Annotated in this window: 37 protein-coding genes; 15 read left to right on the top strand and 22 right to left on the bottom strand. The window is 71.1% G+C overall.

Translation table 11 applies throughout. The annotated features are described in order from the left end of the window. Positions 1–311: 311 nt before the first annotated feature. The 3 genes from ACFVH0_RS33525 to thyX form a co-directional block, all read right to left on the bottom strand. On the bottom strand, positions 312–1997 hold the full coding sequence (locus tag ACFVH0_RS33525; protein ID WP_124716047.1) for a ribonuclease J: 1686 nt from the start codon (positions 1995–1997) through the stop codon (positions 312–314). A 128-nt stretch (positions 1998–2125) separates the two neighbouring features. After that, positions 2126–3025 carry a 4-hydroxy-tetrahydrodipicolinate synthase gene (dapA, locus tag ACFVH0_RS33530; RefSeq protein ID WP_385826415.1) on the bottom strand — a complete coding sequence of 300 codons (900 nt, stop codon included), beginning with the start codon at positions 3023–3025 and terminating at the stop codon, positions 2126–2128. A 152-nt stretch (positions 3026–3177) separates the two neighbouring features. Beyond that, positions 3178–3915: an FAD-dependent thymidylate synthase gene (thyX, locus tag ACFVH0_RS33535; RefSeq protein WP_385826416.1), complete on the bottom strand. Its 738-nt coding sequence runs from the start codon at positions 3913–3915 to the stop codon at positions 3178–3180. Between the two features lie 185 nt (positions 3916–4100). On the opposite strand from thyX, the gene ACFVH0_RS33540 reads away from it, so the two are divergent. Both ACFVH0_RS33540 and ACFVH0_RS33545 read left to right on the top strand, forming a co-directional pair. Then, a complete protein-coding gene (locus tag ACFVH0_RS33540; RefSeq protein ID WP_385826418.1) occupies positions 4101–4340 on the top strand; it encodes a hypothetical protein in 240 nt (79 codons plus the stop codon). 94 nt (positions 4341–4434) lie between these two features. Further along, a complete protein-coding gene (locus tag ACFVH0_RS33545; protein ID WP_385826419.1) occupies positions 4435–4986 on the top strand; it encodes a hypothetical protein in 552 nt (183 codons plus the stop codon). Positions 4987–5024: 38 nt separating this feature from the next. On the opposite strand, the gene ACFVH0_RS33550 is transcribed toward ACFVH0_RS33545, so the two are convergent. From ACFVH0_RS33550 to eccD, 6 genes are all read right to left on the bottom strand, one after another. Further along, the gene (locus ACFVH0_RS33550) at positions 5025–5483 is read right to left on the bottom strand and encodes a hypothetical protein (RefSeq protein WP_385826421.1); all 459 of its coding nucleotides are present in this window, start codon (positions 5481–5483) and stop codon (positions 5025–5027) included. 11 nt (positions 5484–5494) lie between these two features. Beyond that, positions 5495–6247 carry a 4-hydroxy-tetrahydrodipicolinate reductase gene (gene dapB, locus ACFVH0_RS33555; protein ID WP_385826422.1) on the bottom strand — a complete coding sequence of 251 codons (753 nt, stop codon included), beginning with the start codon at positions 6245–6247 and terminating at the stop codon, positions 5495–5497. A 24-nt stretch (positions 6248–6271) separates the two neighbouring features. After that, a complete protein-coding gene (locus tag ACFVH0_RS33560) occupies positions 6272–7651 on the bottom strand; it encodes a M16 family metallopeptidase (RefSeq protein WP_385826424.1) in 1380 nt (459 codons plus the stop codon). Beyond that, positions 7648–9861 (bottom strand): polyribonucleotide nucleotidyltransferase, encoded by a 2214-nt coding sequence (locus tag ACFVH0_RS33565; RefSeq protein WP_385826425.1) that lies wholly within the window; start codon positions 9859–9861, stop codon positions 7648–7650. The genes ACFVH0_RS33560 and ACFVH0_RS33565 overlap by 4 nt, the downstream gene beginning before the upstream one ends. Before the next feature lie 335 nt (positions 9862–10196). Further along, positions 10197–10487, bottom strand: a complete 291-nt coding sequence (gene rpsO, locus ACFVH0_RS33570; protein WP_003965855.1) for a 30S ribosomal protein S15 — start codon at positions 10485–10487, stop codon at positions 10197–10199. A 161-nt stretch (positions 10488–10648) separates the two neighbouring features. Further along, positions 10649–12130, bottom strand: a complete 1482-nt coding sequence (gene eccD, locus ACFVH0_RS33575; RefSeq protein WP_385826427.1) for a type VII secretion integral membrane protein EccD — start codon at positions 12128–12130, stop codon at positions 10649–10651. Positions 12131–12315: 185 nt separating this feature from the next. Here eccD and eccCa point away from each other — a divergent pair, with 185 nt between their 5' ends. Both eccCa and ACFVH0_RS33585 read left to right on the top strand, forming a co-directional pair. Next, positions 12316–16275 carry a type VII secretion protein EccCa gene (eccCa, locus tag ACFVH0_RS33580; RefSeq protein ID WP_385826428.1) on the top strand — a complete coding sequence of 1320 codons (3960 nt, stop codon included), beginning with the start codon at positions 12316–12318 and terminating at the stop codon, positions 16273–16275. A gap of 289 nt (positions 16276–16564) precedes the next feature. After that, positions 16565–16798: a DUF397 domain-containing protein gene (locus ACFVH0_RS33585; protein ID WP_072489308.1), complete on the top strand. Its 234-nt coding sequence runs from the start codon at positions 16565–16567 to the stop codon at positions 16796–16798. A gap of 71 nt (positions 16799–16869) precedes the next feature. On the opposite strand, the gene ACFVH0_RS33590 is transcribed toward ACFVH0_RS33585, so the two are convergent. From ACFVH0_RS33590 to eccB, 4 genes are all read right to left on the bottom strand, one after another. After that, positions 16870–17175: a WXG100 family type VII secretion target gene (locus ACFVH0_RS33590; protein ID WP_385826430.1), complete on the bottom strand. Its 306-nt coding sequence runs from the start codon at positions 17173–17175 to the stop codon at positions 16870–16872. 51 nt (positions 17176–17226) lie between these two features. After that, the gene (locus ACFVH0_RS33595) at positions 17227–17577 is read right to left on the bottom strand and encodes a hypothetical protein (RefSeq protein ID WP_385826432.1); all 351 of its coding nucleotides are present in this window, start codon (positions 17575–17577) and stop codon (positions 17227–17229) included. 248 nt (positions 17578–17825) lie between these two features. Then, a complete protein-coding gene (gene mycP, locus ACFVH0_RS33600) occupies positions 17826–19049 on the bottom strand; it encodes a type VII secretion-associated serine protease mycosin (RefSeq protein ID WP_385826434.1) in 1224 nt (407 codons plus the stop codon). Positions 19050–19096: 47 nt separating this feature from the next. After that, positions 19097–20647, bottom strand: coding sequence for a type VII secretion protein EccB (gene eccB, locus ACFVH0_RS33605; RefSeq protein WP_385826436.1), 1551 nt, complete (start codon positions 20645–20647; stop codon positions 19097–19099). Between the two features lie 227 nt (positions 20648–20874). Here eccB and eccE point away from each other — a divergent pair, with 227 nt between their 5' ends. From eccE to ACFVH0_RS33645, 8 genes are all read left to right on the top strand, one after another. Then, positions 20875–22206, top strand: a complete 1332-nt coding sequence (gene eccE / locus ACFVH0_RS33610; RefSeq protein WP_385826438.1) for a type VII secretion protein EccE — start codon at positions 20875–20877, stop codon at positions 22204–22206. After that, a complete protein-coding gene (locus tag ACFVH0_RS33615; RefSeq protein ID WP_385826440.1) occupies positions 22206–22928 on the top strand; it encodes a hypothetical protein in 723 nt (240 codons plus the stop codon). Before eccE ends, ACFVH0_RS33615 begins: the two co-directional genes overlap by 1 nt. 321 nt (positions 22929–23249) lie before the next feature. Beyond that, entirely contained in the window at positions 23250–25880 is a 2631-nt protein-coding gene (locus tag ACFVH0_RS33620; RefSeq protein ID WP_385826442.1) for an SCO5717 family growth-regulating ATPase, read from the top strand. A gap of 197 nt (positions 25881–26077) precedes the next feature. Further along, the gene (locus ACFVH0_RS33625; RefSeq protein WP_385826444.1) at positions 26078–27949 is read left to right on the top strand and encodes an ABC transporter substrate-binding protein; all 1872 of its coding nucleotides are present in this window, start codon (positions 26078–26080) and stop codon (positions 27947–27949) included. Between the two features lie 90 nt (positions 27950–28039). Next, entirely contained in the window at positions 28040–29122 is a 1083-nt protein-coding gene (locus ACFVH0_RS33630) for an ABC transporter permease (RefSeq protein WP_385826446.1), read from the top strand. Next, positions 29119–30060 carry an ABC transporter permease gene (locus ACFVH0_RS33635; protein WP_385826448.1) on the top strand — a complete coding sequence of 314 codons (942 nt, stop codon included), beginning with the start codon at positions 29119–29121 and terminating at the stop codon, positions 30058–30060. Before ACFVH0_RS33630 ends, ACFVH0_RS33635 begins: the two co-directional genes overlap by 4 nt. Further along, complete coding sequence (locus tag ACFVH0_RS33640) at positions 30057–31085, top strand: ABC transporter ATP-binding protein (protein WP_385826450.1); 1029 nt, start codon at positions 30057–30059, stop codon at positions 31083–31085. The genes ACFVH0_RS33635 and ACFVH0_RS33640 overlap by 4 nt, the downstream gene beginning before the upstream one ends. Further along, the gene (locus ACFVH0_RS33645; RefSeq protein ID WP_385826453.1) at positions 31082–32077 is read left to right on the top strand and encodes an ABC transporter ATP-binding protein; all 996 of its coding nucleotides are present in this window, start codon (positions 31082–31084) and stop codon (positions 32075–32077) included. The genes ACFVH0_RS33640 and ACFVH0_RS33645 overlap by 4 nt, the downstream gene beginning before the upstream one ends. 78 nt (positions 32078–32155) lie before the next feature. On the opposite strand, the gene ACFVH0_RS33650 is transcribed toward ACFVH0_RS33645, so the two are convergent. The 9 genes from ACFVH0_RS33650 to rimP all read right to left on the bottom strand — a co-directional run bounded on the left by ACFVH0_RS33650 (position 32156) and on the right by rimP (position 44032). After that, positions 32156–33109, bottom strand: coding sequence for a bifunctional riboflavin kinase/FAD synthetase (locus ACFVH0_RS33650; RefSeq protein WP_385826455.1), 954 nt, complete (start codon positions 33107–33109; stop codon positions 32156–32158). Positions 33110–33152: 43 nt separating this feature from the next. Then, positions 33153–36842 carry a trypsin-like peptidase domain-containing protein gene (locus tag ACFVH0_RS33655; RefSeq protein ID WP_385826457.1) on the bottom strand — a complete coding sequence of 1230 codons (3690 nt, stop codon included), beginning with the start codon at positions 36840–36842 and terminating at the stop codon, positions 33153–33155. A 190-nt stretch (positions 36843–37032) separates the two neighbouring features. Further along, entirely contained in the window at positions 37033–37929 is an 897-nt protein-coding gene (gene truB / locus ACFVH0_RS33660; RefSeq protein ID WP_385826459.1) for a tRNA pseudouridine(55) synthase TruB, read from the bottom strand. Beyond that, positions 37926–38378: a 30S ribosome-binding factor RbfA gene (gene rbfA / locus ACFVH0_RS33665; RefSeq protein WP_124716079.1), complete on the bottom strand. Its 453-nt coding sequence runs from the start codon at positions 38376–38378 to the stop codon at positions 37926–37928. Before rbfA ends, truB begins: the two co-directional genes overlap by 4 nt. A 25-nt stretch (positions 38379–38403) precedes the next feature. Next, positions 38404–38700 (bottom strand): DUF503 domain-containing protein, encoded by a 297-nt coding sequence (locus ACFVH0_RS33670; RefSeq protein WP_072489324.1) that lies wholly within the window; start codon positions 38698–38700, stop codon positions 38404–38406. Positions 38701–38867: 167 nt separating this feature from the next. Beyond that, complete coding sequence (gene infB, locus ACFVH0_RS33675) at positions 38868–41954, bottom strand: translation initiation factor IF-2 (RefSeq protein WP_385826461.1); 3087 nt, start codon at positions 41952–41954, stop codon at positions 38868–38870. A gap of 147 nt (positions 41955–42101) precedes the next feature. Then, positions 42102–42380 (bottom strand): YlxR family protein, encoded by a 279-nt coding sequence (locus tag ACFVH0_RS33680; RefSeq protein WP_072489326.1) that lies wholly within the window; start codon positions 42378–42380, stop codon positions 42102–42104. Positions 42381–42491: 111 nt separating this feature from the next. After that, positions 42492–43532: a transcription termination factor NusA gene (gene nusA, locus ACFVH0_RS33685; RefSeq protein WP_385826463.1), complete on the bottom strand. Its 1041-nt coding sequence runs from the start codon at positions 43530–43532 to the stop codon at positions 42492–42494. Positions 43533–43534: 2 nt separating this feature from the next. Continuing rightward, positions 43535–44032: a ribosome maturation factor RimP gene (rimP, locus tag ACFVH0_RS33690; RefSeq protein WP_124716081.1), complete on the bottom strand. Its 498-nt coding sequence runs from the start codon at positions 44030–44032 to the stop codon at positions 43535–43537. A 339-nt stretch (positions 44033–44371) separates the two neighbouring features. Here rimP and ACFVH0_RS33695 point away from each other — a divergent pair, with 339 nt between their 5' ends. From ACFVH0_RS33695 to ACFVH0_RS33705, 3 genes are read left to right on the top strand one after another with little or no spacing between them, the layout of a single operon-like run. Beyond that, positions 44372–44899: a hypothetical protein gene (locus ACFVH0_RS33695; protein WP_385826465.1), complete on the top strand. Its 528-nt coding sequence runs from the start codon at positions 44372–44374 to the stop codon at positions 44897–44899. Continuing rightward, the gene (locus tag ACFVH0_RS33700; protein ID WP_385826467.1) at positions 44896–45396 is read left to right on the top strand and encodes a ferritin-like domain-containing protein; all 501 of its coding nucleotides are present in this window, start codon (positions 44896–44898) and stop codon (positions 45394–45396) included. The genes ACFVH0_RS33695 and ACFVH0_RS33700 overlap by 4 nt, the downstream gene beginning before the upstream one ends. Before the next feature lie 28 nt (positions 45397–45424). Continuing rightward, positions 45425–46330, top strand: a complete 906-nt coding sequence (locus ACFVH0_RS33705) for an aminoglycoside phosphotransferase family protein (protein WP_385826469.1) — start codon at positions 45425–45427, stop codon at positions 46328–46330. The last annotated feature ends 44 nt before the right edge of the window (positions 46331–46374 follow it).

The following is a 46374-nucleotide window of genomic DNA, read 5'->3' on the forward strand; positions in this document are numbered from 1 at the left end:
AGCGGGTCTCGCTTTCGCTTTCCAGTTCTTCGCTTTCGCGTTTCCCTTTCCGGCGGTTCCAACCTTACCAGACTCTTTTTCGTTCCGTTTCCGGTTCGAATTTGAATTCCGGTGACCGCTGGAGTGGTCTTTGCCTTTCGGCGGATCCGACTTTATCAGAAGTTCTGAGTCGGAATTCCCGCCCCGTTCTGGACGCTCGGCGCACACCAGTGTGCGCGGTGCTTCCCGGTCAGGCGGAGCCGTAAACGTACTGGAGCGGGGCGCCCCGATGCAAATCGGGGGCCCCGCTCCGCAGTTCACGCCTGTCGGCGTCAGACCTCGACGACGACCGGAAGGATCATCGGGCGCCGACGGTAGGTGTCGGAGACCCACTTGCCAACCGTGCGGCGGACGAGCTGCTGGACCTGGTGCGGCTCCAGCACGCCGTCCTGGGCGGACCTGTTGATCGCTTCCTCGATCTTCGGCACGACGGCGCTGAACGCCGAGTCGTCGATACCGGATCCGCGGGCATGGATGTCCGGTCCACCCGTGATCTTGCCGGAGGAGCTGTCGACCACGATGAAGACGGAGATGATGCCCTCTTCACCCAGGATCCGGCGGTCCTTGAGCGAGGTCTCGGTGACGTCGCCGACCGAGAGGCCGTCGACGTAGACGTAACCCGCCTGGACCTTGCCGACGATCTTGGCCCGGCCGTCGACGAGGTCGACGACGACGCCGTCCTCGGCGATGACGATGTGGTCCTTGGGCACGCCGGTGAGCGCGCCCAGTTCGGCGTTGGCCCTCAGGTGGCGCCATTCTCCGTGGACCGGCATCAGGTTCTTCGGCTTGCAGATGTTGTAGAAGTACAGCAGCTCGCCGGCCGAGGCGTGGCCCGAGACGTGGACCTTCGCGTTGCCCTTGTGGACGACGTTGGCGCCCCAGCGGGTCAGGCCGTTGATCACGCGGTAGACCGCGTTCTCGTTGCCCGGGATCAGGGACGACGCCAGGATCACCGTGTCGCCCGGGACGATCCGGATCTGGTGATCGCGGTTGGCCATCCGGGACAGGGCCGCCATCGGCTCGCCCTGGGATCCGGTGCAGACCAGCACGACCTCGTCGTCCGGCAGGTCGTCGAGGGTCTTGACGTCGACGACCAGGCCCGCGGGAACCCGCAGATAGCCGAGGTCACGGGCGATGCCCATGTTGCGGACCATCGAGCGGCCGACGAAGGCGACCCTGCGGCCGTACTCGTGTGCCGCGTCGAGGATCTGCTGGATGCGGTGCACATGGCTGGCGAAGCTCGCCACGATGATGCGCTTCTGGGCGTTGGCGAAGACCGTGCGCAGGACGTTGGAGATGTCCCGCTCGGGCGGTACGAAGCCCGGCACCTCGGCGTTCGTCGAGTCGGAGAGGAGGAGGTCGATGCCTTCCTCGCTCAGCCGGGCGAAGGCGTGCAGGTCGGTGAGCCGGCCGTCCAGCGGGAGCTGGTCCATCTTGAAGTCGCCGGTCGCGACGGCCATGCCCGCGGGGGTGCGGATGGCGACCGCGAGAGCGTCCGGAATCGAGTGGTTGACCGCGATGAACTCGCAGTCGAACACGCCGATGCGCTCGCGCTGGCCCTCCGCCACTTCGAGGGTGTACGGGCGGATGCGGTGCTCCTGGAGCTTCGCCTCGATCAGCGCGAGGGTCAGCTTGGAGCCGATGAGGGGGATGTCCGGCTTCAGGCGCAGCAGATACGGGACACCACCGATGTGGTCCTCGTGTCCGTGCGTGAGGACGATGCCCTCGATGTCGTCGAGACGGTCCCGGATCGTGGTGAAGTCCGGCAGGATCAGGTCGATTCCGGGCTGCTCTTCCTCGGGGAAGAGAACTCCGCAGTCGACGATGAGCAGGCGGCCGCCGTACTCGAAGACCGTCATGTTGCGGCCGATTTCGCCGAGGCCGCCGAGCGGGGTGACCCGGAGGCCGCCCTTCGGGAGCTTCGGCGGGGTGCCGAGTTCGGGATGCGGATGACTCAAAAGACTCTCCTTACCACGCACGCCACGTACCGCTTGGGCACGTGGCGCGCATGTCATTCGTGCACTTGCTGTTGTCTGTTTTTCGCTCTTGCGAGTGTTCTTCGCTTATTCAGTTGTGAAGTCTGTGATTACAGCTCTACCCCGCCGGCGGCGAGATCGATCTTGAGCTGGGCCGTTTCCTGCTCGGTGAGCTCCACCAGCGGGAGGCGCAGCGGGCCTGCGGGCAGTCCCTGGAGGGCCAGGGCGGCCTTGGTGGTGATCACGCCCTGGGTGCGGAACATGCCGGTGAAGACCGGCAGGAGCTTCTGGTGGATCTCCGTGGCCTTCTGGACGTCGCCGCCGACGTGGGCCTCGATGAGGGCGCGCAGGTCGGGGGTGACGACATGGCCGACGACGGAGACGAAGCCGATGGCGCCGACCGAGAGCAGCGGCAGGTTGAGCATGTCGTCGCCGGAGTACCAGGCGAGGCCGGAGCGGGCGATGGCCCAGCTGGCGCGGCCGAGGTCGCCCTTGGCGTCCTTGTTGGCGACGATGCGCGGGTGCTCGGCGAGCCGTACCAGCGTCTCCGTGTCGATCGGCACACCGCTGCGGCCGGGGATGTCGTAGAGCATCACCGGCAGGCCGGTGGCGTCCGCGATGGCCGTGAAGTGGCGGAAGAGGCCTTCCTGCGGCGGCTTGTTGTAGTACGGCGTCACCGCGAGGAGCCCGTGGGCGCCGGAGCGCTCGGCCGTACGGGCGAGCTCGATGCTGTGGCGGGTGTCGTTGGTGCCGATGCCGGCAACGACGTGGGCCCGGTCTCCCACGGCTTCCAGGACCGCCCTTACGAGCTGGTCTTTCTCCGCGTCGCTGGTGGTCGGGGACTCGCCGGTGGTGCCGTTGACGACCAGGCCGTCATTGCCTGCGTCCACCAGATGGGCGGCGAGCCGCTGGGCACCGTCGAGGTCGAGTGCGCCGTCCGCCGTGAAGGGCGTGACCATAGCGGTGAGGACCCGCCCGAAGGGGGTCTGCGGAGTGGAGATCGGAGCCATGGGTAACACGCTACTCGCTGCTCAGGGCCCAATGCCCCCTCGGGGGGACAAGCGATAGGAGCCCGGCACTGCCTGCTCGGGGGTTCAAGCAGTGCCGGGTCCGTTTGATCAGCCTAGATGAACTTCACGAAACGCCGCAATACGGACACCGCTTACGGGGCTACGCGTCCGTTCTTGTTGAAGGCTGCATGGGTGAGCGGCATCAGGCGGGCCCAGTGCTCCTCCATCTGCTGGCCGACCATCTCGATCTCGCGCTGCGGGAAGGACGGCACCTTCGCCAGCTCGTGCTGGGTGCGCAGGCCGAGGAAGTGCATCAGCGAGCGGGCGTTGCACGTGGCGTACATCGAGGAGAAGAGGCCGACGGGAAGCACTGAGCGGGCGACCTCCCGGGCCACTCCCGCGGCGAGCATCTCCTGGTAGGCCTCGTACGCCTGGCGGTAGGAGTCCTCCATGACACGGCCGGTGAGCTCCTGCTGGGCCTGGGTGCCCTCGACGAACTCGTACTTGCCGGGGCGGCCCTGCTGGACGAGCTTGCGGGAGGCGTCCGGGACGTAGAAGACCGGCTCCAGCTCCCGGTAGCGGCCCGATTCCTCGTTGTACGACCAGCCGACGCGGTGGCGCATGAACTCGCGGAACACGAAGATCGGGGCGCTGATGAAGAAGGTCATCGAGTTGTGCTCGAACGGGCTGCCGTGGCGGTCGCGCATCAGGTAGTTGATGAGTCCCTTGGAGCGCTCGGGGTCCTTGGTGACCTCCTCCAGGGACTGTTCGCCGGCCGTGGAGACGCGGGCCGCGAACAGGACGTCGGAGTCGCCCGCGGCGTGTTTCACCAGCTCAACGGTCACATCGCTGCGGAAGCTGGGCTTTGCGGGCTCGGGGGTCTCGGTCACCGGCGGGGTCCTTCCAGTTGCGTCGCTCGGGCGGCGCCCACTCTACGGGCCACCACTGACAACCGGGCCGGAAGGGCCGTCCAGGGATTTCTTCGACGAATTCGGCGATTCGGGGCACCGATCGGGCCCGCCGTGCGTCTGACTCAATAGCAGCATCCGTAACAGAGTTCAAGGAGACCTTCCTCATGTTCCGCCGGCGTGAATCCGTCCCGTTCTCTTTCGTGGCCGAGAGCGACCGATTCCGCAGTAACGTCACTCCCCCGCCGCGGGAGCGCGCCACCGTCTCCCAGCTGGCCGGCCGTTCCCTCGTCGGGCTGACCATGGTCGCCGGTCTCGTCGGGGCTCTGATCCTCGGCCTGCCCGCGCTGAGCCCGGCACAGAGCCCCTCGCACGCCGAGCAGACCGAGGCCGCTCACGGGCACTGACTCGTACGGGGCCCCTGGGGTGGTCGGGTCGGTGATCTCCTCGGTAGCCTCACCGGGCACAGCAATCGAGCGTGTTTGTGAGTGAGGATCAGTCGTGCCCCTGCCCTTCCTGACGGCCGACCGCGCATTTGACGCGAGCGCCGAGGACATCGCGCTGCCGTTCGACGACCACGACAGCTGGCGCCGCCCCTACCGTCCCGGTCCCTGGCGGGTCGCGGCGGCGGCCGGCCTGCTGCTGCTCGCGTCCTTCGTCCTGCTCGCGGGAATGATCATCGCGTTCGCCGGGGCGGTGCCGGGTTCGGCCGTGTGCCTGGGCCTCGCCCTCGTGATCATCCTCTGCGCGCTGCGGCTGCTGCGGGTCGGTACCTGGGTCAGCCGGCACGGCGTTCGCCGGGTGGGCTTCTTCACCAGCGTCACCGTGCCGTGGGACGGGGTCACCGCCATCCGCACGGTGCAGCAGCCGGTGAAGTGGCTCGGGTTCCCCCGCACCGTCCAGGGGCAGGCGCTGATCCTGGTACGCCAGGGGGGCGAGCCGGTTCCGCCGCTGCTCACCGACAGCAACGCCGACTTCCTGACCCGGAGCGAGGCGTTCGACCGCGCCGCCGACACGGTGGAGGCGTGGGGGGACGAGTACCGGCGGGTCTGAGCCCCCGGACGGTCGCCAGGACGCCCGGCCCGGCCCCTTCAGGGGGTGCTGGGCCGGGCGTCCTTCGTGTGCAGGGCGATCGCGCGCTGCATGGCCTTGCGGGCCCGCGGGGTGTCCCTGGCGTCCTGGTAGGCGACGGCGAGGCGGAACCAGCAGCGCCAGTCGTCCGGGGTGTCCTCGGCCTCCTCGCGGCGGCGGGCGAAGACGGCGTCGGCCGAGTCACGGTCGATCCGGCCGGACGGGGTGCGGACCAGTTCGTCGACCGGCAGGCCGCCCTCCGCGTCGAGCTCCGCGGCCAGCGCGTTCGCCCGCGACACGAACTGGGTGTTCTTCCAGAGGAACCAGATGCCGATCACCGGCAGGATCAGCACCGCGACGCCGAAGGCGACCGTCAGCAGCGTGCCGTGCCGGATGAGCAGTACGCCACGGCTGCCGACCAGGGCGAAGTAGAAGACCAGGACGGCAGCGGTGACGAAGTACGTGATCTTTGCGCGCATGGCAGGCTCAGTCAGTTCAGGTCGAGGAAGTGTTCCAGGCCGAACGTGAGGCCGGGAGTGGTCACCACACGGCGTACGCCGAGCAGGATGCCCGGCATGAAGCTGCTGTGGTGCAGGGAGTCGTGGCGGATGGTGAGCGTCTCGCCCTCGCCGCCGAGCAGCACTTCCTGGTGCGCGAGAAGACCGCGGAGCCGGATCGCGTGCACGGGAACCCCGTCCACGTCCGCGCCGCGGGCACCGTCCAGGGCCGTGGTGGTGGCGTCCGGCTGCGGGGCGCAGCCGGCCTTCCGGCGGGCGTCGGCGATCAGCTGGGCGGTGCGGGTGGCGGTGCCCGAGGGGGCGTCCACCTTGTTGGGGTGGTGCAGTTCGACGACCTCGACGGACTCGAAGTAGCGGGCGGCCTGCTCCGCGAACTTCATCGTGAGGACGGCGCCGATGGAGAAGTTCGGCGCGATGAGCACACCGGTCTCCGGGGAGCCGGAGAGCCAGGTGTTCAGCTGCGCGAGCCGTTCGTCGGACCAGCCCGTCGTGCCGACGACGGCGTGGATGCCGTGCCGGACGCAGAAGTCGAGGTTGTCCATCACCGACGCGGGGGTGGTGAGCTCGACGACGACCTGGGCGCCGGATTCCGTGAGGGTCTCCAGCTCGTCGCCGCGGCCCAGTGCGGCCACCAGCTCCATGTCGTCGGCGGCCTCGACGGCTCGTACCGCCTCGGATCCGATCCGGCCCTTGGCGCCGAGAACGGCCACGCGCAGCTTGCTCATTGCTCTGGTTCCTTAACGGTGGGGTTAGGAGACCGCTTCTTCGAGGCGGTCGGCCTGCTTGTCCTTGAGCGGGCCGATGACGGAGAGGGAGGGGCGGTGTCCGAGGACCTCGGCCGCGACCTCGCGCACGTCGTCGGGGGTGACCTGTGCCATCCGGGCGAGCATGTCGTCGACCGACATCTGGTCGCCCCAGCACAGCTCGCTCTTGCCGATGCGGTTCATCAGCGCACCGGTGTCCTCCAGGCCGAGGACGGTGGAGCCGGAGAGCTGGCCGATGGCGCGGCCGATCTCCTCGTCGGTCAGTCCCTCGGACGCCACCCGGTCGATCTCGTCCCGGCAGATCTTGAGGACGTCGTGGACCTGGCTGGGCCGGCAGCCCGCGTACACCCCGAAGAGTCCGCAGTCGGCGAAGCCCGAGGTGTACGAGTACACGCTGTAGGCGAGGCCGCGCTTCTCCCGTACCTCCTGGAAGAGGCGTGAGCTCATGCCGCCGCCGAGGGCGGTACTGAGCACCCCCAGTGCCCAGCGGCGATCGTCGGTACGGGCCAGGCCGGGTACGCCGAGGACGACGTGGGCCTGCTCGGTCTTGCGGTTCAGCAGCTCGACCCGGCCCGCGGTGCGCAGCGTGCGCGACCCCTCGCGCGGGGCGACCGGAACGGCGTCGGTGCGGGACAGGGCGCCCGCCCGCTCGAACGCCCGGCGGACCTGGCGTACGACCGTGGCGTGGTCGATGTTGCCCGCGGCGGCGACGACCAGGTGCGTGGGGTCGTAGTGCTTCTTGTAGAAGCGGGCGATCCGGCCGCGGTCGAGCGCGTTGATGGTGTCGACGGTGCCGAGGACCGGGCGGCCGAGGGGGGTGTCGCCGAGCATGGTGTGCGCGAACAGGTCGTGCACGCAGTCGCCCGGGTCGTCCTCGGTCATCGCGATCTCTTCGAGGATGACGCCGCGCTCGGCGTCGACGTCCTCGGGGGTGATCAGCGAGCCGGTCAGCATGTCGCAGACGATGTCGATGGCCAGCGGCAGGTCGGTGTCGAGGACCCGCGCGTAGTAGCAGGTGTACTCCTTCGCCGTGAAGGCGTTCATCTCGCCGCCGACCGCGTCGATCGCGGCGGAGATGTCCAGGGCGCTGCGCTTGGCGGTGCCCTTGAAGAGGAGGTGTTCGAGATAGTGCGTCGCGCCGTTCAGCGTGGGGGTCTCGTCGCGTGATCCGACGTTGGCCCAGATGCCGAAGGTGGCGGAGCGTACGGAGGGCAGGGTCTCGGTGACCACCCGAAGACCGCCGGGCAGGACGGTGCGGCGGACCGTACCGATGCCGTTGGTGCCCTTGAGCAGCGTTTGGGTACGGGCGACGGCCCGCGCCTTCGAGGAGGCGCGGGCCGTCGTCACGGAACTACGGGACGTCACTTGGCGGCGTCGTCCTTCTTCTCGTCCTCTTCACCCTCGATGACCGGGATCAGGGAGAGCTTGCCGCGGGAGTCGATCTCGGCGATCTCGACCTGGACCTTGGTGCCGACACCGAGCACGTCCTCGACGTTCTCCACGCGCTTGCCACCGGCGAGCTTGCGGATCTGCGAGATGTGCAGCAGGCCGTCCTTGCCGGGCATCAGGGAGACGAAGGCACCGAAGGTGGTGGTCTTGACGACCGTACCCAGGTAGCGCTCGCCGACCTCCGGCATGGTCGGGTTGGCGATCGAGTTGATCGTGGCGCGGGCGGCCTCGGCGGCCGGTCCGTCGGCGGCACCGATGTAGATGGTGCCGTCGTCCTCGATCGTGATGTCGGCGCCGGTGTCCTCCTGGATCTGGTTGATCATCTTGCCCTTGGGGCCGATGACCTCACCGATCTTGTCCACCGGGATCTTGACGGTGATGATCCGCGGGGCGTTCGGGGACATCTCGTCCGGGACGTCGATGGCCTCGTTCATCACGTCGAGGATGTGGAGGCGGGCGTCACGGGCCTGCTTCAGCGCGGCGGCCAGGACCGAGGCGGGGATGCCGTCGAGCTTGGTGTCGAGCTGGAGGGCGGTGACGAACTGCTTCGTACCGGCGACCTTGAAGTCCATGTCACCGAAGGCGTCCTCCGCACCGAGGATGTCGGTGAGGGCGACGTAGTGGGTCTTGCCGTCGATCTCCTGGGAGATCAGACCCATGGCGATACCGGCGACGGCGGCCTTGAGCGGCACACCGGCGTTCAGCAGCGACATGGTGGAGGCGCAGACCGAGCCCATGGACGTCGAGCCGTTGGAGCCCAGCGCCTCGGAGACCTGGCGGATCGCGTAGGGGAACTCCTCGCGCGTCGGCAGCACCGGCACGATGGCGCGCTCGGCGAGCGCACCGTGGCCGATCTCGCGGCGCTTGGGCGAGCCCACGCGGCCGGTCTCACCGACGGAGTACGGCGGGAAGTTGTAGTTGTGCATGTAGCGCTTGCGGGTCACCGGGGAGAGGGTGTCCAGCTGCTGCTCCATGCGGAGCATGTTGAGGGTGGTGACGCCCAGGATCTGGGTCTCGCCACGCTCGAACAGCGCCGAGCCGTGCACCCGCGGGATGGCCTCGACCTCGGCGGCGAGCGTACGGATGTCCGTGACGCCGCGGCCGTCGATGCGGACCTTGTCCTTGATGACGCGCTCGCGGACCAGCTTCTTGGTCAGGGCGCGGTACGCGGCGGAGATCTCCTTCTCGCGGCCCTCGAAGGCCGGGAGGAGCTTCTCGGCGGCGATCTCCTTGACGCGGTCCAGCTCGGCCTCGCGGTCCTGCTTGCCCGCGATGGTGAGCGCCTGGGCCAGCTCGGACGTCACGGCGGCGGCCAGCGCGTCGAAGACGTCGTCCTGGTAGTCCAGGAAGACCGGGAAGTCGCCGGTGGGCTTGGCGGCCTTGGCGGCGAGGTCCGACTGGGCCTTGCAGAGGACCTTGATGAAGGGCTTCGCGGCTTCCAGACCGGCGGCGACGACCTCCTCGGTCGGGGCCTCGGCGCCGTCCTTGACCAGCTGGATGGTCTTCTCGGTGGCCTCGGCCTCGACCATCATGATCGCGACGTCGCCGTCCTCCAGGACGCGACCGGCGACGACCATGTCGAAGACGGCGTCCTCGAGCTCGGTGTGCGTCGGGAAGGCGACCCACTGGCCCTTGATCAGCGCGACACGGGTGCCGCCGACGGGGCCGGAGAAGGGCAGGCCGGCCAGCTGCGTGGAGCAGGAGGCGGCGTTGATCGCGACCACGTCGTACAGGTGGTCGGGGTTGAGCGCCATGATCGTCTCGACGATCTGGATCTCGTTGCGCAGGCCCTTCTTGAAGGAGGGGCGCAGCGGGCGGTCGATCAGACGGCAGGTGAGGATCGCGTCCTCGGAGGGCCGGCCCTCACGACGGAAGAAGGAACCGGGGATCTTGCCGGCGGCGTACTGCCGCTCCTCGACGTCCACCGTGAGGGGGAAGAAGTCGAGCTGGTCCTTGGGCTTCTTGGAAGCGGTGGTGGCCGACAGCACCATGGTGTCGTCGTCCAGGTACGCCACGGCGGAGCCGGCGGCCTGCTTGGCCAGGCGGCCCGTCTCGAAGCGGATGGTGCGGGTGCCGAAGGTTCCGTTGTCGATAACGGCCTCGGCGTAGTGGGTCTCGTTCTCCACTAGCGTTTTCTCCGATACATATCGTCTTCTCGCCCCCACGCCCGTGTGGCGGGGGACGTAGCGGAGAAGCCCTCCATCGGCGGGCCGGTCTTCGATCGAAGCACCCGGGTCGATGAGTCCGGGGGCCACTACCGAGGACCGGCGGCGGGGAGGTCTGCTTCTCGCTCGTCTGTCGGTCGTTCTCCGACCAGGTTACTGAGATTCGGTTCTGCTTGGCATTTCCGGCCGTGCGGGCGGACCCGTCACGTCCGGTTCCTGCCCGCGTACGCACAATCGTACGTACAGCAAAGGGAGCGGCCCCCCTCAGTGGTGGGAACCGCTCCCTTCACGGCGAACTACTTGGCGCCGCCGGCCGCACCGCGGCGGATGCCGAGGCGGTCGACCAGGGCACGGAAGCGCTGGATGTCCTTCTTGGCCAGGTACTGAAGGAGGCGGCGACGCTGGCCGACCAGGATCAGCAGACCACGACGGGAGTGGTGGTCGTGCTTGTGCGTCTTGAGGTGCTCCGTCAGGTCCGAGATCCGGCGGGAGAGCATGGCGACCTGGACCTCGGGGGATCCGGTGTCACCCTCCTTCTGGGCGAACTCGGACATGATCTGCTTCTTCGTAGCGGCGTCGAGCGGCACGCGTACTCCTCTTGATGTTCGATGCGCCCACGAGTGCCCCTGGTCTTGATCGCAGGGGAGCTTCCATGACTCGGAGGCGAAGGTCCGATGAGCGCAGATCCCAGGATGATCCGGGAGCGCGTACACAAACGGCCGTCACACAGCGTACCAGTCCCCGTGGCTCAGCTCGTCAGGGCCCGTGCCCTGGCGAAGACGTCCAGTACCGCCAGGCAGAGCGGGACCAGGGAGAGCAGGACGGCGCTCTCGGTCAGGTCGAGGAGCCGGCCCCAGAACGGGGAGAGGCCCTTGCGGGGGATGATCAGGCCGATCGCGGTGAGCAGGGCGGCCCCGGCGGCGACTGCGGCGGAGAGCCAGATCGTACGGATGTCCAGTGAGCTGCGATCCCCGTACCGGACCAGGTCGAACAGCGGGTCGGCCGGTGGGTTCAGGGAGAGGCCGAGGACCAGCAGGGCGATCGTGCCGATGCCCGCCACCAGTACGCAGGCGACCTGTGAGGTGTAGCGGAACAGGCGGGCGCGCAGCAGCATCGCGAGTCCGGCCGCCAGGGCCAGGAACTGGCCCCAGACGTTGTCCGAGAAGCCGAGCACGGCCGCGCTGCCGACCACGACCGCCGCGCAGCCCCCGACCAGGCCGAGCAGCATCTCGTGGCCGCGGCGGGCCTGGGCGGCGATGCGTTCGGCGTCGACGGGGGTGCCCTGGGCCGAGGGCCCGGCGTGCGGGTCGGCGAAGTTGTCGTCGTAGCCGCCCGGGGCGGTGTGCGGCGACGCGTAGCCGATGGGCAGCCGGGCGAACCGGGCGGAGAGGCCGGGCAGGAAGGCCACGAGTCCGAGGGCGACCGGGGTGCAGACGGCGGCGGTCTCGGTGGCGGACGCCTCGGTGAGGATCGCGACGAAGGTCGCCAGGGTGCCGACGGTGGCGAGGAAGGTGGCCGCGACGAACGGGGCGTCGCCGCTCGGGGTGAGGGCGACCAGCGCGACCGAGGCGATCAGGACGGCGACGCAGCCGAGCAGGAACTGGAGCCGGCCGGGGCCCTGGCCGGCGTCCGGGCCGATGATGCCGGAGCCCGCGATGAGTACGAGGGGCAGTGCGCCGAGACCGAGGGCGACCGCGGTGGAGCGGTCCGAGTAGACCCGGGCGCGTACCCCGGCGAACGCGGTCAGCAGCAGCCCGGCCGAGCCCGCGATGATGCCGGGCAGGCTGTGCATGTCGTGTCTGACCGGGTCGGCGAACCAGAGCACGAAGCCCATCAGGACGAGCAGCAGTACGCCGCCGACCAGGCCCGCGCCGCGCAGCAGTTCGTCGCTCCACAGGTGGCGGTCGCGGGTGACGGCCGAGGCGACGGCGTCCGAGACGTCGTCGAAGACGGCGGGCGGCAGGGACTGGGCGAAGGGGCGCAGGCTGAGGAGTTCGCCGTCGAGTACCTGCTGGGCGGCGAGGGTGCGCGCCCCGTCGAGGACCGTGCCGTCGCGGCGTACGAGGTGGTATCCGGTGGGTGTTCCGGCCGCCTGGGTCTGACCGGTGAGCCGGAGGATCTCCGGGTAGACGTCGGCGACGGCGATGTCCTCCGGCAGGGCCACATCGATCCGGCTGTCGGGTGCCACGACGGTCACCCGGCAGAAGCCCGTCGCTGCAGTCGAACTCACGTGTCTGGTCCCCCTGATTCGCGGTTGCGCACGGTGCGCGCGCCACCCTACCGGGAGGGGGGAAGGTGAGCTGCAAGTAGGATCGCCGTCGCGCGGAGCGACGTCCGCAAGCAATGGCAGCCACGGGGGCTTCGGTGCACGTTCGGCCGGTCTTCCGCCGTCCGTACCGAGGGATTGATGTTTCGGTGAGCCAGATCGTCGTGAAACGACCTCCGCGGGCACTTCCGCCGGAAGTCCCCATGGACGAGTTGACGTTGGAGTCCCCTCCCGAACTGCCGCGCGGGCAGCAGGAGGGCATGCTGATGCAGATCCTGCCGGTGCTCGGCATGGGTTCGTCGGTGGTCTTCTTCTTCTCGCCGCAGGCACATCCGTTCATGCGGATCATGGGCGTTCTGATGCTGGTCTCGACCGTCGGGATGGTGGTCGCGCAGCTGGTCCGCCACCGTCGCGGTACGCAGGGGCAAATGGCCGATGTCCGGCGCGACTATCTCAAGTACCTGGCGCAGACCCGGCGTACGGTGCGCCGGACGGCGCGCACCCAGCGCGATGTGCAGCTGTATCTGCAGCCCGCTCCCGAGCAGTTGTGGTCATTGGTCGCCGAGGGCAGCCGGGTGTGGGAACGGCGCGTCGGCGACAAGGACTTCGGGCAGGTCCGGCTCGGGCTCGGGGCGCAGCAGCTGGCCACTCCGCTGGTCGCTCCCGACACCGCTCCGGTGGACGAGCTGGAGCCGATGTGCGCGGGTGCGATGCAGCGGTTCCTCGCCGTGCACGGGTCGTTGGACGGGCTGCCGATGGCCGTGTCGATGCGGGCGTTCTACCACGTGACGGTCTCCGGTCAGCCGGAGGCGGCGCAGTCGGCCGCGCGGGCTCTGGTCGCCCAGTTGGTGACGCTGCACTCGCCGGAGGATCTGATGGTCGCCGTGGTGGCGGCGCGGGGTGCGGTGGAGCACTGGGACTGGACGAAGTGGCTGCCGCACACGCAGTTGCCGGGGCAGATCGACGGGGCGGGTACGAAGCGGCTGTTCGGGGACGACCTGGGTGAGCTGGAGCAGTCGCTGGCGAGCCGGCTGGACGGGCGGCCGCGGTTCGGCCGGGAGAGTCAGCCGGTGCTGGACCAGCCGCACATCGTGGTGGTGCTGGACGGCGGAATGGTGCCGCCCGACTCGCTGTTCGCGGCGGCCGAGGGCCTTCAGGGCGTGACGATCGTCGAGGTGGTGCCGGGCGAGCTCGACGAGCCCCGGGGCGGTCTGTCCGTGGTGGTGCGGCCGGGGCTGCTGCGGCTGGAGTCGGGCGCGGGGATGGCGTACGAGGGTGTGCCGGACGGGATGTCGCTGCCTGCGGCGGAGGCGCTGGCCCGGCAGCTGGCGCCGCTCAGGATGGGCGGGGGCGACGACGACGAGCCGCTGCTGGCCAATCTGGACTTCACGGATCTGCTGAATCTGGGTGACGCGGCCTCGGTGGATGTGGCGCGGACCTGGCGGCCGAGGTCGGTCTCCGAGCGGCTGCGGGTGCCGATCGGGATCGGCGAGGACGGGCAGCCGGTGATGCTGGACCTGAAGGAGGCCGCGCAGGAGGGCATGGGTCCGCACGGGCTGTGTGTCGGTGCCACCGGTTCCGGCAAGTCCGAGCTGCTGCGAACGCTGGTGCTGGGGCTCGCGGTCACGCACTCCTCGGAGACGCTGAACTTCGTGCTCGCGGACTTCAAGGGCGGTGCGACGTTCGCCGGGATGTCGCACATGCCGCACGTCGCGGCCGTGATCACCAACCTGGCGGACGATCTGACACTGGTCGACCGGATGGGGGACGCGATCCGCGGTGAGCTGCAGCGCCGGCAGGAGCTGCTGCGGTCGGCCGGCAACTACGCCAACATCCACGACTACGAGAAGGCGCGGGCGGCGGGTGCGGCGCTGGAGCCGCTGGCCTCGCTGGTCCTGGTCATCGACGAGTTCTCCGAACTCCTCACCGCCAAGCCCGACTTCATCGACATGTTCATCCAGATCGGCCGGATCGGGCGTTCGCTGGGTGTGCATCTGCTGCTCGCCTCGCAGCGTCTGGAGGAGGGCAAGCTGCGCGGTCTGGACACCTATCTCTCGTACCGGATCGGGCTGCGGACCTTCTCCGCCGCCGAGTCCCGTACGGCGCTCGGGGTGCCGGACGCGTACCACCTGCCTTCGGTGCCCGGTTCCGGCTACCTGAAATTCGGCACCGACGAGATGACCCGGTTCAAGGCGGCCTATGTGTCGGGGACGTATCGCACGGGCGGCCCCGATCTGTCGGTGGGGGCGCTGCCGATCGAGCGGCGGCCCGCGCTGTTCAGCGCCCGTGAGGTGCCGGTGGTGTACGCGGCGCCCGATCCGGCGCATCTGGTGGCCGCCCGGTCGGGTGCGGACGACGACGCGCTCGCCGACACGGTGCTCGATGTGATCGTGCGCCGTCTGGAGGGGCAGGGGGTGCCCGCCCATCAGGTGTGGCTGCCGCCGCTGGACCGGGCGCCGTCGCTGGACCAGTTGCTCCCCGGGCTCGCGCCGACCGCCGAGCGGGGGTTCACGGCGACGGAGTACACCCGCCCGGGTGGGCTGACGGTTCCGCTCGGGCTGATCGACAAGCCCTTCGAGCAGCGGCGCGAGGTGCTGTACTCGGACTTCTCGGGCGCCGCGGGCCACATGATGGTGGTCGGTGGTCCGCAGTCCGGCAAGTCGACGCTGGTGCGTACGCTCATCTCGTCCTTCGCCCTCACCCACACCCCGCACGAAGTGCAGTTCTACGGGCTGGACTTCGGCGGTGGCGGTCTGGTCTCACTGGCGGAGCTGCCGCATGTCGGCGGAATGGCTTCGCGGCTGGACCCGGAGCGGGTGCGGCGTACGGTCGCCGAGGTCGCGGGCGTGCTGAACCGGCGCGAGGAGTTCTTCCGCGCCCACTCCATCGACTCCATCCCCACCTACCGGCGCAGGCGCGCCCTGGGGGAACTGCCCGGCGAACCCTGGGGCGATGTCTTCCTGGTGGTGGACGGCTGGGGCGGCTTCCGGTCCGAGTACGAGATGCTGGAGCAGGTCGTCACCGACATTGCCGCGCGCGGGCTCGGTTACGGCATCCATGTCGTGCTCACGGCCGCCCGTTACATGGAGGTGCGGGCCGCGCTGAAGGACCAGATCCTCGGCCGGCTGGAGCTGCGGCTCGGCGATGTCATGGACTCGGAGTTCGACCGGAAGGTGGCGGCCAATGTGCCGGCCGGTGTCCCGGGCCGGGGTCAGGTGGCGCAGAAGCTGCACTTCATGGGGGCGCTGCCGCGTATCGACGGGTCCGGCGGCGCCGCTGATCTCTCCGACGGCACGGCCGCGTTCGTCGGCACGGTGAAGGCGAACTGGGCCGGTCCCGCCGCGCCGGCCGTGCGGCTGCTGCCGCGCAAGCTGCCGGCCGATCAGCTGCCGAAAGGCTTCGAGTTCCCGCAGCGGGGCATCGCGATCGGTATCGACGAGACCGGTCTGGAGCCGGTGTTCGTCGACTTCGAGACCGATCCGTTCTTCCTGGTCTTCGGGGAGAGCGAGTCGGGGAAGACGAACCTGCTGCGGCTGATCGCGAAGCAGATCTCGGAGCGCTACTCCCCCGACGAGGCGAAGCTGGTGGTCGGGGACTACCGGCGGGGACTGCTGGGCGCGCTGCCGGAGGGGCATCTGCTGGAGTACGCGCCGATGGCGAGCTCGATGCAGATGCACATGGAGGCGCTTGCGGGTGTGTTCGCGCGCCGCCAGCCGCCGACCGATGTCACTCCGCAGCAGCTGCGCGACCGCAGCTGGTGGAGCGGGCCGCAGATCTTCATCATCGTCGACGACTACGACCTGGTGGCGACGAACGCGGGCAATCCGCTGGCCCCGCTGGCGGAGTACCTGCCGTTCGCCCGGGACACCGGGGTCCGCTTCATCATCGCGCGGAACTCCGCCGGGGCCTCGCGGTCGATGTACGAGGCGTTCATGCAGCGCATCAAGGAGCTGGGCGCACAGGGGGTGGTCCTTTCCGGTGACCCGGGCGAGGGCGATCTGATCGGTACGGTGCGCGGGCACGCGATGCCGCCGGGGCGCGGGTACTTCGCCTCGCGGCGCCGGGGGAATCCTCTGGTGCAGATCGGCCGGCTGCCGGAGCAGCACTGATCCTGTGTGCTGGTGCCGTGAGGGGTGCTGGGGTCCTTCGTTCGGATCGGGCCGGATCAGGGAGCGGGATCCGGTGTCGTGCATCGCAGGGCGGAGGAGGGAGTCGGGGCAGAGCCCTGGCGACCGACGACAACGCGGCGAGGTGCGGCACCGGGGCACGCGAGCCCGGCGTGATCCAAACGAGAGGCCCTAGCACACGACCGGTCGTCCGTACACCGGGGCGGTGGGCGGCGGATAGTCTGCCGATGGATCCGAGAAGCGTTCCGCCGCAGGAGAGGGAAGGCGCCCGATGGGTACTCAGCAGGAGAAGGACGAGCTGTACGCACTCGACATCTCGGGGGTGGAGTGGCTCAGCGCGCCCGGCACCGAGGAGGCCGAGGAGCGTGTCGAGATCGCTCATCTGCCGGGCGGTGCGGTGGCGATGCGGTCCTCGTTGGATCCCGGGACGGTGCTGCGGTACACCGAGGCCGAGTGGCGGGCCTTCGTCCTGGGGGCGCGGGACGGCGAGTTCGACCTGAAGTAGACGGTGTACGTACGGCAGGGAGGGGCACGCTCGGGCGAGCGTGCCCCTCCCTGCTGTTCGCGTGACCGCGGTCAGTACGCCTCGGAGAATGCGAGCGAGGCCTTGTGGTCGGTGGCGCGGTAGCTGTCCTTGCCGTTCTCGACGATCCTCGCGACCTGCTCCAGGCGGTCCTTCATGTGTTCCGCCCGGCCCTTGTACTTGCCCTGCAGGCTCACGTACTTGCCGTGGGCCTCACCGTCCCAGGTGTCGGTGACGACCTTGAGTGCGGCGTCCATCTCTTCGAGGTCCTTGACGATGTTCCTGGACACCGCGCGGATGCGGTTGGCCATCTCCTGGACGGTCTCGTACTTGACCTTGGTGTTCGGGTCGTGACCCATGTGTCTTCTCCTCGGTGCTCGGCGGGTGCGGAAGGGGTGGTGCGACGCCGCTCAGACGTTGTTCAGCCCGGAGGTGTTGGCGGGCGGCGCCTGCTCCTTGACGGCGTTGAAGGCCGCGCGGACCTCTTCGTCGTTGGCGTTGCTGAGGTTCTTGGTGCCTTCCACCGCGTTGAGGAGGACGTCGAGGAGCCGGCGGATCTGGTCGTGGTCCTCGTTGATCATGACCTGCGCGGACTTGAACCCCGAGGCGCCGACGCCCGTCCAGCCGGCGCCGACCGTCTCCAGGATGTCGGCCAGTTCCCTGGACTGACGGGACACCGCACGGCCCGTCTCGATGATCTTGTTCTTCGCCTGGACGATCGGATCGTCGGCAAGTCCGAAACCGCCTGAGGGGCTGGTCATCCGGAAGTCCTATCTCTCGGTTGCCTGGCCTGTCCGTCTGTCACGGTCAGGATCCTTCCGTTCCCATGTGCTCCGGCAAAGGAAAGGGGAAGGACCGGGCCCGGAATGCGCCGTCCCGGCATCCCGGCGCCCCGAACTCGGCGTCGGCCACTTCTCGTTCCCCCGTCACACACGTGAAGTCTGTTACCACCCTAGCCACTTCGCCGGTTCCACCCAACCGGTCCCGGCCACACCGGCGGGCGGCTCCTTCACCGTGCGACGCGCCTTCGGCGGGCGTCCCGGACGACCGTCGCGGTCCCGGCGATCACACCGACCAGGACGGCCGCCGCGGCCAGTGCGTAGGTGGCGTACCGCTCGCTGCGCTCCTGCGGGGTCTCGGACAGGGACAGCTGCGCGGGCTCGGGGGCCGGTGCCTTCGGGGGCGCCGGATCCGGGTGCGGGGTCTCGTCCGGGGCGGCGTCGCCGGAGAGGGCACGGACGGGGTCGACGACGCCCCAGCCGACGTAGTCGTCACGGCCGGTGACGGAGCGCTCGGCGGTCTGCTCGATCCGGGCGATGATCTGGGCCGCCGTCCACTTCGGGTACTTGGCGCGCATCAGGGCGGCGACCCCGGCGACGTACGGGGCGGAGAAGCTGGTGCCGTTGTCGGTGCACTGGCCGTAGCCGGGGACGGTGGAGACGATGTCGACGCCCGGGGCCGCGACCCCGACGAAGTCGCCGGCCTGGGAGAACGGGGCGCGCTCGTTGTTGCGGTCGGACGAGGCGACGGCGAGGACCCCGTCGAAGGCCGCGGGGTAGGTGCGCTTCGGCCTGCCGTCCATGCCGTCGTTGCCCGCGGAGGCGACCACGACGATGTCCTTGTCTAGCGCCCTGCCCACCGCCCTGCCGAGCCTGGACGTCTGCGCCAGTGGCCTGGTGGTGTCCTGGGAGATGTTGATGACCCCGGCCCCCTTGGCGATCGCGTGGTCGATCGCGGTGGCCATCGTGGTGTCCTTGCCGTTGTTCTTCTCGTCGTTCTGGCGGATCGGGATGATCGTGGCCTCGGGGGCCAGCCCGACGAATCCGGTGCCCTTGCGGGGGCGGGCGGCGATGATGCCGGCGACCTTGGTGCCGTGGCCGACCTCGTCGACCGTGCCGTCGCTCTTGCCGCCATCGAGATAGTCGGCGCCCGCCGACGCGTCGACGGCCGTGCGCAGCTGCGGGTTGACGTTGTCCACGCCGGTGTCGATGACGGCGACGCGTACGCCCTTGCCCTTGGTGTCCTGCCAGAGTTCGTCCAGCAGCACGCGTTGCAGCGGCCAGGGACGGCCCTCGTACTGCCGCTTCATCGGGAAGGTGCACTCGCCGCCGCCGTCTATGCCCAGGTCGCCGGGGACCTGGCCGTCCCCGGCGGCGTACGCGGCCTGCGGCGCCGCCAGTGCGGCCAGCACAGTGGCGAGCGCCAGAGCGCGGCCCGTCCTGCGGTACCCCATCTGCTTCTCTCCCCCGGGCCGCACGCCGCCCGCCGCGTTCCGGAATCTCATGAACCCTGGGGCTGGCGGGCGCCGTTGGTGTCCAGCCGCGGCCCCTTGGCCAGGAAGTCCGACCATTCGATCGGTACGAGGGCGGGCATCACCTTCTCGTATCCGAGCCTGCTCTGCGCCTGGCTGGGCTCGGGGCGGCCGTCCGACTGCCGCTGCTGGTCGCCCGCGCCGATGTCGGAGCGCCGGGCGTCGCTGTCGCCGTTCGCCTGGACCGCGTAGCGCAGTCCGGTGTCGGTCACCAGGAACAGCGATCCGTCGGGCCTGGTCTGCCGGCCCCGGACCTGGGTGTAGAGCAGGCCGCTGCCGGGGGTGACGTAGGTGCTGGTGCCACCGGCGGCGATGGTGGCGGGGTACGCGGTGCCCGCCCAGGTGCTCAGGGTGGTCCGGCCCGTGCCGTCGACGTTGCGCAGCACACTGCAGACGGTGTCGCGGCTGCCGCTGCCGCCCTCGGCGGAGTTCACCTGCCTGGTCCGGTGGGCCGGCCAGTGGGCGGCCTGACCGGCGAACGGCGCGGTGTCGGGCACGAAGTCCTGGAGGCCGACGGCGCGTGCCTCGCCCTCCAGGTTCAGCTCGGCCGTCTGCGGTGAGGTGATCAGGAGCCAGGCGGTGAACTCGGAGACGCGCTGTGCCCTTCCTTCGAGCACCACGTAGTAACTGGTGCCTTCGCCGGTCCTGGACCTGAGGACCATGCCGACCCTGTTCTCCTCGTCGGAGAGCTGTCCGGCGACGTGTGCGGGGTCGCCGACGTTGCCGGGGATCCGCGGGAAGACGACCGGGCTGCCCTCGTGCAGGGTGGCAAGCCAGTCGTCGGTGACGGACTGCGGCTGCCTGCTCCCGACCAGGGCGCTGGTCAGGTGACCGTCGTCGGCGGCGGTCTCGGCGATGCGGTACTTGGTGCCCTTCGCGTCGACGAGGTAGCGGGTTCGGTCCTGGCCCTGGACGTAGAGCACCTGGCCGCCGGCGAGCCTGTGCCGGCCCTCGGTGAGCCCGTTGTCGCGTGCGCCGAGGACGAAGGCGGCCTTCTGCACGGTGTTGCCCTTGCCGCCGGGCTGTACGCAGACGGCCCACCGCTTCGCCGTCCCGGCGTCCTTCGCCTCGGGCAGCCGGTCGGGGGCGTACGGGATGCCGAGGATCGGTCCGCGCGGGGGCTTGCCCGCGTCCAGGACGTCGTCCGCGACCTGGATGACGTCGTACTCCGCCGGGTTGAGCAGCAGCCGGGCCGAGGCGAGGTTGAGCACGGGGTGCAGCAGGGTCTTTTTCTTCTTGCCCTTGCCGGTGGTGAGTACGACGTAGCGGGTGGTGGACTTCTTGCCGACGATCACCTTGGTGGCGGGCTTGTCCCAGTCCTTGGGCGCGGTGGGCTTGAACATGCCGACGGCGCCGAAGCCGGCGAGGATCAGCGCCCCGACGACAACGCTCGGCAGGACCGCGCGCAGCGGGCGCGGGGCGCCCTCCTCGGTGCCGCCCGGCGAGGGTTGGAGGAAGGCCGCCACCGTTCGTTTCTTCGCGAAGGTGTACGCGTTGAGCTCGTCCCGCCGTGATGCCATCTGTCGCTTCGTCTCCCGTGTCTCCCCGCGCGGCACCGGAAGCGGTCGCGTCGCCGGCCTCCGTGCCGGGGCGCGACGCCGGACCTGGGTGCCGGACCGGCCCCCTACTATGCCTGCCGACCGCGGGTGTTGATGGGGCGGGTAGGGTGATCCGGCCGCCAGGACCCCGAGCGGGACGGGCGGTATACGGGTGGAGTTGGGGACCGATGAACGGGGGGAACGCCGGAATGACGGCTTCCGCGACACGGACACGTCCGGCCGGAAACGCGACGGGCCCCGCGGCCGACGGGCCCGGTGGCCGACCCGCTCCGCACGCCCCCGCACAGGGCTCCCGAGGTCCGGCCTCCGGCCGGGCGAACGGACGTGTCGGGAAGCTCGGTTCGTTCCGATTGCAACAACTGGTGCTGCTGGAGATCGCGGCCGCGCTGCTGCTCGCGGCGTGGGTGGTGGAACCCCTGCTGCTGGCACCGGCGGTGGTGATCGCCGGGGTGCTGGTGCTGCTGGCCGTGGTGCGCAGGCACCGCCGGTCGCTGCCCGAACTGCTGGGCACCGTCCTCGCGTTGCGCACGCGTTCGCGCCGGGCCGCTTCACTGGAGCTGCCCGTGGGGACGGAGCCGGGGATCGCGCCCGCCGTGGAGTGTGACCCGGCGCTGCGTACGTACTCCTTCAGCGACCGTGACCGGCGGCCGGTCGGCATGGTCGGTGACGGTACGTTCGTCACGGCCGTCCTCCAGGTGGAGTCGGACGCGTCGGCGCTCAGGCCGGACCGGTCAGCGCGTCCGCTGCCCCTGGCGCTCGTCCGGGACGTGCTCGAAGTCGACGGCATCCGGCTGGAGTCGGCGCAGATCGTGCAGCACACCCAGCCCGCGCCCGCTCCGCATCTTCCCCAGCAGTCCGTCGCCGCCCGGAACTACGCGCCGTTGCAGTCCCAGACGGGTTCACCCGCCGTCCGGATCACCTGGATCGCGCTCAAGCTGGATCCGGAGCTCTGCCCGGAGGCCGTGCAGGCGCGCGGCGGTGGCATCACCGGGGCTCAGAAGTGCGTGGTGCGGGCCGCCGACCAGTTGTCCAGCCGGCTGACCGGGGCCGGTTTCCGCGCGACGGTGCTGACCGAGCAGGAGCTGACGTCCGCGATCGCGACCTCCGTCTGTGCCAGCGCGCCCGCCATGACGCAGGCCGGTCTGACCGGGACGCCGGTACGCCGTACCGAGGAGACGGCGCGGACCTGGCGCTGCGACGACCGTTGGCACACCACCTACTGGGTGGCGCGCTGGCCGCAGTTCGGCGCGGGCGGTGCGGCGATGCCGCAGCTGGTGGCCCTGCTGACCTCGATCCCGGCACTCGCCACGACCTTCAGCCTCACACTGGGACACGGCGAGCGGCAGGGCGTCTCGATCACGGGACACCTCCGGATCACCGGCCGCAGCGACGAGGAACTGCTGGGCGCACGCCATGAGTTGGAGCGCACCGCCCGCGGGGTGCGGACCGCGCTGGTACGGCTCGACCGCGAGCAGCTGCCCGGCGTGCTCGCCACACTGCCGCTCGGGGGTACCCGCTGATGTCCGCATCCACCAGCGCCAGGGCCCGGCTCGGCTTCGGGCTGATCGGTCCCCGGCGCGCACGGCAGTCGGTCTCGCTCGACCAACTGGCCTCGCTGGCCCTGCCGGTCGGCGACGACGGCGTGGTGATCGGCGTGGACGCCCAAGGCCGCCCCGCGGTACTGGGGATCAACCGGCCGGCTCCGTACGACGTCACGCTGATCGGCGGGCTGTGGACGGCGCAGGTGCTCGCGCTGCGGGCGGCCGCCACCGGTGCGCGGATCGTCGTGGAGACCGGGCGGGCCCAGCCCTGGACGGGGCTCGCGCACGCGGCGGGCGGCGGTCAGCCGTGCATCACGCTGCACGATGTCGGGCGGGTGCCGCCGCAGGGGCCGTCGGCCGGATCGCCGGTGGTCGTGGTGCGGGACTGCGGCATGCGACCGCCGCGCGGGCGGGTGGTGTCCGGGCCGTGGCAGTCGGTGCTGACGCTGCTGCCGTATCTCAGCCCGGTGGCACCGGGGCTGATCGGGAAGTCGGCGCTGGTCGGCATTCAGCGGGTGTCTCCCGACGAGGCGGCACAGGTCGGCCGGATACTGCATCTTCCGGCCGCCGAGACCCAGGCGCTGTCCACCCTGGCGGACGGGGTCACCCTCTGGTGCGCGGGCCGCGACCGGCAGTTCGTGATGACCCGGGCGACCGATGCCGAGACCGGACTCCTGGGCGGCGCACGCAGGATGGACTGACGGGCCCGGCCGGTTCGCGGCCGCTCGCGAAGAACGTTCACCTTTCCGTACGTAGATGTACATGTTTGACCGCTTCGCCCTTCACGGTGTGCCGTATTCGGTCCGCTCGGGGGCGAGCAAGTGATGCACGGGACAGTTCTTGCGATGCTGTACGCCCTGCCGGAGAAAGCCCCCTGACGATTAGGGTGGGTCCGGGCGCGGCAGAGGAACCTGCGGGCAGGCAATGCGTGTCCCAGGGGGAGAGCCGGGCGGTCAGGCAGACAGGAACGGTCGCCCCCACCCACCACGGCACAAGGGTGCTCGACCACACCAGGAGGCAAAGTGAACGGCGATCGGGACGAGATCCGCGGGGGCTGGAACAAGCCCGTCGACGAGTCGTCCGACGCGGAGCCCGCCGAGATGACGGGTGAGTTCACCATCGACTACACCCCTCCCGCCTGGTACACGCAGAACGCGCCGGGGGACTCGTCGGGCGGTGCCGGTACGCATCTGGCACCTCCGCCGCCGAGCGGAGCGCCGCTGTCCGTGCCCGCGCCGTCCTCCGGGGGCGGTTTCGACTCCGACTGGACGCCGGCGCCGCCCGCGCCCATTCCGGCGCCGGTTCCCGCCCGGTCCTCGGCGGGCGACCCCGCGCCTGCTCCCTCGGACGGGACGGGGGACTCCGGCGGTGATGTGGAGAGCGGCTCGACGATGCGGTTCTCGCCGGCCTCGCTGAAGCGGCAGATCGCGGAGATCGAGGGACGTCCGGCGGACGAGGCCGGGGACGAGCCCCGCACCGCCTCGGGGTCGGGCGTCGCCACGTCCGGCGACGGTGGTTCGGGTGCGGGTTCGAGTACGGGTTCGGGTTCGGGTTCGGGTTCGGGTTCGGGTTCGGGTTCGGGTGAAGCGTCCGACACCGGCTCTGCGCGGAGTGCCGACGCGTCCGCCGAGGAGCCCGATGGCGCTGCCGCCCCGGACTCCGGCGCGGGCTCTGCCGATGCCCCGGCGGACGGGCCGCAGGACTCCACGCCCGCGCCCGCCCCCGCCGTCGCGGACGCGGCGCCCCAACCCCAGGACGTACCGCCCGTCGGCGCACCGCAGAGTGCCGTCGCGCCCGTCGCGCCGAGCCCCTGGACACCGGCGCCGCCGCAGGGCGGTCTGCCGCCGCTGCCGCCCGCCTTCCAGCCCGCCGCGCCGCAGCCGGCCCAGCAATGGCCCGCTCCGGGCCCGACCGGCCAGGCGCCCGGCGGCTACGGATTCCCGCAGGGCCAGGCACCGCACCAGCCGCACGCACCCGTGCCGCCGCAGAGCGGTTACGGATTCCCGCAGCAGCCCGCTCCCCCGGCTCAGCAGACCCCGCCGCAGGGCGGTTACGGATTCCCGCAGGGTCAGGCTCCGCAGCAGCCTCAGGCTCCGCACCAGCCGCAGGCCCCTCAGCCGCCGCACGCACCTCAGCCTCCCCAGGCAGCTCAGGTACCCCAGCCCTCTCAGCCGTCCCAGCCCGCTCCGGGTGCTCAGTGGCCCGCACAGCCGGGCGCGCCCCTACCGCCGCAGGCCCCTCAGGGCGCCCTGCCACCGGCGCAGGCCGCGCCCCATCTGCCCGCCCAGGTCCCCCCGCAGCAGTCGGCCGAGCCCCAGGCGCCGCAGCAGCCGCAACACCCGCAGCAGGGGCAGCCCGTCGACCCCCGCACCGGTGGTGCCTGGCCGACCCCGGTGACGCACGATCAGCGCGAGCGTTCCGTTCCCGGCGCCCCGCTCGGGTACACGGCGGCCGTGGAGCTCTCCTCCGACCGGCTGGTCCGGGGCAAGCAGAAGGCGAAGAGCAGCCGCACTCCGTCCGGCGCGTCCCGCTTCAAGCTGGGCGGCAAGAAGGAGGAGGCCGAGCGGCAGCGCAAGCTGGAGCTGATCCGTACGCCCGTGCTGTCCTGCTACCGGATCGCGGTCATCAGCCTCAAGGGCGGCGTCGGCAAGACCACCACGACCACCGCCCTCGGCGCGACCCTGGCCACCGAGCGGCAGGACAAGATCCTCGCCATCGACGCCAATCCGGACGCGGGCACGCTCGGCCGCCGGGTGCGCCGCGAGACCGGTGCCACCATCCGCGACCTGGTCCAGGCGATCCCGTACCTCAACTCGTACATGGACATCCGCCGGTTCACCTCGCAGGCGCCCTCCGGTCTGGAGATCATCGCCAACGACGTGGACCCGGCGGTCTCCACGACGTTCAACGACGAGGACTACCGGCGCGCGATCGACGTGCTGGGCAAGCAGTACCCGATCATCCTCACCGACTCGGGCACCGGCCTGCTCTACAGCGCGATGCGCGGGGTGCTGGACCTCGCCGACCAGCTGATCATCATCTCCACGCCGTCGGTCGACGGCGCGTCCAGCGCGTCCACCACGCTGGACTGGCTCTCCGCGCACGGCTACGCGGACCTGGTGCAGCGCTCCATCACCGTCATCTCCGGGGTCCGCGAGACCGGCAAGATGATCAAGGTCGACGACATCGTGCAGCACTTCGAGACGCGTTGCCGGGGCGTGGTCGTCGTACCGTTCGACGAGCACCTGTCGGCCGGTGCCGAGGTCGACCTCGACATGATGCGCCCCAAGACCCGCGACGCGTACTTCAACCTCTCCGCGATGGTCGCCGAGGACTTCTCCCGCGCCCAGCAGCAGCAGGGGCTCTGGACCTCGAACGGCTCCAACCCGCCGCCGCAGTACGCCCCGCCGATGCCCGGCCATCAGCAGTACCCCCCGCAGCAGCAGCCGTACCCGCCGCAGCAACAGCAGCCGTACGGCGGCCAGCAGCCCCCGCAGTCCTACCCGCCGCAGCCCGGCCCCGGAGTACCGCAGCAAAGCGGCTGGCAGCAGGGTCAGCCCCACCAGCCCGGACAGCCGGTTCCGCCCGAGCCGCAGGGTCCGGTCCCGCCCGCCGGATGGCCGCAGCAGCCGCCGCCAGCGCCTCAGCAGTAAGGCATCAGAGGTCTGAACCAATGAGGGCCCGCACCGTCTCCACGGTGCGGGCCCTCTGCACATTCCCGCAGCCCACACGCCGTTTCGATGACCGTTGACGCAGCTCGACCACCGCTGATAAACCTTCGCTTCACCAGCTGGCGAACCACAGATCAACCCGCCTTCTCCGTGCGAGTCATGACGCGAGGTCCCTGACCATGGTCGAAAGAGTTCCACCGCCCTCTGCCCAGCCACGCTCACGTCTGCGTGTTCTCCTGGCCTCCGGTGCCGCCGCGCTGGCGCTGGCCGCCGGATCCGTCGTCCCGGGCGTGCCGCTCGGTGCCGCGCCGCAGCAGGCGCAGGCCGCCGACAGCGGAAAGTCGACACTGACCGTCGCCGTCGCACAGAGCGTCGACTCCCTGAGCCCGTTCCTGGCCCAGAAGCTGATGAGCACCAGCATCACGCGGCTCATGTACGACTTCCTCACCAACTACGACACCAAGGACAACCACGCGATCCCCGGCCTCGCCACCAAGTGGGAGCCGTCCGCGGACAAGCTGACCTGGACGTACACCATCCGGCCCGACTCCAAGTGGTCGGACGGGCAGCAGGCCACCGCCGAGGACGCGGCCTGGACGTTCAACAAGATGATGACCGACGAGGCCGCCGCGCAGGCCAACGGCAACTTCGTCGCGAACTTCAAGAAGGTGACGGCTCCCAGCCCCACGCAGCTGGTCATCGAGCTCAAGGAGCCGCAGGCCACCATGGCGGCACTCGATGTGCCGATAGTGCCGAAGCACGTCTGGGAGAAGGTCGGTGACTTCTCCAAGTTCAACAACGACAAGGCGTTCCCGGTCGTCGGCAACGGGCCGTTCATCCTGACCGACTACAAGGTCGACCAGTATGTGAAGCTCAAGGCCAACAAGGACTTCTGGCGCGGCAAGCCGAAGTTCGACGAGCTGGTCTTCAAGACGTACAAGGACCAGGACGCCGCGGTCGCCGCGCTCCGCAAGGGCGAGGTCTCCTTCGTCGCCGGCTCCCCCGCGCTGACGCCCGCTCAGGCCGCCTCGCTCAAGGGCGAGAAGAACATCAAGGTCAACGAGGGTCCGGGCCGCCGCTTCTTCGCGCTGGCCACCAACCCGGGCGCGCAGACCAAGGACGGCAAGAAGTTCGGCGACGGCAACAAGGCCCTTCTCGACCAGAAGGTGCGCCAGGCCCTCTTCCTGTCCATCGACCGCAAGACCATCATCGACAAGGTCTTCCAGGGGCACGCCGTCGAGGGCCAGGGCTACATCCCGCCGCGCTTCTCCGCGTACCACTGGCAGCCGACCGCAGAACAGAGCCTGGCGTACGACCCGGCCAAGGCGGCCAAGCTGCTCGACGAGGCGGGCTACAGGCTCAAGGGCGACCAGCGGGTCGGCAAGGACGGCAAGCCGCTAGACCTGCGCATCCTCTGCCACGCGACGGACCCGAACGACAAGGCGATCGGCAAGTACCTCAAGGAGTGGTGGGGCAAGCTCGGCATCGGCCTGAAGGTCGACTGCCTCGACGACGTCTCGGTGCCCTGGTACGCCGGTGAGTACGACCTCGCCTTCGACGGCTGGTCCGTCAACCCGGACCCCGACTTCGTGCTCGGCATCCACACCTGTGCCGCGCTGCCTGCCAAGGCGAAGGACAGCGCCACCACCGACAACTTCATCTGCGACAAGAAGTACGACGAGCTGTACAAGAAGCAGCTCGCCGAGTACGACCCGGCCAAGCGTGCCGGAATCGTCAATGAGATGCAGTCGTGGCTGTACGACTCCGGGTACATGAGCGTCATCGCGTACCCGAACGCGGTCGAGGCGTACCGCACCGACCAGATCAAGTCGATCACCACCATGCCCGAGGCGGCCGGCAACATCTACGGCCAGGACGGTTACTGGAGCTGGTGGTCGGCGGCTCCCGCTTCCGGCGACAGTTCGGACAGCTCCGGCGGGTCGGGCTCGACCGGCGTCGTCATCGGCATCATCGTGGTGGTCGTGGTGCTCGCCGGCGGCGGGCTGTTCATCGCGAAGCGGCGCCGCAACACTGCGGACGACCGCGAGTAATCACTCGGACGGGATGAGAGGGGCCGGCCGGGGAACATGCGCGTCGTCGGCCGGCCCCTCCACGTGCAGCACGAGTAACGAGAGTTCCCCATGACAGCTGACAGCACTCCGGCGCTCGTGCAGATCGCGGACGCGGACACCGAGGGCCCGGCTCCGGCCGGCCCGTCGGCCGCCCGCGGTCCACGGGCGCGCAACACCAAGGCCTATCTCCAATACGTGGCGGCCAAGATCGCGGGAGCAGCGGTCTCGCTGTTCGCGGTCCTGGTCACCAGCTTCTTCCTCTTCCGGCTCATTCCCAGCGACCCGGTGAAGCAGATGACGGGCGGCCGGCCCGTCTCCCAGGAGCAACTCGCTTCACTACGGCGTCAGTTCGGCCTCGACCAGCCGATGTGGCAGCAGTTCACGACGTATGTCGGCGACGCCCTCACGGGCGACTTCGGCACCTCGTTCCAGTTCCACGCTCCGGTCATCGACAAGATCACCGAGGCGCTCCCGGCGACCCTGCTCCTCACCGGCACGTCGTACGTCCTGTACACCGCGCTCGGCATCTGGCTCGGCACCCGTACCGCCTGGCGTAACGGTTCAGCGAGCGACCGCTTCAACACCGCGTTCGCGCTGACGCTCTACTCGGTGCCGTCGTTCTGGCTGGGCCTGCTCCTGATCATCGTCTTCTCGGTGGGGATCGGCCCGATCCCGGGGATGTTCCCGACGGGCGGCCTGGAGTCGGGCAACGAGACCGGCTTCGCCTACATCCTCGACGTGGCGCACCATCTGGTCCTGCCGGTGATCACACTGGTCGCGGTCGGATACGCGCAGACGCTGCTGGTGATGCGTTCCTCGCTGCTCGACGAGATGGGCAGCGACTATCTGACGACGGCCCGCGCGAAGGGGCTGCGGGACGACGTCGTGCGCCGCAAGCACGCCGTGCCGAACGCGGTGCTGCCGACCTTCACCCTGATGTTCGTGAACCTCGGGCATGTGGTCGCCGGACAGATCCTGGTCGAGACGGTGTTCTCCTGGCCAGGTCTCGGCGGCCTCTTCTACCAGGGGCTCAGCGTGCCCGATCTCCCGCTCGTGCAAGGGCTGTTCTTCGTCTTCGCCACCGCGGTGATCCTGGCGAACACCCTTGCCGATGTGCTCTATCCGCTGCTCGATCCCCGGGTGGGCCGATGACGACCGAATCCATGCCCACTCCCACGCCCACGAAGGCGGAGACCGCGCAGAATCCGCGTGCGCTGGCCCGCGCGCGCAAGCGCCGGTCCATGGCCCGCTTCTGGCGGGAGTACCGCAGCCACCGGAGCGGACTGTGGGGTCTGGCCGCGCTCGTCCTGATCGCGCTGGTCGCCCTGTTCGCGCCGCAGCTCGTCGGCGCCGACTCACAGAGCGTCACCGGTGCCCCCGGCGGCGCACTGGAGGCGCCCAGCGGTGAATTCCCGTTGGGCACCGACCAGTTCGGGCGCAGCGTGCTGGCGCTGCTGGTGTGGGGCACCCGGGTCTCGTTGACGGTCGGCCTGCTCGCGGCGTTCCTGTGCGTCGCCATCGGTACGGTCGTCGGCATCGTCGCGGGCCACTTCCACGGCTGGTACTCGACGGTCCTGATGCGGATCACCGACTGGTTCCTGGTGATGCCGACCCTGGTCCTCGCGATCGCGCTCGCCACGGTGATGGACCGCTCGATGTGGACGGTCATCATCGCGATCGGGGTGACCACCTGGCCGACCACGGCCCGGCTGGTCCGGGCCCAGACGCTCGCCGTGGAGTCCCGCCCGTACATCGAACGGGCCCGTGCGCTGGGCGGCGGCCACGGACACATCATGGTCCGGCACGTGCTGCCGAACGTGATGCCGCTGGTGCTCGCGCAGACCACACTGGTGATCTCCAGCGCGATCCTCACCGAGGCCACCCTGGCCTTCCTCGGCCTCAGCGACCCGACCACCACCTCCTGGGGCGGCATGCTCCAGGACGCCCGCGAGGCGGGCGCGGTCAGTGCGGGCGACTGGTGGTACCTGGCACCGCCCGGCCTCGCCATCGCCCTGGTGGCGCTGTCGTTCACGCTGTGCGGCCGCGCCATCGAGTCCGTCCTCAATCCCAAGCTGGGGGTGGCCCGTTGAGCACGACGAGCATCCTGAAGACACCGCTTCTGGACGTACGGGACCTCACGGTGACGTACGCCGGCGGAGCACAGGCCGTCCGTGGCGTGAACCTCTCCGTCGACGCCGGGCAGAAGCTCGGCATCGCCGGTGAGTCGGGCTGCGGGAAGTCGACGCTGGCGCTCGCGCTGCTGCGGCTGCTGCCCGCCGGTACGAAGGTGTCCGGCCAGATCCTGCTGAACGGCGAGGACGTCCTCACCATGAAGTGGGGGCAGGTCCGGGCGGTGCGCTGGGCGGGGGCGTCGATCGTCTTCCAGGGTGCGATGCACTCGCTCAACGCGGTGCACCGCATCGGGGACCAGATCGCTGAACCGATCCTGCTGCACAGAAAGGCGACGCAGGCCGGGGCCGCGAAGAGGGCCGGCGAGCTGCTGGAGCAGGTGGGGCTGCCCGCCGCCCGCGCCTCCGCCTATCCGCACGAGCTCTCCGGCGGGCAGCGGCAGCGCGTGATGATCGCGATGGCGCTCGCCTGCGACCCGGGGCTGATCATCGCGGACGAGCCGACCACGGCCCTCGATGTGATGATCCAGGCCCAGATCCTGCGGCTGATCGAGCAGCTGGTGTCCGAGCAGGACCTCGGCCTGATCATGATCAGCCATGACCTCGCGGTGCTCTCGGACACCTGCGACCGGCTCGCGGTGATGTACGCGGGCCGGGTCGTCGAGGAGGGCCCGGCGTCCGAGGTCTACGAGAACGCGCACCACCCGTACGGCAAGGCCCTGTCCGGCGCGTTTCCGCGCATCGGCGACCCGGCCTCCCGGTTCGCGCCCCGCGGGCTGCCCGGCGATCCGCCGGACCCGTCGGCGCTGCCCGGCGGCTGCACCTTCCACCCGCGCTGCCCGGTGGCCCTGGACTCCTGCGCGAGCGAGGACCAGGAGCTGCGGGACTCGGGGCCGCTGCGGCGGGCCGCCTGTGTGCTGGTGGAGCCGGGGCCGGCCGCGGTGCCGGCCCTGCCCGGCGCCGAGGAAGCAAGGAGCACACCATGACACCCACCACTCCCCTGCTCAGCGCTCAGGGGCTGCACGTCACCTTCCCCGGCCGGCACGGGGCCGCCCCGGCGCGCGCCGTGGACAGCGTCGACCTGGACATCCGGCCCGGCGAGATCGTCGCGCTGGTCGGCGAGTCCGGCTGCGGCAAGACGACGCTGGCCCGTTCGCTGCTGGGCCTGGTCCCGCCGACGTCCGGGCAGGTCACCTTCGGCGGCAAACCGCTCGACTACGCGAGCCGGGCCCTGAAGGCGTACCGCAAGCGGGTCCAGCTGGTGCTCCAGGACCCCAGTGGTTCGCTCAACCCGAGGCACACGGTGTACGACGCCGTCGCCGAGGGCCTGCGGATCCACGGGTACGCGGGGGACGAGCGGGCGGCGGTCACCGAGGCGCTGTCGCGGGCCGGTCTGCGGCCGCCGGAACGGTTCTTCCTGCGGTATCCGCACGAGCTGTCCGGCGGTCAGCGCCAGCGGGTCGTGATCGCGGGCGCGCTCGTGCTGGAGCCGGAGCTGATCGTGGCCGACGAGCCGGTGGCCTCGCTGGACGCCTCGGTGCGCGGCGAGATCCTGGCGCTGCTGCTGCGGCTGCGCGACGAGCTGGGCCTGTCCGCACTGGTGGTCACACACGATCTCGGCCTGGCGTGGAACATCGCGGACCGGGTCGCGGTGATGTACCTGGGGCGGATCGTGGAGACGGGCAAGGTGGAGGAGATACTGACGGCTCCTCAACATCCGTACACCCAGGCGCTGTTGTCGGTGCTGCCGGAGTCCGGGGCCGAGCCGGTGGTCCTGACCGGTGAGCCGCCGGACCCGTCCAGGGTGCCGTCCGGCTGCCGGTTCCACGCCCGCTGCCAGGTGCTGGCCTCGGGCGAGGCGGAACGGGCGGGTGTCGCGGACGCCTGCCGTACGAAGGATCTGCCGGTGCTCGCGGGCGGCGGGGAGACGCAGGTGGCGTGCCACTGGGCGGTCGAGGCCGCGAAGGCACGGGCCTAGTACGGCATCGAAGCGAAGACGCGGGGCCGGAACCGCCTTGACGGTTCCGGCCCCGCGTCGTCCCGTACGGGAAGGGGTTCAGCCGCGCTCGTACGCGGAGACCAGCTCGCTGCACCGCTTCACATCGGCGGCCATCGCGACGAGCAGATCGTCGATCGAGTCGAACTTCAGCATCCCGCGTACGTACGCGAGGAAGTCCACCGCGACATGGAGCCCGTACAGGTCGAGGCCGACGCGGTCGATCGCGTACGCCTCCACCGTCCGCTCCGTGCCGTCGAACTGCGGGTTGGTGCCGACCGAGATCGCGGCGGGCATCGCCTCGCCGTTCACGTTCAGCCAGCCCGCGTAGACGCCGTCGGCGGGGATCGCGGTGTGCGGCAGGGTCTCCACGTTGGCCGTGGGGAAGCCGAGCTCACGGCCGCGCTGCGCACCGCGGACCACGATGCCTTCGACCCGGTGCGGCCGGCCCAGGATCTCGGCGGCGCCCGCGACATCGCCCTCGGCCACCAGCCGCCGGGTGAGGGTGGAGGAGAACGGCTCGCCGCCGCCCGCCTCGCCGCTCACATAGAGGTCGATGACCTCGACACGGTAGTCGTAGGTCTCACCGAACTCGGTGAGCAGCTGTACGTTGCCGGCCGCCCTGTGGCCGAAGCGGAAGTTCGGCCCTTCGATGACCAGCTGCGCGTGCAGCTTGTCGACGAGCACCTTCACGATGAAGTCGGCCGGCGCCAGCTTCGAGAACTCGGTGGTGAACGGGAGGATGAGCACCGCGTCCACTCCCAGCTCCGCCATCAGCTCGGCACGCCGGTGGTGCGGGGCGAGCAGCGGCGGGTGGCTGCCGGGCCGTACGACCTCGCTGGGGTGCGGGTCGAAGGTCACCACGACCGACGGCACGCCCAGCTCGCGGGCGCGCTCCACGGCCCGGCCGATGATCAGCTGGTGTCCGCGGTGCACCCCGTCATAGGAGCCGATGGTGACGACGCTGCGTCCCCAGTCCTGGGGGATGTCCTCCAAGCCACGCCAGCGCTGCACTCTGACCGCTCCTCGCCCGAACCTGTGTACGTGGGTTTGTCTCTTACGCAGGTCTAAGACTGCCATGCTCACGCCGCGCGGCCTGCATCGGCATCGTCTTCGGGCTTCCCAGCGCCTTCACCGTCCGCTGTGCGCCGGGGCCGACGAGCGTCTCCCATTCCTGTGGGGCGTCGGCCAGCCACCCGGTGACCAGGGCGGCGAATCCGGGCACGTCACGGGCGAGCTCGACCAGCCTGCGGTCGAAGCGGACCGCGCCCTCGGGGGTCCGGACCAGCAGCGTCCCGGTGCGGTGGACCAGGGCACGGGTGCGGGCCGGGGCGCGCCCGCCGGAGCCGGTCGCGGCGGCCCGCAGCAGCGCGTCGAGCACCGCCGGATCCCGGTGGGCGTCCTGCTCGAAGTCCAGCAGGACCTCCAGCAGCTGTTCCCGCAGCGGTGCGGAGGCGGGGCTCCCCGGCGCGGCGAGCACCCCGGCGAGCGCACCGCGTACCGGCGGCGGCACGGGGCGGTCCCGCAGCAGCCCGGTGAGCAGCGGCAGCAGCAGGGCGCGGGCGGCGGGGCCGCGCTCCAGCCTCCGGTCGAGGTAAGAGGCCGCGTGCACGGCGTCGTCGGGGTGGCTGTCGATGTAGGCGCGCACCAGTCCGGCCGCGTGCAGGGCGAGCGCGGGGGCGTCGGTCCCGGCGAGCGCGCACAGCGCCTCGCCCGCCCCGTCGTCGGGCCGGGTGAGCCGTTCCCGGTACGCGGCGAGCACGGGCTCCGGATGGGAGGGCAGGGCGACGGCGAGCGCCTCGGCGGACGGCGCGGGCCCACCCGCGACGAAGGCCCGGAGCGTCTGCGGAAGGTAGCGGCCCCTGGTCTCCGGATCCTGTACGAGGAGGGTGAGCGCGGCCCCGTGCAGGGCGGCGTCCGCCGGGCGGGCCAGCAGGGCGAGGGCCGATCCGCGCAGCAGCGCACGGTCGGCGTCGAGGGTGGCGTGAGCGGCGGTGACCAGGGCGTACGAGGCGGCGGCGGTGCGGCGGGCGCTCCGGTCCTCGTCGTGGGCCCAGCGGTGGACGGCCCGGCAGAGCGCGGAGGGCTCGTCCTCGGCCAGCGCGCCGAGCAGCTCCTCGGCCCTGGGGTGGAGAGTCGAGACGAGTGCGTCGGTGAGATCGTCGACGGCCAGGTCCCGGCGGGCGTAGAGGAGCGCCTGGGCGGCGGCCGCCACGGTCGGCCGGAGCGCGTCCCCGTCCCCGGCGGGGAGCGGCCGCTCGTCGGTGAACCAGTCGCAGAGCAGTGGCTGCACGGTACGGGGCCGGTCCACGAGCCGTCGCGCCACGGCGTCCAGGAACCGCTCGCCGCCGTCGCCGCGGGTCTCGCCGCGGTGCGGGCCGTCGGCGGGGACGAGCCGCCGGAACAGATCGATCCGGTCCTTCTCGGACAGCCTGAGCCGCCGCCAGAACCACGGCCCGAACGCGGCGTACGTCCCCGGGCCCCCCGGGGAGCCCGTGGCCGCCCGGCGTACCACCCGCCCGGCCAGGAGCCGCAGTACGCCCAGATACGGGCGGGCGTCCGGCACCCGGAGCAGGGTCTCGGAGAGCAGCCGTACCGCCCACCAGCGGGCATCGTGCCCCGGCGCCCCGTCATGGCCGGGGGCGGCCTCCCGGACCGTGGCGACCTCCGCCGCGCCCTCCCCCGGATCCGCCCGCGCCGACAGCCGGTCCAGCGCCTCGATCAGATCGGCCAGCTGGTGGGAGAGCGCGGCGGGGCCCCTGCGGCGGCCCAGGAGCAGCAGCGCCTGGATCACCGGGCCGATACGGTGGCGGGGTACGGGCAGGGTGCGCGGCCCGGTCGCCGCCGCCTCCGGCAGTGCTGCGCGGCCCGGCCCCGGCCGCCTGGGACGCGGGACACGGTGTTCGGCCGCCGCCCCCGGCAGTTTGTTCCGCTCCTCCGGCGCATGCCACCGGTGGACCAGGGCGTGCAGCGCCGCGTCCACGTCCAGGTGGGCGCCCTGCACCCAGTCCCCCAGCTCCTCGTGTGCGAAGCGGTATCCGGCGCCCGCCGGGACGAGCAGGCCCTCGGTGAGGACGGCCGACGCCCAGCCCGTGCGCCAGGGGAAGACCTCCTCGAACGCCTCCCGGCCCAGCTCCCCCTGCCCGGGGCCCAGACAGCGCCGCGCCGCCTCGTGGACCTGCCCCGCCACCCGCGCGGCCAGCCTGCGGACCGCACCACCCCCCGGTGCCGGGCCCGACGCCGCCGCGATCCGCACCGCGATGCGCAGACACATCAGGTCCAGGTGGGCGGCGAAGACCTCCTCGGTGTCGGGCTGCCCGGCGACGTCCCCGGGCAGTGCGGCGCGCACCTCCGCGAGCAGACGCAGGGTGAGCGGGTGCCGGTCGTGGCCGGGGGCGAGCGCTCCGGGCGGGATGGCGTACCGCTCGGCGGCCTGCGCTGCCTGGCCCGCGGTGAGGTCGCCGAGGCGGACCGCCAGGGGCAGCCGCCCGGCCGGCCTGGCGGGGCGGTGCAGCGCGTCGGGCGGGCAGAGCGCACCGGTGCTCTCCCAGAACTCGGGACCGCAGGCGACCACCAGCCGCGCCCCGTTGTCCCGCAGCCATTCGACGGTGGCGGCGGTCCACCGGGCCGACCCGTGGGCCAGCGCGGGAGGCATCTCCTCGGGGCCGTCCAGCAGAACGAGCAGCGGGCTCCCGGACTCCTCGGCCAGCCGGGCCACCCGCTCGGGGCCGGCGGTCGACATGTCGCCCCCGGCTCCGGCGGCGGTGACGATCCGTCCGGCCCGGCGCAGCGCGCGGGCGACGGCGTCGGCCACCGAGGTGTCGTCGGCCAGCAGATCGGCGCCGCGCAGCCAGAGGGTGGGGGCGGGCACCGGGCCACGCGCCCGGCGTGCGGTGAGCGCGGCCAGTTCGGTGGTGCGGCCGGTGCCCGGCGCTCCGACGAGGGCGAGGACGACGGCGGGGCCGTCCGGCGTGGACGTGGGCCGGTCCGGGCCCGCGAAGGCGGCGAACTCCGCGCTGATGTCCGGGCGTTCGACCGGATCGGACGGGGCTTCGGGGCCGCCCGCCGAGCCGAGCGAGGTCGCGGTGAGGTGCAGGGCGCCCGCGAGATTCAGGTCGCGTCCGTACCCGGGAACGCTTGTCGCGTTGCGCCGCAGCAGTGCGTCGAGCGGGCCGCCGGTGCCCGCCGCCCGGAGCGGCACGGCGAACCCCGCGCTCTCGTGCCCGGCACGCAGCGCGCTGCCCAGCACGGCGATGACCGCGCCGCTCGCCGGATCGAGGACGGGCCCGCCGACGGCCGTACCGCCGAGCCGCAGCGCGTCCCTGCCGTCCGTGCCGAGCGCCAGCTCCAGTGCCGCGTCGATCCGGTGGCAGCGGCCGTTCGCGGTGTACGTCACGGGGGCGGTGCCGAGCACCCGGGCCTCGCGCCAGCCGTGCGCGGCGATCGTCACATACGTACCGGGGTCGATCCGGTCCCGCAGGGCGATCGGGGCGGGCTCCACGCCCAGCCCGGCGGGGCTCCCGGGGTGCAGCAGGGCGAGGTCCAGCTCCGGCAGCGCGGTGATGCCGGCGGCCTCGACGGTGCGGCTGCGGCCGCCCGCTCCGTGCAGGACGAGCCGGGTGGCGCCGTCGACGGCCTCGTGGCTGGTCAGTACCGTGCCCCGGTCGTCCGCGACGAACCCGGTCCCCCGCGGCCGACCGGCCGAATCGCAGATACGTACCAGCGCTGCCCGGTCCCCGCTTGCCATGGTCCGAACGTTAGGTCCGATGATCAGCGCCCGTACCGCCCGACGTGAAAGCGCCCCCGAATACACCCCTGATTCACTCCGAGCGCCTGCCCATTGGGGTGAATTGCTGGCGTCCGGTGGACAGAACATGTGGGGGACCGTGGAGCGGGCGCAGGGATCTGCCCCGCCCGCTCCACGATGAGGTCACCGGTCAGGCGAAGACGGCGAGGCTCTTGGCCTTGCCCTTCTGCTCCTCCACCAGGACCAGGAAGCGCCCGTCGGGCCCGAAGACGCCGACCGGTCCCGGCGGGAAGGCCGGCATGTCCAGCCGTACGCCGTTCAGCAGCAGCTTGGCGCGCTTCTCGTCCACGTCCCAGCGGGGGAACGCCGAGGCCGCGGCCTCGGCCACCGGCATCACGGTCAGCTCCTCCTGATGCTGGTCGAGCGTCCGCGCCGCGTCCAGGCCGTAGGGCCCGACCCGGGTGCGGCGCAGCGCGGTCAGATGACCGCCCACGCCGAGTCCGGCGCCCAGGTCGCGGGCGATCGCGCGGATGTACGTACCCGAGGAGCAGACGACCGAGACGACCAGGTCGACGACCGGGGTGCCGTCCTCGGCGGTCTCCTGGCGGACGTCGTAGACGTTGAAGGACGAGATCGTCACCGGCCGGGCCGGGATCTCGAACTCCTCGCCGCCGCGCACCCGCGCGTAGGACCGCTTGCCGTCGATCTTGATGGCGCTGACCTTGGACGGTACCTGCATGATCGGTCCGGTCAGGGCCGCGACGCCCGCGTCGATGCCGTCACGGGTCACCCCGGAGGCGTCGGTGGACGAGGTGATCTCGCCCTCCGCGTCGTCCGTGATGGTGTCCTGGCCGAGCCGGATCGTGCCGAGGTACTCCTTCTCGGTCAGTGCGAGATGGCCCAGCAGCTTGGTGGCCTTCTCGACACCGAGCACGAGAACCCCCGTCGCCATCGGGTCCAGGGTGCCGGCGTGGCCGACCCGGCGGGTCCGGGCGATGCCGCGCATCTTGGCGACGACGTCGTGCGAAGTGAAGCCGGACGGCTTGTCGACGATGACAAGGCCGTCCGGCGTTTTCTGCGGTGTCATTCGGAGGCGGTGTCCTCGTCGTTCTCGTCATCCGCCTTGCGGTACGGATCGGCACCACCGGCGTACGTGGCGCCCGAGGACGCCTCGCGCACCCGTGCGTCCGAGGCACGCGCCCGGTCGAGGAGGTCCTCGATGGCCTTGGCGTTGCCCGGCAGGGCGTCCGCCACGAAGGCCAGCGTGGGCGTGAACTTCGTCCCCGCCGCCGCTCCGACCGCCGACCGCAGGATGCCCTTGGCGCTCTCCAGACCGGCCGCGGCGCTCGCCCGCTCCTCGTCGTCGCCGTAGACCGTGTAGAAGACCGTGGCCTCCCGCAGGTCACCGGTGACCCGGGTGTCCGTGATCGTCACGTGCGTACCCAGACGCGGGTCCTTGATACCGCGCTGCAGTTTCTCGGCGACCACCTCCTGGATGAGGTCCGCCAGCTTTTTCGCCCGCGCGTTGTCGGCCACTGGTCCGTCTCCTTCTTCGCCTTGCTCAATCGTCTTCGTCGCTGTGCAGCCGCCGTCGTACGGACAGCAGCTCCACTTCCGGCCGTGCGGCCACCAGTCGCTCGCACCGGTCCAGAACATCTGTGAGGTGTCCGGTGTCCCCGGAGACCACGGCAAGGCCGATCTCGGCCCTGCGATGGAGATCCTGACCGCCCACCTCCGCCGCGCTCACCGCGTATTTCCGCTGGAGCTCGGCGACGATCGGACGGACGACGGAGCGCTTCTCCTTCAACGACCGTACGTCGCCGAGAAGCAGATCGAAGGACAGTGTCCCCACATACATGTATGTCCGGATGTCCCGCCGGTTCGGGTTCGCGCCCTGCCAGTGCTTGGCAGGGACACCAGAACCGTACACGGAACGGCCGGGGCCGATCGACGGAAATACGACCCGTCGACCGGCCCCGACTGTTGAGGAGAGGTCCGGGGGTGCCCCCCGGAATCCCCCGTGGATCAGCCTCGCGGCTTCTCGCGCATCTCGTACGTCGCGATGACGTCGTCGATCTTGATGTCGTTGAAGTTTCCGAGGTTGATACCGCCCTCGAAGCCTTCGCGGATCTCGGTGACGTCGTCCTTGAAGCGGCGCAGACCGGAGATGTTGAGGTTCTCCGCGATGACCTTGCCATCGCGCAGCAGGCGCGCCTTGGTGTTGCGCTTGACCTCGCCGGAGCGGACCAGCACACCGGCGATGTTGCCCAGCTTGGACGAGCGGAAGATCTCGCGGATCTCCGCCGTACCGAGCTCGACCTCTTCGTACTCCGGCTTGAGCATGCCCTTGAGGGCCGCCTCGATCTCCTCGATGGCCTGGTAGATCACCGAGTAGTAGCGGACGTCGACGCCCTCGCGCTCCGCCATCTGCTGGGCACGCCCGGCAGCGCGGACGTTGAAGCCGATGACGATGGCGTCGGAGCCGGTCGCCAGGTCGATGTCCGACTCGGTGACCGCACCCACACCGCGGTGCAGGACCCGGATGTCGACCTCGTCGCCGACGTCGAGCTGGAGCAGCGAGGACTCAAGAGCCTCCACCGAACCGGACGCGTCGCCCTTGATGATGAGGTTGAGCTCCTGGACCAGACCGGCCTTGAGCGCCTCGTCCAGGTTCTCCAGGGAGAACCGGACACCCTTGCGGGCGAAGTTGGCGTTGCGCTCACGGGCGGCACGCTTCTCGGCGATCTGACGGGCCGTACGGTCCTCGTCGACCACCAGGAAGTTGTCGCCGGCACCCGGGACGTTGGTGAGACCGAGCACGAGGACGGGGGTCGACGGACCCGCTTCCTCGACGTTGTTGCCGTTGTCGTCGAGCATCGCCCGGACTCGGCCGTACGCGTCGCCGACCACCATCGTGTCGCCGATGCGCAGCGTTCCGCGCTGGACGAGGACGGTGGAGACGGCACCGCGGCCGCGGTCGAGGTGGGACTCGATCGCAATACCCTGCGCGTCCTGCTCGGGGTTGGCCCGCAGGTCGAGCGAGGCGTCGGCGGTGAGGACGACGGCCTCCAGCAGTGCCTCGATGTTGAGGCCCTGCTTGGCGGAGATGTCGACGAACATCGTGTCGCCGCCGTACTCCTCGGCCACCAGACCGAACTCGGTGAGCTGACCGCGCACCTTGGTCGGGTCGGCACCCTCGACGTCGATCTTGTTGACCGCGACCACGATCGGCACCTCGGCCGCCTTGGCGTGGTTCAGCGCCTCGATCGTCTGGGGCATCACACCGTCGTTCGCCGCCACCACGAGGATCGCGATGTCGGTGGACTTCGCACCGCGGGCACGCATGGCGGTGAACGCCTCGTGACCCGGGGTGTCGATGAAGGTGATCCGGCGGTCCTCGCCGTTGACCTCGGAGGAGACCTGGTAGGCACCGATGTGCTGGGTGATGCCACCGGCCTCGCCCGCGACGACGTTCGTCTTGCGGATCGCGTCCAGCAGTCGGGTCTTACCGTGGTCGACGTGACCCATGACGGTCACGACCGGCGGACGGGAGACCAGGGCCTCTTCGCCGCCCTCGTCCTCGCCGAACTCGATGTCGAAGGACTCCAGCAGCTCGCGGTCCTCCTCCTCGGGGCTGACGATCTCAAGGACGTAGTTCATCTCGTCCGCGAGCAGCCTGAGGGTGTCGTCGGAGACGGACTGCGTCGCCGTGACCATCTCGCCGAGGTTCATCATCACGGCGACGAGCGACGCCGGGTTGGCGTTGATCTTCTCCGCGAAGTCGGTGAGGGAGGCACCGCGCGACAGACGGACGGACTGCCCGTTGCCGCGAGGCAGCATGACGCCGCCCACCGACGGGGCCTGCATGGCCTCGTACTCCTGGCGCCTCTGCCGCTTCGACTTGCGACCACGACGCGCGGGACCGCCGGGGCGGCCGAACGCACCCTGTGTGCCACCACGGCCACCGGGGCCGCCGGGACGTCCACCGAAGCCGGGACGACCGCCGAAGCCGCCGCCACCGCCGGGACGACCCGCACCGCCACCGCCGCCACCGGGACGACCGGCGAAACCGCCGCCACCGCCACCGGGACCGGCCGGACGGCCGGCGAAGCCACCGCCGCCGGGACGGCCTGCGCCGCCACCGCCGGGACGACCGCCGCCACCGGGACCACGGCCACCGCCGGGGCCACCACCGGGACGCGGGCCGGCAGCGGGACGCTGCGGCATCATGCCCGGGTTCGGACGGTTACCACCCGGGGCACCGCCCGGACGGGGAGCCTGCGGACGGGGCATGCCGCCCGGAGTCGGACGGGCGCCGCCCTGACCCTGGGGCCGCGGAGCACCACCGGGGCCGCCCTGCGGACGCGGGGCGCCCGGACGGTCCTGGCCGCCACCGGGACGCGGGGCGCCGCCGGGACGGGGCGCCTGCGGACGGGCCATGCCCGTCGAGCCGCCGGAGGTGTAGGGGTTGTTGCCCGGACGGGGACCGGCCGGACGGGCGCCGCCGGGGCGCGGGGCACCCTGGCCGGCGGGACGCGCGGGGCGGTCGCCGCCGCGCTCGCCACCGCGGCCGCCGTCGCGCTGACCGCCGCCCGGGGCCGGACGGCCACCGGTCGGACGGGGCCCGGGGGTGGCACCCGTGGGGCGCGGGGCCTGCTGCTGCGGGGCAGCGGGCTGGGCCGGAGCCGGAGCCGAGAACTCGGCGGCGGGCACCGGGGTCACCGGAGCGGGCTTGGGCGCGGGCTTCGGGCCCGGACGCGGGCCGGCAGACGGCGCGGAAGGCGCTGCGGGGGTGCTGCTCGCCGGGGCGGCGGGGGCCGGCTTGGGGGCCGGGGCGCCGGGCTTCGGGGCAGCGGGACGTGCCGCAGCGGCCGGGGAGGGCGCTGCGGGCTTTGCGGGCGTCGCCTTGCGGGGCGCGCCAGGCTTTGCAGCGGACTTGCCGGCGTTGCCGCCGGGCCCCTGCAGTGCGTCAGTCAACTTGCGTACAACCGGCGCCTCGATCGTCGAGGACGCCGAACGGACGAATTCACCGAGTTCTTGGAGCTTGGCCATGACGACCTTGCTCTCGACGCCGAACTCCTTGGCGAGTTCGTATACCCGGACCTTAGCCACTTCGCTCCTTTTAGGTCCGGGTTACCGCCGGACCGTCGCTACTTCATGGGCGTACTCATCGCGTACTCATCGAGTGCTCATCGCAATCTCGACCTACTTCCAACTCGCGAGGTACCTGACCGCACGGGGGCCCGTGCCGTTCATTTCTTACGGTGTCACCCGCTCGACGAACCGCTGCACTGCGGCGGGGTCGAACGGCCCCTTGGCCTTGAAGGCCCGGGGGAAGGCCCGGCGGCGAACCGCCAGGTCCAGACAGACGGAGGCGGGGTGTACATATGCACCCCGGCCGGGCAGCGTACCGCGAGGATCAGGGACGCAGGCGTCCCCGTCCGCGACGATGCGCAGCAGCTCGCTCTTGGCCGCCCGCTCCCGGCATCCCACACAGGTTCGCTCAGGGCAAGCGCGGGCGTGCGTCCGGCCAGACACAGCTAAGTCTACCTCCCCGCACCGACCTCACCCCTTTGGGGCAAAAATCGAACGGATGTTGTCGTGATCTCAGCGGCATTGCCACTGAGAAATATTCCCGACGGCGCCGGTTCAGCGCCGCTCGGACCGCTCGCGGGCCCGTTCGGCCCGCTCCCGGTCGGCGACGTCGCGTTCGGCGTCGGTCTCGGTGTCCGGGCGGATGTCGATGCGCCAGCCGGTGAGACGGGCGGCGAGGCGGGCATTCTGCCCCTCCTTGCCGATCGCCAACGACAGCTGGTAGTCCGGCACGGTGACCCGGGCGGACCGGGCGCCGAGGTCGACGACCTCGACCTCGCTCACCCGTGCGGGCGACAGCGCGTTGGCCACCATCTCGGCCGGGTCGTCCGACCAGTCCACGATGTCGATCTTCTCGCCGTGCAGCTCGGCCATGACATTGCGCACCCGGCCGCCCATCGGGCCGATGCAGGCGCCCTTGGCGTTCAGCCCGGAGCGGGTCGAGCGGACCGCGATCTTGGTGCGGTGACCGGCCTCGCGGGCGATGGCGCAGATCTCGACGGAACCGTCGGCGATCTCCGGCACCTCCAGCGCGAAGAGCTTCTTCACGAGGTTGGGGTGGGTCCGCGACAGCGTCACGGACGGGCCCCGCACGCCCTTGGCGACCCGTACGACATAGGTGCGCAGCCGCAGGCCGTGGGTGTACTCCTCGCCCGGGACCTGCTCCTGCACCGGCAGGATCGCTTCCAGCTTGCCGATGTCGACCAGGACGTTCTTCGGGTCCTTGCCCTGCTGGACGACGCCGGTGACGACATCGCCCTCGTGGCCCGCGTACTCACCGAACGTCTTGTCGTCCTCGGCGTCGCGCAGCCGCTGCAGGATGACCTGCTTGGCGGTGGTCGCGGCGATCCGGCCGAACCCGGACGGGGTGTCGTCGAACTCCTTGGGCTCCTGGCCCTCTTCCAGGTCGGCCGGGTCCTCCTTCGCCCACACCGTCACATGGCCGCGCTCGTCGAGCTTCACTCGCGCGCGGCGCTGGCTTCCGTCGGTACGGTGGTAGGCGATGAGGAGGGCCGACTCGATCGCCTCGACGAGCACGTCGAAGGGGATCTCCTTGTCCTGTGCCAAGCCCTTCAAGAGCTTCACGTCGATGTCCACGGCTACGCCTCCTCTTCCTTCTTGTCCTTGCGGCTGAATTCGATCTCCACGCGCGCCTTGGCGATCTCGTCGAAGGCGACCCGGCGGGACGTGGGCTTGCGGCCCTTGACGCCCGGCACTTCGAGGTCGAGTCCTTCTTCGTCCACGGCGAGGATGCGGGCCACCAGCTCGCCGCCCTCGCGCAGATGCAGCTTGGCCAGGCGGCCCGTGGCACGTACGTAGTGGCGGTGCTCCGTCAGCGGACGGTCGGCACCGGGGGAACTGACTTCGAGGACGTACTCGTCGTCGCCCATCGCGTCGGTCTCGTCGAGCTTCTCGGAGATCGCGCGGCTCAGCTCGGCGCAGGCGTCCAGCTCGACGCCCTCTTCGGAGTCCACGATGATCCGCAGCACGCGGCGGCGGCCGGCCCGGGACACCTCGATCTCTTCGAGATCCAGCTGTTCGGCGCTGACGAGCGGTTCGAGCAGCCCGCGCAGCCTCTCGCTCTGGGTGGTGCTCATCCGGGTGACTCCTCGGCCGCGTGTGCTGTTGTGGGGATCGTCGCGTGTCAGGTCAAAGGGTATCCGGTCCCGAGGGGTGTTGCCGTCCGCCGGCTCCGCGGCCGCAGGTACGCTCGCCTGCGGTGATCACTTCAGGACAGATCCAGTCAAGTCAGGGCTAGGGTCTTCCGTTTTGATCAGGCCGGATCAGGGAGCGGGGTCCGGTGCCGTGGATCGCAGGGCGGAGGAGGGAGTCATGGCAGAGCCATGGCGAGTGACGACAACGCCGCGAGGCGCGGCACCGGGGCACGCAAGCCCGGCATGATCCGGACGAAAGACCCTAGGCCCGAAGGAGAACAGGTGCGGCGCACGGGGACGACGCGCAGAGGTGTGTTCGGCGCGACGGGAGCGATCGCCCTGGGGGCGGTGCTGGCCGGCTGCGGTGACGGGCCCGGACGCGGGAAGGAGACCGGCCGGACCGGGGCAGCGACCGCGGCCGAGCAGGCCTCGGTGGCACGGGCCGAGAAGAAGATCCGGGCGACGGCCGCGCGGACCAGTCTGGAACTGCTCGGCGGGTACGAGCACGTGGTCAGGGCCCATCCGGCGACCGAGGCGGGGCTCGCGCCGCTGCGGGACGCCGTGCGCGCCCACGCGAAGGCGCTGGCCCCCGACGGGGCGCAGGCGCTCGCCTTCACGCGGACGCGCGCGACCGACGCCCGGTCCGCCGTCAAGGAACTGGCCGCGGCGGAGCGCCGTGCCGCGGACGCGCATCTGGCGGCCCTGATGGAGGCCCCGCCGGAGCTGGCCCGACTGCTGGCGTCGATCGCGGCGGCGGGCGCTGCCCACGCCTATCTGCTGACCGAACTGGCCAAGGAGACCTCGTCATGAGCGCCGCGACACGAAAGGCCGCACAGGCGGCCCTGGCCGCCGAACACGCGGCGGTGTACGGGTACGGGGTGGTCGGCGGCCGGGTCGCCGAGGGCCGCCGGGCCGAGGCGACGGCGGCCCACCACGCGCACCGGGCCCGGCGCGACGCGCTGACGCGGACCGTGCGCGGACTGGGCGGTGAGCCGGTGGCGGCACAGGCCGCGTACGCTCTGCCGTTCGCAGTGCCGGACCCGGCCGCGGCGGTGCGGCTGGCGGCCGTGCTGGAGAACCGGGTCGCGGGCGTGTACTCCGATCTCGTACGGGCCGCCGAGGGGCCGCTCAGGCGGGAGGCCGCCGACGCGCTGCGGGAGGCCGCGGTGCGCGCGGTCCGCTGGCGGGGCGGCGGCGTAGCCTTTCCCGGGCTCGCCGAGCGGGCCTCCGAAGGCAACGGCGCGAACGCCGGGGCCGCCGCGAAGAGCGGGGCCGGTGGGACGAACAGGTCCGGTGGGACGCACTGAAAGAGCTCTGAAAGGGAACAAGGCACGTATGGGTTTCGAACCGCCGCAGCGTCTGGTGCGGGCGCTGGGCGAGTCGCACGGGGACGAAGGCGCCGCCGACTGGCTCGCGCGGCTTCCCGCACTGACCGAGGAAGCGCTGTCCGCCACCGGGCAGAACACGACCGTGGAGCGGGTCGCCGCCCCGGGGGGCCGCAGCAGTCTGGTCCTGTTGGTGACCAGCGCCGACGGCACCCCGGCCGCGCTGAAGATCGCGCCGCCCGGGGCCGCTCCCGAGCTGGAGCGGGCGGCGCTGGCCCACTGGAACGGCTGGGGCGCGGTGCAGCTCATCGCATCCGGACCCGGCGCACTGCTGCTGGAGCGGCTGCACCCCGAGGTGTCGCTGCGTTCGCTGCCGGAGGCGAAGGCGCTGCTGGAGGCGGCGGGGACGGTGCGCCGGCTGTGGGTCGAGCCGCCGGCCGGGCACGGTTTCGAGACGGTCGCCGAACGGACCGGGCGCCGCATCGAGCCGATGCGGGCGAGCGCGGCGGCCGACCCGGGCCTGGAGCCGCTGGTCTCCGCGGCGCTCGCGGCACGCGAGGAGCTGGTCGCCCACTCCCCCGAACTCCTGCTGCTGCACGGCAACTTCCGGCAGAGCAAGGTACTGGCCGGGGAGCGGGTGCCGTGGCTGACGGTCGGCCCGGAGCCGCTGGTGGGTGAACGTGCCTACGATCTGGCGCGGCTGGTGCGCGACCGGGTCGAGGATCTGATCGCCTCGCCCGGCGGCGCGGTGACGGCCCGCCGCCGGGTCAAGAAGCTGGCCGATTCGCTGGACGTGGACCGGGAGCGGCTGCACGGCTGGACACTGTTCCGTGCGGTGGAGTCGGGAACCCGGGCACTGGCGGTCGGCCGCCGCCAGGAGGGCGAGCTGACGCTGGAGTTCGCGAGCTGGCTCTGAGACGACGGATGGCCGCAGGCCCCCCACGCGGTGCGTGGGGGGCC

This window comes from Streptomyces sp. NPDC127117, from assembly GCF_042677325.1.
Taxonomy (GTDB): domain Bacteria; phylum Actinomycetota; class Actinomycetes; order Streptomycetales; family Streptomycetaceae; genus Streptomyces.

Coding starts and splice junctions, on each gene's coding strand:
- ACFVH0_RS33705 (WP_385826469.1), top strand. CDS start 45,425: ATGGGTTTCGAACCGCCGCAGCGTCTGGTGCGGGCGCTGGGCGAGTCG.
- eccB (WP_385826436.1), bottom strand. CDS start 20,647: ATGGCATCACGGCGGGACGAGCTCAACGCGTACACCTTCGCGAAGAAA.
- ACFVH0_RS33655 (WP_385826457.1), bottom strand. CDS start 36,842: ATGGCAAGCGGGGACCGGGCAGCGCTGGTACGTATCTGCGATTCGGCC.
- truB (WP_385826459.1), bottom strand. CDS start 37,929: ATGACACCGCAGAAAACGCCGGACGGCCTTGTCATCGTCGACAAGCCG.
- mycP (WP_385826434.1), bottom strand. CDS start 19,049: ATGGGGTACCGCAGGACGGGCCGCGCTCTGGCGCTCGCCACTGTGCTG.
- ACFVH0_RS33540 (WP_385826418.1), top strand. CDS start 4,101: ATGTTCCGCCGGCGTGAATCCGTCCCGTTCTCTTTCGTGGCCGAGAGC.
- ACFVH0_RS33550 (WP_385826421.1), bottom strand. CDS start 5,483: ATGCGCGCAAAGATCACGTACTTCGTCACCGCTGCCGTCCTGGTCTTC.
- ACFVH0_RS33595 (WP_385826432.1), bottom strand. CDS start 17,577: ATGACCAGCCCCTCAGGCGGTTTCGGACTTGCCGACGATCCGATCGTC.
- ACFVH0_RS33585 (WP_072489308.1), top strand. CDS start 16,565: ATGGGTACTCAGCAGGAGAAGGACGAGCTGTACGCACTCGACATCTCG.
- eccE (WP_385826438.1), top strand. CDS start 20,875: ATGACGGCTTCCGCGACACGGACACGTCCGGCCGGAAACGCGACGGGC.
- ACFVH0_RS33670 (WP_072489324.1), bottom strand. CDS start 38,700: ATGTATGTGGGGACACTGTCCTTCGATCTGCTTCTCGGCGACGTACGG.
- ACFVH0_RS33630 (WP_385826446.1), top strand. CDS start 28,040: ATGACAGCTGACAGCACTCCGGCGCTCGTGCAGATCGCGGACGCGGAC.
- ACFVH0_RS33590 (WP_385826430.1), bottom strand. CDS start 17,175: ATGGGTCACGACCCGAACACCAAGGTCAAGTACGAGACCGTCCAGGAG.
- dapB (WP_385826422.1), bottom strand. CDS start 6,247: ATGAGCAAGCTGCGCGTGGCCGTTCTCGGCGCCAAGGGCCGGATCGGA.
- rimP (WP_124716081.1), bottom strand. CDS start 44,032: ATGAGCACCACCCAGAGCGAGAGGCTGCGCGGGCTGCTCGAACCGCTC.
- ACFVH0_RS33625 (WP_385826444.1), top strand. CDS start 26,078: ATGGTCGAAAGAGTTCCACCGCCCTCTGCCCAGCCACGCTCACGTCTG.
- ACFVH0_RS33615 (WP_385826440.1), top strand. CDS start 22,206: ATGTCCGCATCCACCAGCGCCAGGGCCCGGCTCGGCTTCGGGCTGATC.
- ACFVH0_RS33645 (WP_385826453.1), top strand. CDS start 31,082: ATGACACCCACCACTCCCCTGCTCAGCGCTCAGGGGCTGCACGTCACC.
- ACFVH0_RS33700 (WP_385826467.1), top strand. CDS start 44,896: ATGAGCGCCGCGACACGAAAGGCCGCACAGGCGGCCCTGGCCGCCGAA.
- dapA (WP_385826415.1), bottom strand. CDS start 3,025: ATGGCTCCGATCTCCACTCCGCAGACCCCCTTCGGGCGGGTCCTCACC.
- ACFVH0_RS33635 (WP_385826448.1), top strand. CDS start 29,119: ATGACGACCGAATCCATGCCCACTCCCACGCCCACGAAGGCGGAGACC.